Annotated in this window: 40 protein-coding genes and 1 pseudogene (1 of these 41 running past the window's edge); 22 read left to right on the forward strand and 19 right to left on the reverse strand. The window is 65.5% G+C overall.

Annotated elements, in window-relative coordinates:
- The first annotated feature begins 393 nt into the window (after positions 1–393).
- Both ACODRZ_RS20520 and ACODRZ_RS20525 read left to right on the forward strand, forming a co-directional pair.
- Positions 394–3,099 (forward strand): TonB-dependent receptor, encoded by a 2,706-nt coding sequence (locus tag ACODRZ_RS20520; RefSeq protein WP_488970183.1) that lies wholly within the window; start codon positions 394–396, stop codon positions 3,097–3,099.
- Entirely contained in the window at positions 3,099–4,055 is a 957-nt protein-coding gene (locus ACODRZ_RS20525; RefSeq protein ID WP_488970182.1) for a family 43 glycosylhydrolase, read from the forward strand. Before ACODRZ_RS20520 ends, ACODRZ_RS20525 begins: the two co-directional genes overlap by 1 nt.
- A gap of 57 nt (positions 4,056–4,112) precedes the next feature.
- Here the strand turns inward: ACODRZ_RS20525 and ACODRZ_RS20530 are convergent, their stop codons facing one another.
- From ACODRZ_RS20530 to ACODRZ_RS20545, 4 genes are all read right to left on the reverse strand, one after another.
- Positions 4,113–5,321 (reverse strand): NAD(P)/FAD-dependent oxidoreductase, encoded by a 1,209-nt coding sequence (locus tag ACODRZ_RS20530; protein ID WP_488970181.1) that lies wholly within the window; start codon positions 5,319–5,321, stop codon positions 4,113–4,115.
- A 147-nt stretch (positions 5,322–5,468) separates the two neighbouring features.
- A complete protein-coding gene (locus tag ACODRZ_RS20535; RefSeq protein WP_488970180.1) occupies positions 5,469–6,008 on the reverse strand; it encodes an RrF2 family transcriptional regulator in 540 nt (179 codons plus the stop codon).
- A gap of 141 nt (positions 6,009–6,149) precedes the next feature.
- Positions 6,150–6,566, reverse strand: coding sequence for a DoxX family protein (locus tag ACODRZ_RS20540; RefSeq protein WP_488970179.1), 417 nt, complete (start codon positions 6,564–6,566; stop codon positions 6,150–6,152).
- Between the two features lie 219 nt (positions 6,567–6,785).
- A complete protein-coding gene (locus ACODRZ_RS20545) occupies positions 6,786–9,059 on the reverse strand; it encodes a glycoside hydrolase family 3 N-terminal domain-containing protein (RefSeq protein WP_488970178.1) in 2,274 nt (757 codons plus the stop codon).
- A 211-nt stretch (positions 9,060–9,270) separates the two neighbouring features.
- Here ACODRZ_RS20545 and ACODRZ_RS20550 point away from each other — a divergent pair, with 211 nt between their 5' ends.
- From ACODRZ_RS20550 to ACODRZ_RS20590, 9 genes are all read left to right on the forward strand, one after another.
- Positions 9,271–9,705 carry a hypothetical protein gene (locus ACODRZ_RS20550; protein WP_036527129.1) on the forward strand — a complete coding sequence of 145 codons (435 nt, stop codon included), beginning with the start codon at positions 9,271–9,273 and terminating at the stop codon, positions 9,703–9,705.
- Between the two features lie 29 nt (positions 9,706–9,734).
- Complete coding sequence (locus ACODRZ_RS20555; protein ID WP_008829865.1) at positions 9,735–10,580, forward strand: ferredoxin--NADP reductase; 846 nt, start codon at positions 9,735–9,737, stop codon at positions 10,578–10,580.
- A 323-nt stretch (positions 10,581–10,903) separates the two neighbouring features.
- Positions 10,904–12,112 carry a chromate efflux transporter gene (chrA, locus tag ACODRZ_RS20560; RefSeq protein WP_488970177.1) on the forward strand — a complete coding sequence of 403 codons (1,209 nt, stop codon included), beginning with the start codon at positions 10,904–10,906 and terminating at the stop codon, positions 12,110–12,112.
- Positions 12,113–12,461: 349 nt separating this feature from the next.
- Complete coding sequence (gene glgX / locus ACODRZ_RS20565; RefSeq protein ID WP_488970176.1) at positions 12,462–14,570, forward strand: glycogen debranching protein GlgX; 2,109 nt, start codon at positions 12,462–12,464, stop codon at positions 14,568–14,570.
- Positions 14,570–16,291, forward strand: a complete 1,722-nt coding sequence (treZ, locus tag ACODRZ_RS20570; protein WP_488970175.1) for a malto-oligosyltrehalose trehalohydrolase — start codon at positions 14,570–14,572, stop codon at positions 16,289–16,291. The genes glgX and treZ overlap by 1 nt, the downstream gene beginning before the upstream one ends.
- Before the next feature lie 5 nt (positions 16,292–16,296).
- Positions 16,297–18,528 (forward strand): malto-oligosyltrehalose synthase, encoded by a 2,232-nt coding sequence (treY, locus tag ACODRZ_RS20575; RefSeq protein WP_488970174.1) that lies wholly within the window; start codon positions 16,297–16,299, stop codon positions 18,526–18,528.
- A gap of 123 nt (positions 18,529–18,651) precedes the next feature.
- Entirely contained in the window at positions 18,652–18,963 is a 312-nt protein-coding gene (locus ACODRZ_RS20580; protein WP_488970173.1) for a hypothetical protein, read from the forward strand.
- Positions 18,960–20,525, forward strand: a complete 1,566-nt coding sequence (locus ACODRZ_RS20585; protein WP_488970172.1) for a PepSY-associated TM helix domain-containing protein — start codon at positions 18,960–18,962, stop codon at positions 20,523–20,525. The genes ACODRZ_RS20580 and ACODRZ_RS20585 overlap by 4 nt, the downstream gene beginning before the upstream one ends.
- Positions 20,522–20,803: a DUF3325 domain-containing protein gene (locus ACODRZ_RS20590; RefSeq protein WP_488970171.1), complete on the forward strand. Its 282-nt coding sequence runs from the start codon at positions 20,522–20,524 to the stop codon at positions 20,801–20,803. Before ACODRZ_RS20585 ends, ACODRZ_RS20590 begins: the two co-directional genes overlap by 4 nt.
- On the opposite strand, the gene ACODRZ_RS20595 is transcribed toward ACODRZ_RS20590, so the two are convergent.
- Positions 20,800–21,702 carry a LysR family transcriptional regulator gene (locus tag ACODRZ_RS20595; RefSeq protein ID WP_488970170.1) on the reverse strand — a complete coding sequence of 301 codons (903 nt, stop codon included), beginning with the start codon at positions 21,700–21,702 and terminating at the stop codon, positions 20,800–20,802. The two genes, ACODRZ_RS20590 and ACODRZ_RS20595, sit on opposite strands and share 4 nt — an antisense overlap.
- A gap of 107 nt (positions 21,703–21,809) precedes the next feature.
- On the opposite strand from ACODRZ_RS20595, the gene ACODRZ_RS20600 reads away from it, so the two are divergent.
- Positions 21,810–22,607: an SDR family NAD(P)-dependent oxidoreductase gene (locus ACODRZ_RS20600; protein ID WP_488970169.1), complete on the forward strand. Its 798-nt coding sequence runs from the start codon at positions 21,810–21,812 to the stop codon at positions 22,605–22,607.
- 115 nt (positions 22,608–22,722) lie between these two features.
- The gene (locus ACODRZ_RS20605; RefSeq protein WP_488970168.1) at positions 22,723–24,561 is read left to right on the forward strand and encodes a diguanylate cyclase; all 1,839 of its coding nucleotides are present in this window, start codon (positions 22,723–22,725) and stop codon (positions 24,559–24,561) included.
- Between the two features lie 4 nt (positions 24,562–24,565).
- On the opposite strand, the gene ACODRZ_RS20610 is transcribed toward ACODRZ_RS20605, so the two are convergent.
- From ACODRZ_RS20610 to ACODRZ_RS20625, 4 genes are all read right to left on the reverse strand, one after another.
- A complete protein-coding gene (locus tag ACODRZ_RS20610) occupies positions 24,566–25,864 on the reverse strand; it encodes a D-amino acid dehydrogenase (protein ID WP_488970167.1) in 1,299 nt (432 codons plus the stop codon).
- Between the two features lie 108 nt (positions 25,865–25,972).
- A complete protein-coding gene (locus ACODRZ_RS20615) occupies positions 25,973–27,571 on the reverse strand; it encodes a peptidase dimerization domain-containing protein (RefSeq protein WP_488970166.1) in 1,599 nt (532 codons plus the stop codon).
- Positions 27,572–27,576: 5 nt separating this feature from the next.
- Positions 27,577–29,169, reverse strand: a complete 1,593-nt coding sequence (locus tag ACODRZ_RS20620; RefSeq protein WP_488970165.1) for an amidohydrolase — start codon at positions 29,167–29,169, stop codon at positions 27,577–27,579.
- A 181-nt stretch (positions 29,170–29,350) separates the two neighbouring features.
- Entirely contained in the window at positions 29,351–32,194 is a 2,844-nt protein-coding gene (locus ACODRZ_RS20625; RefSeq protein ID WP_488970190.1) for a TonB-dependent receptor plug domain-containing protein, read from the reverse strand.
- Positions 32,195–32,874: 680 nt separating this feature from the next.
- Here ACODRZ_RS20625 and ACODRZ_RS20630 point away from each other — a divergent pair.
- From ACODRZ_RS20630 to ACODRZ_RS20645, 4 genes are all read left to right on the forward strand, one after another.
- Complete coding sequence (locus ACODRZ_RS20630) at positions 32,875–35,343, forward strand: zinc-dependent metalloprotease (RefSeq protein WP_488970164.1); 2,469 nt, start codon at positions 32,875–32,877, stop codon at positions 35,341–35,343.
- A gap of 49 nt (positions 35,344–35,392) precedes the next feature.
- Complete coding sequence (locus ACODRZ_RS20635; RefSeq protein ID WP_488970163.1) at positions 35,393–35,962, forward strand: Lrp/AsnC family transcriptional regulator; 570 nt, start codon at positions 35,393–35,395, stop codon at positions 35,960–35,962.
- Between the two features lie 100 nt (positions 35,963–36,062).
- Positions 36,063–36,449 (forward strand): MbcA/ParS/Xre antitoxin family protein, encoded by a 387-nt coding sequence (locus tag ACODRZ_RS20640; protein WP_488970162.1) that lies wholly within the window; start codon positions 36,063–36,065, stop codon positions 36,447–36,449.
- Between the two features lie 17 nt (positions 36,450–36,466).
- On the forward strand, positions 36,467–37,147 hold the full coding sequence (locus tag ACODRZ_RS20645) for an RES family NAD+ phosphorylase (RefSeq protein WP_488970161.1): 681 nt from the start codon (positions 36,467–36,469) through the stop codon (positions 37,145–37,147).
- 4 nt (positions 37,148–37,151) lie between these two features.
- On the opposite strand, the gene fghA is transcribed toward ACODRZ_RS20645, so the two are convergent.
- From fghA to ACODRZ_RS20660, 3 genes are read right to left on the reverse strand one after another with little or no spacing between them, the layout of a single operon-like run.
- Positions 37,152–37,991, reverse strand: a complete 840-nt coding sequence (gene fghA, locus ACODRZ_RS20650) for an S-formylglutathione hydrolase (RefSeq protein WP_488970160.1) — start codon at positions 37,989–37,991, stop codon at positions 37,152–37,154.
- Positions 37,992–37,995: 4 nt separating this feature from the next.
- The gene (locus tag ACODRZ_RS20655; protein WP_488970159.1) at positions 37,996–38,376 is read right to left on the reverse strand and encodes a VOC family protein; all 381 of its coding nucleotides are present in this window, start codon (positions 38,374–38,376) and stop codon (positions 37,996–37,998) included.
- Positions 38,377–38,390: 14 nt separating this feature from the next.
- Complete coding sequence (locus tag ACODRZ_RS20660; RefSeq protein ID WP_488970158.1) at positions 38,391–39,503, reverse strand: S-(hydroxymethyl)glutathione dehydrogenase/class III alcohol dehydrogenase; 1,113 nt, start codon at positions 39,501–39,503, stop codon at positions 38,391–38,393.
- Positions 39,504–39,599: 96 nt separating this feature from the next.
- Here ACODRZ_RS20660 and ACODRZ_RS20665 point away from each other — a divergent pair, with 96 nt between their 5' ends.
- A complete protein-coding gene (locus ACODRZ_RS20665) occupies positions 39,600–40,487 on the forward strand; it encodes a LysR family transcriptional regulator (RefSeq protein ID WP_488970157.1) in 888 nt (295 codons plus the stop codon).
- A 104-nt stretch (positions 40,488–40,591) separates the two neighbouring features.
- Here the strand turns inward: ACODRZ_RS20665 and ACODRZ_RS20670 are convergent, their stop codons facing one another.
- On the reverse strand, positions 40,592–42,961 hold the full coding sequence (locus ACODRZ_RS20670; RefSeq protein WP_488970156.1) for a TonB-dependent receptor: 2,370 nt from the start codon (positions 42,959–42,961) through the stop codon (positions 40,592–40,594).
- 654 nt (positions 42,962–43,615) lie between these two features.
- Here ACODRZ_RS20670 and ACODRZ_RS20675 point away from each other — a divergent pair.
- Positions 43,616–44,149 (forward strand): hypothetical protein, encoded by a 534-nt coding sequence (locus tag ACODRZ_RS20675; protein ID WP_488970155.1) that lies wholly within the window; start codon positions 43,616–43,618, stop codon positions 44,147–44,149.
- A gap of 6 nt (positions 44,150–44,155) precedes the next feature.
- Here ACODRZ_RS20675 and ACODRZ_RS20680 read toward each other — a convergent pair whose 3' ends face one another.
- The 3 genes and pseudogenes from ACODRZ_RS20680 to ACODRZ_RS20690 all read right to left on the reverse strand — a co-directional run bounded on the left by ACODRZ_RS20680 (position 44,156) and on the right by ACODRZ_RS20690 (position 50,011).
- Entirely contained in the window at positions 44,156–45,607 is a 1,452-nt protein-coding gene (locus ACODRZ_RS20680) for an efflux transporter outer membrane subunit (protein WP_488970154.1), read from the reverse strand.
- Positions 45,600–46,817, reverse strand: a complete 1,218-nt coding sequence (locus ACODRZ_RS20685) for an efflux RND transporter periplasmic adaptor subunit (RefSeq protein ID WP_488970153.1) — start codon at positions 46,815–46,817, stop codon at positions 45,600–45,602. The genes ACODRZ_RS20680 and ACODRZ_RS20685 overlap by 8 nt, the downstream gene beginning before the upstream one ends.
- Positions 46,810–50,011: pseudogene (locus ACODRZ_RS20690) on the reverse strand (efflux RND transporter permease subunit). The gene ACODRZ_RS20685 and the pseudogene ACODRZ_RS20690 overlap by 8 nt, the downstream one beginning before the upstream one ends.
- A 322-nt stretch (positions 50,012–50,333) precedes the next feature.
- Here ACODRZ_RS20690 and ACODRZ_RS20695 point away from each other — a divergent pair.
- Positions 50,334–51,239 (forward strand): LysR family transcriptional regulator, encoded by a 906-nt coding sequence (locus tag ACODRZ_RS20695; RefSeq protein ID WP_488970152.1) that lies wholly within the window; start codon positions 50,334–50,336, stop codon positions 51,237–51,239.
- Positions 51,240–51,265: 26 nt separating this feature from the next.
- Here the strand turns inward: ACODRZ_RS20695 and ACODRZ_RS20700 are convergent, their stop codons facing one another.
- On the reverse strand, positions 51,266–52,570 hold the full coding sequence (locus ACODRZ_RS20700) for a replication protein RepA (protein WP_488970151.1): 1,305 nt from the start codon (positions 52,568–52,570) through the stop codon (positions 51,266–51,268).
- 562 nt (positions 52,571–53,132) lie between these two features.
- On the opposite strand from ACODRZ_RS20700, the gene ACODRZ_RS20705 reads away from it, so the two are divergent.
- Together ACODRZ_RS20705 and ACODRZ_RS20710 are read left to right on the forward strand one after the other, a co-directional pair.
- Entirely contained in the window at positions 53,133–54,341 is a 1,209-nt protein-coding gene (locus ACODRZ_RS20705; protein WP_488970150.1) for an AAA family ATPase, read from the forward strand.
- A gap of 169 nt (positions 54,342–54,510) precedes the next feature.
- The gene (locus ACODRZ_RS20710) at positions 54,511–55,488 is read left to right on the forward strand and encodes a ParB/RepB/Spo0J family partition protein (protein ID WP_488970149.1); all 978 of its coding nucleotides are present in this window, start codon (positions 54,511–54,513) and stop codon (positions 55,486–55,488) included.
- Positions 55,489–55,707: 219 nt separating this feature from the next.
- Here the strand turns inward: ACODRZ_RS20710 and ACODRZ_RS20715 are convergent, their stop codons facing one another.
- Positions 55,708–56,799, reverse strand: coding sequence for a hypothetical protein (locus ACODRZ_RS20715; protein WP_488970148.1), 1,092 nt, complete (start codon positions 56,797–56,799; stop codon positions 55,708–55,710).
- A gap of 153 nt (positions 56,800–56,952) precedes the next feature.
- Positions 56,953–57,671, reverse strand: partial view of a nitrilase-related carbon-nitrogen hydrolase gene (locus ACODRZ_RS20720; RefSeq protein ID WP_488970147.1) — the 3' portion only. It continues 283 nt past the right edge of the window; only the last 719 of its 1,002 coding nucleotides appear in the window; its start codon lies off the right edge, out of view; it ends in the stop codon at positions 56,953–56,955.

Below are 57,671 nucleotides of genomic sequence, written 5' to 3' on the forward strand. Positions count from 1 at the left end.
CCCCAAAAACCCCAGTTTTCCGCGATTTTGCAATCACATAACCACCCTTAACGCCGATCAGGCGGGCGTTGAACAGCTCGAGACGATGAATCTCTCGCGCCCATTCCTACCAGCCAGGCATTCCCGCGCTTGCCGACAACGCCCCCGGGCTTGCGTACATGTCCATAGACGCCCCCTGCCCGGATCGAACGAACGAACGGAGGAGGCGCCTATGCCGAACATGTACCGATCATTTCCATCGCACCTTCAATCACATGGATTGAGCGATAAATCAGATAAATGGAACTTGTAGGAGTTATCAGCTGAGGCTAGACCCGCCTTCACGCGGGGGCGCTACCGGCGGACGGGGCGTCCCCGGATCAAGACGACAACAAACCTTATGGGAGTAGATTTGTGCGACGGCTTTTCACCATCTTCATGGGCTCTGCGTCCGTCATGGCTTTCTCGGCCAATCCCGCAGCGGCGCAGGACGCCGCGCAGCAGGCTCCGGAAACCCGCGAGACACCCGACAACGAGGCAGGCGGCAACGAGATCGTCGTGACCGGCATCCGCGCCAGCCTTTCGCGCGCGGCCGACATCAAGCGCGATGCCGCGCAGGTCGTCGATTCGATCGTGGCGCAGGACATCGGCAAGTTCCCAGACCCTACGACCGCCGCCGCGCTCCAGCGCGTTCCCGGCGTGCAGGTGACCGTCGGTGGCAACAACGAGATCGTCAATCCGCTGATCCGCGGTCTGGGCGACATCCTGACGACGCTCGACGGGCGCGAGATCTTCACCTCCGACAGCCGCGGCTTCGCCTTCCAGGACCTGCCCGCCGAAGCGCTCTCGCGCGTGGACGTGTTCAAGTCCAACACCGCGAACCTCATCGAGGGCGGCGTGGCAGGCACGATCGACCTCAAGCTCAACAAAGCGTTCGACTACAAGGACCCGACGATCGCGATCAGCGGCAAGCTGAACTACGCATCCAACGCCGAGAAGCTGGGGCCGCAGGTCAGCGCGCTGTGGACCGACCGTTGGGACACCGGGATCGGCGAGATCGGCCTGCTGGTGAACGCATCGTGGTACGACATCAAGTTCAACCGTCCGAGCAACTACGTCGCCGAGCGTCGCGCGGGCAACGTGCTGGGCGGTGAAGGCGAAGGCATGGCGGTGCCGATCTCCACCGGCGGCCTCAACGAGTACGGCAGCTATTCGCGCCCGCAGGTCAACGCCTCGCTGCAGTGGCAGGCGGCGCCGAACCTGGAAGTCTACGTCGATGGGCTCTACTCCGCCTATCGCGGCAAGTTCGCGACGGCGTTCTACGAATACCAGCTGTTCAACTCGGACAGCGTCACCGGCGTGACGACCGACGGCAACTGCTTCACCGCCAATCTCGGCGCGGACGGGTTCAACGGCAGCGCATCGCAGCAGGAACTGTGCAACCTGACGGGCGGCACGTTCAACAACGTCAGCGCCTTCACCTCGATGCAGGCGAAGAACCAGAAGACCGACAGCTTCCTCTTCGCGGGCGGCACCAAGTACGATGGCGACCGCCTGAAGCTGAACCTCGACCTCTCGTATCAGAAATCGCTGGTCCGCAACGAGACGTTCATCGTCGATACCGGCAAGAAGGTCGACCAGGTCATCGTCGATTTCGACAACCCGGACAACACCGCCAGCATCGTCTCGCCGGGCAATGCGATGGGCTTTGCCGACGGCTACACTTTCGTGAACGGGCTCTATCAGGAGTACACCCGTTCGAAGGGCGACCTCTTCGCGGTCAAGCTGGACGGATCCTATGAGACCGACACCTTCCTCAAGACCATCGAGTTCGGCGGCCGCTATGCGGATCGCGGCACGCTGTTCCAGCAGGTGCAACTGTCCATTGCGCCTCCGGGCGGTTCGGGCAACACGCCGGTGACGGCGGCGGGCGTGCCGGACGACTTCTTCGTCTGGGCACCGGGGATCCCGCAAATCAACAACGGCGCGCACTTCGCGGTGCCGAACCGCGGCTACCTGCTTTCCGATGAGGGCCAGGAGCGCCTGCGCGCGTTCTTCGGCGCGCCGGATGGCCAGCCGGCGTTCGACCCGACCCGCCGTTTCGAGGCCAACGAGAAGACTTACGCGGCCTATGTCCAGGGCGGTTACGAGATCCCGCTCGGCGCGATGACCCTCGATGGCAAGGTCGGCGTTCGCTATACCCGCACCGATCGCATGATCAGCGGTACCGGCGTGGTCGATGGAACGCCCGTGCTCACAAGGTCCAATACCAGCGACGACGACTGGCTGCCCAACGCCAGCGCCCGCCTGCAGTTCGGCGGTGGCCTGCAGGCCCGCATGACGTATGCCAAGACGATCGCGCGGCCTTCGTTCGGCTCGCTCAACCCGGGGCTGAACTATATCGTCTCGACCAATCCCAACATCCGCAATGGCGGCTCGGGCGGCAACCCCGATCTCAAGCCGCAGATGTCGGACAGCTTCGACGCGACGCTCGAGTACTACTGGAGCTCGGGCTACATCGCGATCGGCGGCTATTACCGCGACATCAAGAACCGCGTGGTCAACGACGTCGCGGCCGAGACCATCGACGGCGTCGTCTACAACATCTCGCGCCCGCGCAACGTCGGGCAGGCGAAGCTCAAGGGCCTGGAAGTCAGTGGCCAGACCTTCTTCGACTTCCTGCCGGGCGATCTTGCGGGCTTCGGCGTGTTCGGCAACTTCACCATCGCCGACAGCGAGATCGGCGGCAACGATCCGCTGGCGGGCTACACCCTGCAGGGCGTGTCGAAGTACAACTTCAACGCCGGGCTCCTCTACGACCGCAACGGCATCTCCGCCCGCGTGGTCTACACCTACCGCTCGAAGTACTTCGACGAGAACCGCACGGGCTCGGGCGACGTGCGGCCGGTGGGCGAGCCGGTCTGGCTGAACTACGTGCGCCCCAACGGCCGCCTCGACTTCAGCCTGGCCTACGACGTGTCGCCCGGCCTTACCTTCACGGTGGACGGGACCAACGTGCTGCGCTCGCGCTATCGCAGCTACATCAACGAGGACTATTTCATCCGCGACACGCGCACGGATGACAGCATCTACTCGGTCGGCTTCAGGGCGCGCTTCTGATGCGGGGCAAGGTGCTTCTCGCGGCGACGGCCGCATTCGGCCTCGGCGCTCCCGTGCTTGCGGACAACCCGCAGTTCGAGGGCGCCGACCCCCATGCCGTGATCATCGGCGACGAGCTATGGGTGTTCCCCACGGGCGGCCCCGGCGGAAGCTGGGCCGCCGACCGCTTCGGCGCGTTCTCGACCACCGACCTCAGGGACTGGAAAAGCCGGGGCACCCTGATCCGGCGCGATGAGATCAGGTGGATCGGCGACGACGGGGCGAAGGAGCATTTCCTGTGGGCGCCCGGCGTCGCGCAGGGCAACGGCAAGTGGTATCTCTACTACTCGGTCGGCCCCCAGAACCCGACGCCCAGCCGCATCGGCGTAGCCGTCGCGAACAAGCCCGAAGGACCATACCGTGACGCGGGCAAGCCGCTGCTGACCGGCGGCAACGGGTTCGAGGCGATCGACCCGATGGTCTTCGTCGATCCGAAATCGAAGAAGCCCTACCTCTATGCCGGTGGCAGTGCGGGCTCGACGCTGCGGGTGTTCGAGCTGAAACGCGACATGACCTCGATCCGCCGCGAGGTGAAGGTGGAGCAGCCGCCCCACTTCACCGAAGGGGCCTTCATGCACGAGCGGGACGGCACTTATTATCTCTCGTACAGCCACGGGAAGTTCAACGGGTCGAGCTATTCGGTGCATTACGCCACCGCGTCCTCGCCGGTGGGGCCGTGGAGCTATCGCGGGACCATCCTGACCAGCGACGCCACGCACCAGGGACCGGGCCACCACAGCTTCGTCCAGCGCAAGGACGGACGGTGGTTCATCGTCTACCACCGCTGGGACCGCTCGGCGGGCGCCGAGCCGTTCCAGGGCGAGCGGGTCGTGGCCCTCGAGGAGATCCACTACAACGCCGACGGCACCATCGCGCCGATCGGCATGACCGATGGGGATGCGACGCCGAAGTGGTGAGCCCTCGGCAATCACACACGACAAAGGCCCGGTCGGAGACGACCGGGCCTTTTCGCGTCAGGGCACGATCACGAAGTCCGGGTTGGAGATCGCGAAGGCCGCCTCCCGATCCGGCGCGGGCGGGTAGATCCACACGCCGTTGATCTCCTGCTTCAGCTGCTTGCCTTCGGCGCGGGTCAGGTGGACCTGCCGGTCCCAGCCTTCCGTATAGAGTGCACCCCATGCGCCGAGATCGAGGCAGGTCACGTACTTGGGCTGGCTGTAGGGGTGAAGGTCCTGCCCCACCAGTTCCGCAGCGGCATTGTGGCCTGCCACCCGGCCGAGGCTGAGTGCGTGCTGGCAGGACATGACCGTGAAGTTGCCGATGTCGTCAGTCGCCGCCTTCACGGTGTCTCCGGTGACGAAGATGCCCTTGGCCTCCGGCGCACGGAGGAAGGCGTCGCCCAGCACCCGGCCGGTGGCGTCCCGCTCTCCTGGCACCTGGTCCGTCAGCGGGTGGGCGCGCATCCCGGCCGACCACACGACGGTCGCCGCATCGATCCGCGATCCATCCGATAGCGTGACGCCGCCTGCGTCCACTGCCGTCACCCGCACGCCGGGGCGCTGCTCGACGCCCAGTTCGTCAAGGGCGCCGCGCACGACCACGGCCGCATCGGCGCCCATCTCGGCGGCGATCTGTTCGGCCGGGTCGACAATGACAACGCGGATCGGCGCATCCTCGCCCAGAATGGTGCGCAGCCGTTCGGGCATCTCCGCCGCACCTTCGAGGCCGGTGAAGCCGCCGCCCACCACGACCGCCGTGCCGCGTGCCTCGTCGGTGCGGGTGGCAAGCTGCCCGAGGTGCGCGTCCAGTCGCTGCGCCGAGTCCAGTTGATCGACATTGAAGGCGTGATCCGCGATGCCCGGGATCGGCGGGGTCGAGAGGCGGCTGCCGGTCGCCAGCACGAAGCGGTCCCAGGGAACTGTCTCTCGCCCGCCGTCGCCGCGCAGGATCGTGGCCTGCTGGGTATCCGCGCCGATCGTCTCGACCAGACCGGCCACGTACCGCGCGCCGACCGCCGCGAGCAGGGCCGAGACGTCGGGGTCCATGTTCTCCAGCACCGCTTCATAAAGGCGCGGACGGATCACCATGGTCGGGCTCGGCGAGACGACGACGACTTCCACGTCCTCCTCCCGCCCTGCAAGCGCAATGGCGCGGGTTGCCGACAGGGCGGCCCAGACTCCGGCGAAACCGGTGCCGGCAATCAGGATGGTCTGCTTGCTCATCGATCTTCTCCTCTTGTGCGCCGGACGCGGTTCATCGTCCCGACAAGCGCGAAATCTGCGAAGGCAGCGCGCAAGTCGGCGCTTTCCCGGTGCGTCCGGCAGGACGCCGAGAAAGGTGTTCAGGAATGCGGGTGAGAAAGGCTCAGGTCATGAAGGACCGTCCCGCCGGGGACGGCCGATGCGCGCGGTGCGGGTGGTCTGACGATCGCCCGCCCAGTCGCGGAAATCGCTGAAGAATGTCTCGGGCGCCTTGCGGCCGAAGCGGCTCGCCACGTCGCCCAGGGTCTGCGCGGCAAGCGCATCGCGCATCGCCTTCTCGGCCTGGAGCATGACGGCGTGGACAGCGCAGGTTCCGGCGGTTGCCCAGCCGGGAGCATTGCCGCCGAACAGGGCGCAGCGGCCGCGCACCTCCTGGCAATCGAACAGCGGCTTGTCGCCTTCGATCGCGTCGATGATCTGGAGGAAGGTGATCTCGCCTGCCGGCCGCGCGAGGCGGTAACCGCCGCGCACGCCTTCGCTGGCAGCGACGATCCCGGCTTTCTCCAGCTTGGGGAAGATCTTCGCGACGAAGCTGGGGGAGATGCCCTGAATCTCGGCGATCTCCCGGCTGCTGAGGGCGCGGCCTTCCTCGACCAGCCAGAGCAGGCCGTGGATTCCATATTCGACGCTGGTGGTGATGTGGGCCATGAACGCGGAGTTACTATGTCTGCGTTAAAGCGTCAAGAATATAACGACGACAGATTTAGTCTGCGTTTATGAGGCGGTCATGCGAAAAGGGGCGAGCCTTTCGGCCCGCCCCTTCCGGTAGCGTAATCAGGGGGTAAGCGTTCAGGCGCGGGCCTTGCCGAAGGCGACGATCTGCAGCAGGCCACCGGCGATCGCGATGTTCTTGAAGAAGTGGATGAACTGGTTCTGGTCGGCCAGGTTGTTGTGGAAGAACACGGCGGTGGCGAGGCTGAACAGCGCGATCACGCTGGCCACGGCACGGACCTTGTAGCCGGAGATCAGCAGCGCGCCGCCGACCAACTCGACGATGATAGCGCCTGCCAATGCCACCGCGGGAAGCGGCAGGCCGACAGAGGCGATGTAGGCCATCGAACCGGCGGGGTCGGCGATCTTGGACAGGCCGCTGAGGATGAAGATCGCGGCGATGAGAACGCGGCCGACGAGCGGCAGCCACGCTTCGAGGGTGTTGGCGCTGGCTGCGGGAGCGGCGGGGGTCGTGTCGATGGTGGTGACGGTCATGGCGGAACTCCTGAGTGATCGGGGGCAATCGGGTGACGACGGGCGTGTCGTCCTGACGCCCTCCAGATGCGCCCGATCAGGGTTCCGAAATAGTGGGATTAAACGCTATGATATGTTCGAATTATGCGAACATCAGCCGGATAAGCTAGCCGCCGAGCGGCAAGGCATCTCCATCAAATCGTCATTGCTCGCAATGACGAATGTACTTTGGGTCGCGGGTCAGGCGCTTGCCGGGGGTGCCGCGTAGAGCGTGATCTGCGTGTGCAGACCGTCCTCGGAGGACTGGCCCACCCAGACGTCGAACGCGCCCGGCTCCGCCAGCCGCCGGTTGCCCGCGCCGACGAATTCGAGGTCGGTGCGCGACAGGGTGAAGCGCACGGTGCGGCTTTCGCCCGGCTCCAGCGTCACGCGCTCCATCTTCTTGAACTCGCGGATCGGGCGGGTGCGGGAGGCCACGCGGTCGCGGGTGTAGAGCTGCACGATCTCGCTGCCGCGCCGCTTGCCGCTGTTGGTCAGGCGCGCGGTGATCGTAACGCTGCTGTCCCAGCGCAGAGCCGGGTCGGACACCTGCAGCTTGTCCAGCGTGAAGCGGGTGTAGCTCAGGCCATGGCCGAAGGGGTAGCGGGCGCTGTTGTCGGTGGTGGCGTAGCGGGCCTTGTACTCGGTGCTCCCGTTGGGGACGGTCGGGCGGCCGGTGGACTTGCGATCGTAGAAGAACGGCTCCTGCCCCGACTCCCAGGGGAAGCTGACCGGCAGCTTGCCCGAGGGATCGACCTTGCCGAACACCACGTCGGCGATCGCATTGCCCGCCTCGGAGCCGAGGAACCACGTCGCCAGCACGGCATTGGCGTTCGCCACCCCGTCATGGATCGCCAGCGCACGGCCGTGACGAAGCAGCACGACGGTCGGCTTCTTCACCGCCGCCACCGCATCGGCGAGCGCCTGCTGGGCGGGCGGGATCTCGATCACGGTGCGCGACTGCGCCTCGCCCGACATGTCCTGCGATTCCCCGAGCGCGAGGATCACCACGTCGGCCGCCTTCGCCGCCTTGACCGCCGCCTCGATCCCGCCGTCGGTGGGGCCGTGAATCGCGCAGCCGGGCACGACGGTCAGCTGGTCCGGATCGTCCATCGCCGCGCGCAGCCCGCTGGCCACGTCCACGCCCTTGTCGGGATCGCCGTAGAAAGCCCAGGGGCCGTAGAGGTTCGCCTTGTCATCGCCGAACGGACCAATCAGCGCGATCTTCTGCTTCCTGCCCTTGTCGAGCGGCAGCACCCCGTCGTTCTGCAGCAGTACGATGGAGCGCGCGCCCGCCTCACGCGCGAGTTCGCGGTGAACGGGCGCGCCGATGCGTGATTTCTCCGCCGCCTCGTCGAGCGAGCGCCAGGGGTTGTCGAACAGGCCCATCGCCATCTTGACGTAGAGGATGCGCCGCACCGCCACGTCCACAGTACCCATAGGCACCGCGCCGCTCTTCACGAGGTCAGCAAGGTAGCGGATGTAGAGGCCGCTCTGCATCGACATGTCGACACCCGCCAGCACTGCCAGCCGCGCGGCGTCGCGGTCGTCCTCGGCGTAACCGTGGGCGACCAGTTCCTCATCGGCGGTGTAGTCCGAGAAGACGAAGCCGGTGAAGCCCATCTCGCCGCGCAGGATATCGGTGAGCAGGGTGCGGTCGGCGGTCGCGGGCACGCCGTTGATCTCGCTGAAGGCCGCCATCGTCGTCAGCGCGCCCGCCGCGAAGGCGGAGCCGAAAGGTGGCAGGTGCGTCTCGCGCAGCGTCTCGTCGCTGATATCGACGCTGCCGTACTCCAGTCCGCCCGCCACTGCGCCGTAGGCGGCGAAGTGCTTGGGGCAGGCGAGCAACGAGTCGTCGCGCCGCAAGTCGCGCCCCTGGAATCCGCGCACCCGCGCGGCGGAGAGCAGCGCGGTCAGCGTCACGTCTTCTCCGGAGCCCTCGACCACGCGGCCCCAGCGCTGGTCACGCGCGACATCGGCCATCGGCGCGAAAGTCAGGTGCAGGCCCGCCGCCGTCGCCTCCAGCGCCATGGCGCGCGCGGTGCGCTGCGCCAGCACCGGATCGAAGCTGGACGCCTCTGCCAGCGGCACCGGGAAGATCGTCTTGAGCCCATGGATCACGTCGCCCGCCAGCAGCAGCGGAATGCCGAGGCGACTGTCGTTGACCGCGATCTCCTGCGCCTTGCGCGCGCCCGCCACGCCGATACCGTTGAACAGGCAGCCGACGCGGCCCTTGCGGATTTCGTCCGAGAGCTTCTTCACGTCCTGGATACCCGCCGCCGGATTGGGCGGGTTGAAGGGACGGAAGGCGTCGGCAAGGCAGGTCATCTGCCCGGCCTTCTCCTCGATCGTCATCTTCTTGATGAGATCGTCCACCCGCGTCACCTCTTCGGCGGCGAGAGCCCTGAACGAGAAGCCCGATGCGATGGCGCTGGCGATGATACCGGAAAGAACGGTGCGGCGGTCTGGGTTCATGAACTCTTGGCTGTTGGTGCGTCGACTTGCCCCCGTCAAACCGCGGTAGGGCATTTTGTTGCATTGCGGCAAGAGGCGCCACTCACCCCTCGCTTCGGGTCACCCTGCCCCCGCGCCACCTCGTCGTACGGCGACACCGGGTTGACGCATCGCGCCGCGCGATGCACAAGATATGCGAATAATTCGCAATAGCATATTTTGAGGCACGCGCATGTACGACTTCCTAGACCGGCCGGTCACCGAACTCGACAACGACGGTCGGTTCCTGCTCTGGGCCATGCGCGGATGGGCGCATTCGGCATCCAAGGGCAATTGCCCGGCGCAGTCGCTGGCGCGCGCCTTTGCCGGATACAACGCCGCAGCCGTCCTGCCGGACTTCCACATGGCGATGGCGCTCGTCAGCCGCCGGGCATCCGAAAGGATCATGGTCGCGCCGATGGGCTGCCACCGCATCTGCGAACATGAGGCGTTGCTCCTTGCACTTTGGCGCGATGTCGGTATAGGCCGCCGCGAAAACGTGCGCGCGACTCTCGCGCATGTCGTGCCATGCGACACGGTCGCCGCGGTCGCCCAGGCCATGAGCCGCGCAAGCGCCGCGATGACCATCGCCGGCTTCGGCATTGCACTGATAAACCCGCCCGCGTGACCCATTCGATGAACCAAGGACTGACGTTGATGAACGATAGCAAGGCAGAAGCCGCCACCCTGGACAATTCGGCGGCTCCTGCGACCGTTCTGGAACCCACTGGTGCGCTGACCGTGGAAACGGTGCTTTCGGTCCATCACTGGAACGAGCACCTCTTCAGCTTCAAGATCACGCGCCCGGCCTCGTTCCGCTTCCGCTCGGGCGAATTCATCATGATCGGCCTGCAGGGCGACAACGGAAAGCCGCTGCTGCGCGCCTATTCGATCGCCAGCCCCTCGTGGGCCGAGGAGATCGAGTTCCTCTCGATCAAGGTCGAGGACGGCCCGCTGACCTCCAAGCTGCAGCTGATCCAGCCGGGCGACCAGATCTACCTCGGCCGCAAGCCGGTGGGCACGCTCGTCACCGACGCGCTGACGCCGGGCAAGCGCCTGTTCCTGTTCGGCTCGGGCACCGGCCTCGCGCCGTTCCTCTCGCTGATCCGCGATCCGGACGTCTACGAGATGTTCGAGCAGGTCGTGATCGTCCACTCGGTCCGCCGCGTCGCCGACCTCGCCTTCCGCCAGGAGCTGGAGAGCCAGCTGGCCGGCGACCCGCTGGTCGAGGACCAGGCGCTGGTGCAGCTGACCTACGTGCCGACCGTCACGCGGGAAGAATTCCACACCACCGGCCGCATCAACGTGCTGATCGAGAACGGCCGCCTGTTCGAGGGTCTGAAGGGCGAGGCCCGCATGGACCCGGCGACCGACCGCGTGATGCTGTGCGGCTCGATGGCGATGAACAAGGACATCGCCGCGATGCTCGAAGGTCTGGGCTTCGTCGAAGGATCGAACAACAAGCCCGCCGACTTCGTGATCGAGCGCGCGTTCGTCGGCTGATCGGCGGCTACCGTGATGCGAGAGCGGCCTGCCCGAAAGGGCGGGCCGTTTTCGTTTCGAACATCCTCCCTGTTGCGAAGCAATGGGGCGGGGGACCGCCGCCGCAGGCGGTGGTGGAGGGGAGAAGGTCCCCTCCGTCAGTCGCTGCGCGACTGCCACCTCCCCATCGCTGCGCGACAGGGAGGATGCGTCTTCATCGTTCGCCTTGACTTCCCCCCACCATTGCGCTGAAATCCCACCAACGGGCACGCGCGGACGCCCGTTCAGACGGCAACGTCCAAGTCCGCTCCATCAGCCGTACCTGCGGCCTGCGGAGCACTTGCATGACGACCGAAACCGCCTCCATCACCATCGCACCGCCCACCCTCTCGCTGACCGCGCTGTTCCTCAAGTTCCTGCGGTTCGGCGCGCTCGCCTTCGGCGGCCCGGTCGCGCAGATCGCCATGTTGCGTCAGGCGCTGGTCGAGGAAGAGCGCTGGATCGACAAGGGCCGCTTCAATCGCCTTCTCGCGGTGCTGCAGGTGCTGCCGGGACCGGAAGCGCATGAGCTGTGCGTCCACCTCGGCATGATCGCACGCGGACGGATAGGCGGGTTCCTGGCCGGGCTCGGCTTCATGCTGCCGGGGCTGGTGCTGATGCTCGCCGCAGGCTGGGCCTATGTCACGTGGGTGGCCGGCGACCTGACGCTGGCAGGTGCCCTGCTGGGCGTGCAGATCGCCGTGCTGGCCATCATCCTGCGCGCCGTGGTGCGGATCGGGCAGCACATCGTCGAAGATGCGCTCCTCGCCGTGATCGCGGCCGCAAGCCTTGTCCTGACGCTGGTGGGGGTGCCGTTCTGGATCCTGCTTGCGGCGGGCGGGTTCGCCTACGCCCTGTCGCATCGCCCGCTGGTCGCCGCCGTAATCCTTGCGGCGGTGCTGGGAGTGGCGACGGCGATCCAGCTGCTCGCCGCGCCCGGCGGCAGCCTGCAGGCCCTGCCGGGTAGTCCGGGCGCCCAGATCTCGACATTCGCGCTGTTCGTGGCGGGGCTCAAGGGCGGGCTGCTGACCTTCGGCGGGGCCTATACCGCCATTCCCTATGTCCGCTCGGATACGGTGGGGCGCGGCTGGATCGGGGACGGCGCGTTCCTCGACGGTATCGCGCTTGCAGGCGTCCTGCCCGCCCCGCTGGTGATCTTCGTGACGTTCGTGGGCTACGTGACCGGCGGCCTGAGCGGAGCGCTCGCCATCACCGCCGGCATGTTCCTGCCTGCCTTCGCCTTCTCGCTGGTGCTGTTCGAGCGGCTGGAGGCGATCGTCGAGAACCCCGCGCTGCACCGCGTGCTGGAAGGCGTTGCCGCCGCCGTCGTGGGCATCATCGCCGCGACCTTCCTGCACCTCGCTTATGCGACCGGGCTCAGGGTATCGGTTCCGGCGGGGGGTATCGCGATTTTCGCCGTCGCGCTGGCAGTAGCGTGGAGGATCAGGGGCGCCTGGGTGACGCCCGCGCTGGTCGCAAGCGGGGCCGCCGCGGGCTGGATGGTCTTCGCGTAGCAGGGAGCGCGCTTTCCTACAGGGATGCCGCCGCGATACCCTGCGGGCATGGCCGGACCATTTCCTGACCCACCGCTCAAGGCATCCCGACGACGGGACAAGGTGACACGTTCACATCGCAAGGTGACACCGGCACGCTGCAAGGTGACACTTTTCGCGGGTAAGGTGACACTCTCCATTGGTAAGGTGACACCTTTTCCTCCTGGACCGTGTAAACCGTGTAAACCTGGTGTCACCTTATCGCTGGCCGACGCCCTGCGACCCTCCGTGAAACGGCTCCGAAATCGCCCCCGGAACCGCTCAGGCCTCCCGCGTGTTAGCGGATGCAGCATCTTTCAGGAGGCATCACGTGTCACAGGGGCCAGCAGCCGAAGATTTCTCCTTCTCCCGACCCGAACGGATGATCCACGAACTCGGCGCCGAGTTCACCGGCGAGGGCACGCATTTCGGCGTCTTCTCCGAGAATGCAGAAGCCATCGAGCTATGCCTTTTCTCCGAGGACGGCGCGGAGGAAACCGCCCGCCTCGAACTGCCGTCGCGGGAGGGTTCGGTGTTCTCGGGCTACCTGCCAGGCGTCAGGCCCGGCCAGCTCTACGGCCTGCGCGCGCATGGCCCCTACGATCCCGCCAACGGCCACCGCTTCAACCCCAACAAGCTGCTGCTCGACCCCTACGCCCGCGAGGTTTCCGGCGCGGTGATGTGGGACGACGCCTTGTGGGGCTACGATCTGGCGAGCGGCGACGACACCACTTTCGACGCCCGCGATTCCGCGCCCTTCATGGTGAAAAGCGTGGTGCAGGACCCGGATTTCGACTGGGAAGGCGACAAGGCGCTCTCCCGCCCCTGGACCGAGACGGTGATCTACGAGGCCCATGTGCGGGGCCTGACGATGACTCACCCCGAAGTGCCCGAGGCGCTTCGCGGCACGTATGAAGGCATGGCCAGCGAGCCGGTCATCGAACACCTGCAGAAGCTGGGCGTCAGCGCCATCGAACTGTTGCCCAGCCAGTTCTTCCTCGACGACCGGATGCTGCTGGACAAGGGCCTGTCGAACTACTGGGGCTACCAGACCCTCGGTTTCTTCGCGCCGGAACCGCGCTTTTTACGCAATGGCGACCTTGCCCCGCGCGCCATCCGCCAGTTCAAGGACATGGTGAAGCGGTTCCACAAGGCGGGGATCGAGGTCATCATGGACGTGGTCTACAACCACACCGCCGAGGGTTCCGAACGCGGGCCGACGATGTGCTTCCGCGGTCTCGACAACGCCGCCTACTACATGCTGAGCCCGGAAAACCCGCGCTTCAGCTTCGACAACACCGGCACCGGCAACACGCTGGCGGTGGCGCATCCGATGGTCATGCGCATGGTGCTCGATTCGCTGCGCTACTGGGTGCAGGTGATGCACGTCGACGGCTTCCGCTTCGACCTCGCCTCGACGCTGGGCCGCGAGGAAACCGGCTTCGACCGCGAGGGCGGCTTCTTCGACGCGATCAGGCAGGACCCGATCCTGGCCGGCGTCAAGCTGATCGCCGAGCCGTGGGACATCGGCATGGGCGGCTACCAGGTCGGCGGCTTCCCCCATCCGTTCCGCGAATGGAACGACAAGTTCCGCGACGACGTGCGCGCCTTCTGGCGCGGCGACGAGGGGCTGGTGGGCGACATCGCGCAGCGCCTGATCGGCTCGCCGGTCCAGTTCAACCACTCCGATCGCGGCGCGACGAGTTCGATCAACTTCCTCGCCGCGCATGACGGCTTCACGCTGAGGGACACCGTCTCGTTCAACGATCGCCACAACGAGGCCAACGGCGAAGGCGGCGCCGACGGCCACGACAACAACCTGTCCGACAACATGGGCGCCGAAGGGTCCACCGACGACGAAGGCATCAACGCCGCCCGCGCTCGCCGCCGACGCGCCATGGTGGCGACGCTGATGGTCAGCCAGGGCGTGCCGATGCTGCTTTCGGGCGACGAGATCGGCAACAGCCAGCAGGGCAACAACAACGTCTACTGCCAGGACAACGCCCTCGCCTGGCTGGACTGGGAGGCGAAGGACGACGCCTTCCTCGACTTCTGCTCGCGGATGATCGCCCTTCGCCGCCAGTACCCGGTGCTGTGCCAGGAGAATTTCCTGCTCGGCGAAACCGGCGACAACGAGCGCGTCGAGATCGCGTGGTTCCAGCCGGACGGCCGCGCGATGGACGAGGAACTTTGGAACCAGCCGGGCCTGCGCGTACTGGGAATGCTGCTCGACTATTCCACGCGCGAGGTTTTCCTCGACGGCGGGCGACCGCTGTTCACGGTGGTCAACGCAGGGGACGGCCTCGAATTCACGCTACCCGACGGAGACTGGGTGCGCGTGCTGGACACCGCGCGCGACGATCCGTTCGCCGAGGAAGCGGTGGACAGCCAGGGCGCGGCGATCTCGCCTGCCAGCCTCTGCCTGTTCCGCCCCGCCTGATGGCCGCTCAATGGGGTGCGCGGCCACTCGGAAACGGCCTCTGGCGCTTCGGCCTATGGGCGCCCGACGTGAGGGAGGCGCGGGTCGAGATCGGCGGGATAGCCATGCCCGCCAAAGCCGCCGGACATGGCTGGTGGCTGTTCGAGACCGAAGCCTCGGCAGGCGATCCCTATCGCTGGGTTCTCGAGGGCACGCCCTACCCCGACCCGGCGGCACACGCGCAGGTCGCCGACGTGCATGGCCCCTCGAAACTGGTCGATCCGGCCGCTTACGAATGGCGCCATGAGTGGCAGGGGCGCCCGTGGCACGAAGCGGTGCTCTACGAACTGCATATCGGCACGTTCACCGAGGAAGGCACCTTTGCCGCCACCATCGCCGAACTGCCACGCCTGGCCGAACTGGGCGTGACGATGATCGAGCTGATGCCGGTCGCGCAGTTCGAGGGCGCACGCGGATGGGGCTACGACGGCGTCCTGCCGTTCGCCCCGCACCCGGCCTACGGTACGCCCGACGAGATGCGCGCACTCGTCGATGCGGCCCACGGCCTCGGCATCGCGGTGCTGCTGGATGTGGTCTACAACCACTTTGGGCCTTCGGGGAACTACCTCGGCGCGTGGTGCCCTTCGTTCTTCCATCCCGAGCGCGCCTCGCCATGGGGCGCCGGGATCGCCTTCGAGACCCCGGCAGTACGCGAATTCTTCATCGCCAATGCGCTGCACTGGCTGGACGCATACCACCTCGACGGCCTGCGCCTCGATGCCGTCCACGCCATAGAGGATCATTCACCCCTCCATTTCCTCGACGAACTGGGACAGCGCATCCGCGCTACCGAAAGGGACCGGCCGATCCACCTCGTTACCGAGGACGAGCGCAACCTGGCCCGCTACTTCGCCGTCGATGCACCCTACGACGGCAGCTGGAACGACGACTGGCACCACGCGCTTCACTGTCTGCTGACCGGGGAGGATGAAAGCTATTACGCGCCCTTTGCCGTCGATCCGCTGCAGGACATCGCCATCGCCCTTGCGGACGGCTACGTCGAGCAGGGCCAGCCGCGCGAGAACGGCGACGACGAGCCGCGCGGCGAACCCTCCGGCGATTTGCCCCGCACCGCATTCGTCAACTTCCTGGGCAACCACGACCAGGTCGGCAACCGCGCCCGCGGCGAGCGCCTCCATCAACTCGTGGCCAACCCGCACGCCTACCGCATCGCCACCGCTCTCACCTTCCTCGTTCCCTTCACGCCGATGCTGTTCATGGGCGACGAGTTCCTCACCGATGCACCATTCCAGTTCTTCGTCGACTTCGAAGGCGACCTTGCCGAAGCTGTCCGCAAAGGCCGCGCCCAGGAATTCGCCCGCTTCAGCAGCTTCGGTGGCGAAGTACCCGACCCGGTTGCGGCGCGCACTTTCATGACCTCCAGGATCGGCCGCCCTGTCCGGCAGGAACAGCATGACCACGAAGACTTCGTGCGAGAACTGCTCGGCCTGCGCCGGGCTCATGTGACGCCGCTGATCGCCCGGAACGGGCAGCCAACTGCCACCGTCCGACGGGATGGGCCACTTGTCGACGCGCAATGGTCCTTCACCCCCGGTGCGCTGCACATCCGTGCCGCCCTGGGCACGGACCGCACGTCCTTCCTCCCCCATCGCAGCCCGATCCTGTTGCTTGACGATGCGTCGAGCCCTTTCGCGCTGTCGGCGGCAGTCTCACCGGAGTGATACCGATGTCCCAGGCCATTCCCCTCGTCGCCACCTATCGCCTCCAGCTTCGGGACGGCGTAGACCTCGACAAGGCGCGCGAACTGCTGCCGTGGGTCGCCACGCTGGGCATCGGCCACCTCTATCTTTCCCCACCCTTTCAGGCCGCCTCTGGATCGACCCACGGCTACGACGTGATCGATCCCACGCGGATCGATCCGGTGCTGGGCGGGGAGGCGGCATTCCTGCGCCTGAGCGAAGCGGCACAACGGGCCGGGATCGGCATCGTCGTCGATATCGTGCCGAACCATATGGCGTTCACGCCCGAGAACCCGTGGCTGGCCGACGTGCTGCGCCATGGCCGCGATAGTGCCCATGCCGCCATCTTCGACATCGACTGGGACGCCGGACCGCTGCACTTCCCGGTGCTCGACGGCACCCTCGAAGATCTGCTCGCGCAAGGCCATCTCGCCCCGGCGGGGGACAGCGCCGATCCACGCCTGCGGGTCTACGATCGCGAATATCCGCTGCGTCCGACAGACCTCTCCCGCTATTCGTGCGGGGTGACGCGCACGCTCGACGCGCCGACGCTGGCCACTCTCCTCGCCGAGCAGCACTGGTCGCTCGGCGACTGGAGGGCGAGCGCGGACCGCATCACCCATCGCCGCTTCTTCAACATCACCGACCTTATCGGCGTGCTACAGGAGGACCCCAAGGTTTTCGCGCTGACACACCGCTGGATCATCGAGCAGGTCGAAGCGGGACGCATCCAGGGGTTGCGTGTCGATCACGTGGACGGGCTGGCCCGGCCCGGCGCCTATCTCCAGCGATTGCGCGATGCCGTCGGCGACACGCCGATCTGGGTCGAGAAGATCGTCAAGGCCGGGGAGGACCTGCCTCCGGCGTGGCCGGTGGAAGGCATGAGCGGCTATGAATTCATGGCCCCGCTTACCCGCCTGCTGACCTGCTGCGAAGGCCTCGCAGCGATACGTGAAGCGTCGATCGATGCCATTCCGCCGGACTATGGGCGAGAGGTCCGCAAGGTCCGTCAAGAACTGCTCGAACAGGTTTTCACGCCGGAACTGCGCCGTGTGACCGGAGCCGCGCTGACCGCGCTTGCGCTTGACGAGGCGGCGCGCTCACAGGTGTCCGAAGCGGTCGGCCGACTGGCGACGGTGTGGCCAGTCTATCGCTCTTACGCGGCCGATCTGGCCCCGCTCTCTCCCGCGATCACGCAGGCCATCGACGGGTTGACCGAAAACACGACGGTCGCAAGCCTGATCGGCCTGCTGCGTGCGCCCGACGATCCGCACGCACGCGCCTTTGCCGTTCGGTTCGAACAGCTGACCGGGGCGCTGACGGCGAAGTCCGAGGAAGACACGGTATTCTTCCGCAGCGTCGCCTTCCTGCCGCTGTGCGAAGTGGGCGCCGAACCGGATCTCGGTGTCATCGACGATGCCGAGTTTGCCACCGTCATGGCGATGCGGGCGGATCGGACGCCGCTCGCGCTGGATGCCTTGTCCACGCACGACACCAAGCGCTCTGCGGATGCGCGTGCCGTTCTCATCGCGCTGAGCTATTTCCCCGATCTTGCCCGAGAACTCTACGCCGATGCACGGCAGCGCGCGAAGAAAGCGGCACTATCGGAGCAATGGGCGCTCTATGCGCTCCAGACCGCCCTGATGCTGCGCGCCGAGCCGGATGCGCCGGAGCGCATCGATGCCCACGTCGCGAAGGCCATGCGCGAAAGCAAGGACCTGTCGCGGCATGAAGCACCCGATACGGCTGCCGAGACCGCAGTCGCACAGCTATGCCGCGCCCTCCATCGCGGACTGGCGACCAGCGACTTGCTTCCCGACCGTTTGCGCGGCGAGTTCGAAGCCGCGATCGAGACTATCGTACTCGCGCAAACCGCCCTTCAGCTGACTGCGCCAGGCATTCCTGACATCTACCAGGGCAGCGAGGGGGCGACATCCGCACTGACCGATCCCGACAATCGCCGCCCGGTAGACTGGCACGCGATCGCATCAGGCCAGGTTTCTCCGCTCACTGCACGAAAGCTGGAACTTACCCGCATCCTCCTTACCCAGCGGCGGGAGCGGCCGGAACTGTTTACCTGCGGAACTTATGCGCTGCAGGCAGACGACGACAGCTGGATCGTCAAACGCACGTGGCAAGGCGAAGCCTTTTCGCTGCGCATCCCCGTGCCCCGGCACCGCTCTGCGGATTGCTCGATAGAGGTGCGAGCCATCGATTAGGCATGCGCCGATGCGTTGACAATCCCCTGCCCAATGCCTAGCGACAATTGCGAGTGCGTCGCAATAACATCGTTGCGTTTCGATAGGGGGTTTCGTGAAAGTTCGCATCGCTGGTAGTTCCCGATGACCGCACGCAATGGCATCATCGGTCGCGGTCAAGTCTCGGCGCGGCTGATTGCAGCGATTCCCGCGAATTATCTCCTGACGTCGACGGCGACGGCCTGCATCGCACGCCTGCTGTGGCGCGGCTTGGGCGTTGATCCTGCAAACGCCAGTGTCGCGGCGACGCTGATCTCGTTCGCCCTGTTCGCGGTGCTGGCGCTCGTCGCCTTCGGCGCGCGTTCGGTGGTGAGGCTCTGGCTATGGCTTGCGGGCTCGGGACTGGTGCTCGGCGTCGCCCTGTGGTTCTCCCTCTCGGCGGGAGCGCGGATATGAAGGACAGCCTCCGTCAGTCGATGGCATTGTTCCACACCTGGAGCGGGCTCCTCCTTGGATGGCTGCTCTTCGCGATGTTCGCCACCGGGACCGCAGCCTATTTCCAGGACGAGATCACGCGCTGGATGCAGCCCGAGGTAACCGGCGACGCAGACCCTGCAACCGCCGCACAAGGGGCGATGCGTTACCTGAATGCTGTCGCTCCCGACGCGAAGAGCTGGTACATCTCGCTGCCCAACAGCCGTAGCGCTACCGCACAGGTATATTGGCAACCCTCCGGAGCACGCCCGGCGAAGCGCAGCGAGACCAGCGCGCTGCTCGATGCTGACGGTCACGCCATCACCTCGCGCGAGACACGCGGTGGCTTCTTCCTCTACCGCTTCCACTTCGACCTGCATTACATGCCGGTGCTATGGGCACGCTATCTCGTCGGCGTCGCGGCGATGTTCATGCTGGTGGCCATCCTCTCGGGCGTGATCACGCACAAGAAAATCTTCGCCGATTTCTTCATGCTGCGCTTCGGCAAAGGGCAGAGGAGCTGGCTGGACGCACACAACGTCACCGCCGTACTGGCCCTGCCCTTTCACCTCATGATCACTTTCACCGGGCTGGTGACGCTGGCGTCCATGTACATGCCTTGGGGCATCGCCGCCAATTATGCCGACCGGGCCGCATTCTCAGAGGCGCTGTTCGGCCGTACCACCGAAGCTGTGGCCAGCGGGAGGCACGCACCATTGGCCGATCTTGCACCGCTCGTGCACAGTGCTTCCGCCCGGTGGCACGGCGAGCGGGTCGGCTACATCAGCATCGCAAACCCCAACGACGCGGCCGCCCGGATCGAGATAAGCCGCGCGCCCGAAGCCGCCTTCGGCGCACGCGGCCAGACCGCCGCATTCGAAGGCGCTACCGGCCACCCCCTCGACATGCACCGCGCCTCCGGCGCCGCCCTCGCAACGGAGAGCGTGATGATCGGCCTGCACACCGGCCGTTTCGCCGAATGGGGCCTGCGCTGGCTCTACTTCCTGAGCGGGCTCGGCGGCACGGTGATGGTAGGCAGCGGCCTCGTGTTGTGGACAGTCAAGCGGCGCGCCCGCCTCCCCGATCCCTTGCGACCGCACCTCGGCTTCCGCATCGTAGAGCGCCTGAACATCGCCGCCATTGCCGGGCTGGCGACCGGCATCGCGGTCTATTTCCTTGCCAATCGCCTGCTCCCGCTGGAAATGGCCGACCGCGCCGAGCGCGAGATCGACAGCCTTTTCCTCGCCTGGCTCGGAATCGGGTTATGGGGCATCCTGCGTCCCGCCCGACGCGCATGGACGGAGGCCATGGCTATTGCCGGTGCCTGCTTCGCCGCCGTCCCGCTGGTCAATGCCCTGACGACGTCGCGCGGGCTGCTTCCGAGCATGCTGGCGGCGGATTGGACTTTCGTGGCCTTCGACCTGGTGATGCTCGCCCTCGCAGCCGGGTTCTTCATTGCCGCGGTAAGAAGCGCTCAACTCCGGGCAAAGGCAAAGGCCGGTGCCAAACCACGCGGTGCGGCCCGGCGGGCGACGAGCGCATGATGCATATTCTTCCCGCCACCGTGATCGTCGTCGGCTTCCTCGCGCTCGCCGCCAGCATGAAGCGGCACCAGCGCGACCTCCTCGGTCGGACGCTCACTCATGTACGGACGCGCTCTACCCGTATGGCAGGGTGGGTTCTGCTCGGCATCGGCTGGGCCATCGACGCCGCGCTGCTCGGTCCGGCCATGGGCACGATCGTCTGGTGCGGCGAACTGAGCCTGGGCGCCGCGCTGACCGTCGCCACGCTCAACTGGCGTACCCGGCGTCCCTCTCGTTAGCCGCCTCCGGGCAGCACCAGTCGTGCGTCGAGGAAATCGAGGAAAGCGCGGATGCGGGATGCCAGTCGCCGATGGCCGACGTAGAGGGCATGAATGTCCTCATGGTCGCCCGGATTGAAGGGGCCGAGTATCTCGACCAGCCTCCCCGCCGCAAGATCGGCGGCCACATGAAACCGTCCCAGCCGTGCGATGCCGCCGCCGGCGACCGCCATCAGGCGCACCACTTCCCCCGAGTTGCCGAGGAACGCCGCCTCGATCGGTCGTTGTACGATCGCTCCATCGACCTGGAACGGCCAGGTGTCGATGGAACGTCGGAAACTGAATTGCAGGCAGGCATGTCCGGCCAGTTCGCGCGGGTGTGCCGGTTCGCCGTGCCTGCGCAAATAGTCCGGGCTGGCAACCAGCGCCATCGTGCTGCGCCCCAGTTTCTTCGCCTTGAGCCCGGTGTCACGCAAGGGGCCGATGCGAATGGCGAGGTCAGCCCTGTCCTCGACAAGATCGACCAGCGTATCTGACAGCGCCAGGTTGACCGTCACCCCAGGATAAGCCCGCTGGAAACAGGGAAGGATCGACAGCAGGCACTGCGTCCCGAACGGCACCGAGGCATTGATGCGCAGCGGCCCGCGCGGGGCCTCTTCCGCCGAGCCGAAGCCCCGCTCGACCTCGTCGATTTCCGCCACGAGCCCTGCCACCCGGGCGCGATAGACTTCACCCTCCGCCGTCAGCGCCAGGGCGCGCGTAGTGCGTGAGACCAGTTGCACGCCCAACCGTCCCTCGAGCCGCGCCATGGCGCGGCTGACCGCCGAGGGCGTCAGGCGCAGCGCCTTGGCCGCGCTGGCGAAACTGCCACCCTGCGCGACCGCAAGGAATATCTGCATTTCACCGAAGCGGTTGTCCATGGCATGATCCGTGATTTTGATTCACTTCTGATATGCCGGATGCCTCACTATGCATCAATGATGCGACCACCTAGATTTCCGGGCACATCAGCAAGGAACATCCCGTCATGGATCTCAAACTCATCGGCAAGTCCGCCCTCGTCACCGGCTCGACCGCCGGAATAGGTCTCGCCATTGCCGAGCGTCTCGCCGCCGAGGGCGTGGACGTCGTCATCTCCGGCCGCAATCAGGCAAAGCTCGACGAAGCCGCCGCCAAGGTTGGCGCGGCGGCGGCAAACGGCGGCAAAGTTCGCGCCGTGCTGGCCGACCCCGCGACCGCCGCAGGCGCCGAAACCCTGATCGCTGCAGTCCCGCAGGTCGATATCCTCGTCAACAACCTCGGCATCTACGAAGCCAAGCCCTTCACTAAAATCACTGACGCGGACTGGCACCACTTCTTCGAGGTCAACGTCGTCAGCGGCGCGCGACTTGCCCGCCATTACTTCCCGAAGATGCTGGAGCAAGACTGGGGCCGGGTGATCTTCATCGCCAGCGAGAGCGCGCTCGTGATCCCCGGCGAGATGATCCACTACGGCATGACCAAGACCGCACAATTGGCGATCGCACGCGGCCTTGCCGAACAGACGCGCGGCACCGGCGTGACGGTGAACTCGGTCATGCCCGGACCCACGCGATCGGAAGGCATCGTCGAATTCATCCGCTCGGTCGTCGACAACAAGGACGCACCGGAAGCCGAGCGCGAGGCCGAATTCTTCGCCAAGATGCGCCCCTTGTCGCTCATCCGCCGCCTGATCGAAGCCGACGAGATCGCCGCGCAAGTCGCACTGCTCGCCAGCCCGCTTGGCGCCATCACCAACGGCGCGGCAATCCGCGTCGAAGGCGGAATCGTGCCGACCATCGCCTGACGTATCGAAGGACAGCGTACCGTCGCCTTCAAGGCACGTTTCAGTTTTGTAATTTCGATTGCAACGCGGCGACAGATGACCGAGGGCTCTATCTCCCGCTTATACGGAGATTCCCTTGGTCGGGTCGTTGTCGCGTCGCATCGTCATCCTGTGCAGCGTGCTGTGCCTGTTGCTGGCGCTGCTCGCAGGGTTGCTGCTCGAAGGGTCTGCCCAGACCCGCGCGAGCCTCGCGTGGGTTACGCATTCTGCGCAGGTTCTCAAGACTGCGAACCGGGCGATGGGGCATCTGCAGCAGGCCGAATCCGGTGAGCGTGGCTTCGCTCTGACCCACAACCCGGAATTCGGCGAAACCGTTGAAGCGGAAGTCGGCGCCGCGCGGGCGGCAGCGGGCGAGCTTGTCGTACTTACGCAGGACAATCCCGCCCAGAACGACCGCGCCGTTCAGATCCGTGCCCTTATCGGCCAGCGCGCGGATTTGCTTGAACAGATCGCCAAGCAGACTCGCGCGGGCGATTTCAGCGGTGCACAGGCTGCAGTAGCATCGGGACGCGGACGCTACATAATGCAACTTGTCGATGCCCGCGTGAGCGACCTGCTCAACGAGGAACGCGCCTTGTCGACGACGCGAACCGACGCGGTAGACAAGCGCCTGAGCTACATCACCTGGCTGGTGTTGGGCGGCGTGCCGCTGACGATGGTGTTCGTAGCCTACACCGCTGCAACGCTGATCCGGCGCATCCGCCGCCCGGTCGACGCGATGATGACGGTGATGGGCCAGCTTGGTTCCGGCGATCGCAGCGCACGCATCGATGTGCACATGGAATCGAGCGAATTCGAGCGGCTCGCGAACGGCTACAATGCCATGGCCGAGGAACTGGAAGAGGCCGTCGCCGACCAGCACGAGAGCCAGGATCGGCTCCACATCGCCAATGCCGAACTCAGCCGCAACACCGAAGTCCTGCGCGAACGCGGCGAGGTGATCGAATTGCTGGGAGGGATGGCCCATCGCATGCAGGCGGCACGCACGGACGACGAACTGGCATCGATCATCCGCGTCTTCGTGCCGCGCGTGCTTCCCGAGATCCCCGGCGCACTCTATGCCCACAACAATTCGCGCAACCTGCTGGTGCCGATCGCCGCGTGGGGCGGCTTGGACGTGGCCTCCTCGGGCTTCGCGCCCGATCAGTGCTGGGCGCTGCGCCGGGGCCAGAGCCACTTCGTCGTCGAACCCGATTCCGACATCGTCTGCGCCCACGTCGGCACCCAGACCGACCATTACCACTGCGAACCGCTGCTGGCAGGCGGCGAGGTCATCGGCGTGCTCTACCTCAAGGGCGTGGTCGGGACCGAGAACCGCTTCCGCCTGACGGTGCTGACCGAAAACATCGCCTCCGCCCTCGTCAACCATCGCCTCCAGCGGGGCCTGCGCGAGCAGACCATCCGCGATCCGCTCACAAGCCTGTTCAACCGGCGCTACATGGAAGAAACGCTGGCGCTGGAAATCGCCCGTGCCTCGCGCTCGGGCAGCCCGCTCAGCCTCGTCATGTGCGACGTCGACCACTTCAAGCGCTTCAATGACGAGTTCGGCCACGATGCCGGCGACGCCGTACTGCAGGCAGTGGCGACCGAGATGCGCAGTCGCTTCCGCGACGGCGACGTGGTCTGCCGCTTTGGCGGCGAGGAATTCACGATCATCGCGCCGGGCACCTCGGCGGTCACGCTCGCCGCGCGGGTGGATGCCGTCCGCCAGTCGATCAGCGAACTGATCGTCCATCAGGGCGGCCGCGCGCTGGGATCGCTGACGATGTCCTTCGGCATCGCATCGTGGGAGGACAGCATGGAGCGCGACGGCTCGACCCTGATCAAGGCCGCCGACGCCTCGCTCTACCGTGCCAAGCGCGAAGGTCGCAATCGCGTGATCGTGGACGCGCGCTCGGAATCGCTCGCCGCCTGACGCCTCAGGCGCTGCGGCGCTGTTCGGCCCCGTCCATCGGGATCATCTGCGCGACGAGTTCGGCGGTGATCGCCGCCAGCGTCCAGCCGAGGTGGCCGTGGCCGGTGTTGTAGAACACGCGCGGATGCTTACCGCGACCGACGAAGGGCATCATCGTCGGCGTCATCGGCCTCAGCCCTGCCCACGGCACCACCTGGCGGGTGCACATGCCGGGAAAGTGCCGCTCGCTCCAATCGACCAGCGGGCGGATGCGATCGGCGCGGATGTCGCGGTTGAAGCCGTTGAACTCCGCCGTGCCCGCCACCCGGAAGCGATCGGCGCCGAGGCGGCTGGTGACGATCTTGGCGTCCTCGTCCAGCAGGCTGACTTCGGGCGCTGCGGCGCGGCTCTCGTCATCGTTCAGCATGACGGTGATCGAGTAGCCCTTGACCGGGTAGATGTTGACCCGGTCCCCCAGCTTCGCCGCCAGCGCGCGGCTGGCGACCCCGGCGCAGACCATCACCATGTCGCCCTCCACCACCAGTTCCGCACCGAGATCATCGGTCGAAAAGTCCTGCAGGCGGCCGGTATCGGATCCTTCCCCAAGGCCGCCCGCCGCCTGCAGCCGGACCGACACACCGTCGGGCCGAAGCGCTATGTCGTCCACCTCGCCGCCCAGCACGAACCGCGCGCCGAGGCGGGCGCAGGCGCGGGCGAGACCGGTGGTGAACTTGTGAATGTCCCCCGTGGAATCGGATGGGGTGAAGAAGCCGCCGCAGAAATCGCCCCTGAGCGTCGGTTCGATGCGGGCGATGTCGGCGGGCGAGACTTCCTCGCGCTCCAGCCCGCCTTCGCGCAGCAGCACGTTGCCGCGCCGGGCCGCCTCGAACGTCTCGGCGTTGCGATAGAAATGGAGGATGCCGCAGCGCGAGAGGTCGAAATCTATGCCCTCGCGCTCCGCAATATCGAACAGGTGGCGGCGCGCGGCGATGGCGAGGCGGGTAGTCTCCACCGTGTTGGCATGATGCCTGCCGATCGCGCCGACGAACTGCGCCATCCACGAATACTTGTGCAGCGAAGGACGCGGGTTGAACAGCAGCGGCGCGTCGGGGCGCAGCAGCCAGCGCAGGCCCTTGGCGATTGTCGCCATCGAATTCCACACTTCGGCATTGCTGGCCGAAAGCTGCCCGCCATTGGCGAAGGATGTCTCCATGGCCGGGTAGCGGTGCCGCTCGACCAAGGTGACCTCATGCCCGCGCGAAAGCAGGGCGTAGGCGGCCGTGACGCCGGTGATGCCGGCGCCGATGACGATGATGCGTGCCATCTGCAGTTCCCTTCGTGGGAGGGAGGGTGTCGGAAAGAAAAGAACCGGCCGGGGCAGTTTGCTCTTGTCAGGGTGTTCATGACCCCGGCCGGTTGGCGCGCTGGGGGGCTAGCTGCCCGCGCCGGAGGTTTCGCGACCCGAAGCCTCGTAATCGATGCCCAGTTGCTGGAGGTAGGAATCGTACTTCTTCGGATCGTAATACTGGCCCTGCATCGCTGGGCGGATCTGCGCCATGGTGCGGGCATTGCGGTCGATCGCGGGCATGTCGGTGGCGGCAATCAGGGGATCGTACTTCTGATCCTTGAGCTGGACGTCCTTCATCCAGGTCTTGGCCTCGGCGATGATCTGCGGCGTGGTGACGAGATCGAGGATCGTCATCGCCACCGCCTTGGCGCCGACGACGGTGCCCTTGTGCGCGATCGGCGTCGCCATCGCCATCGCGGCGGTGGCGTGGTGGAAGATCACGTTCGGGATGTTCGCCGGATAGCCGATGGTGACCGTCGGCACTGTCCACATCACGTCGCCGATGTCGTCCGAGCCGCCGAAGCTGGCATCGCCGCGCAAGTCCGGGGTAGAAAGCGGCGCCACCTTGTCGGGCAGCGGCGCGACCTTGAGGTGGTTCTTCACCTGCACCGCCTTTGCGAAGGCCTGATCGGCGGCGGACCACTGCGGCACGCCCACCGTCTCGATATTGGCGTAGAGCGCCTTGGCCAGCGGCTTGTTGCCGTAGTTCGGCGCGGCGAAGCCCAGCACCTTGCGGCTGACCGTGGTGCCCGTCGCCAGCGCCGAGGCCTCGGAGATCTGGTTGCCCACTTCGTAGAGATTGCGCAGAGAGGCGAAGTCCTTGTCGCGGAAGTAGTACCAGCTGCTCGCCTTGTCGGGCACCACGTTGGGCTGGCCGCCGCCATTGGTGATGACGTCGTGCGAACGCTGCGTCAGCGGCAGGTGCTCGCGCCGGAAGTTCCACATGATGTCCATCAGTTCCACGCCGTCGAGCGCGCTGCGGCCCTCCCACGGCATACCCGCCGAGTGGGCGGTCTTGCCCTTCCACTCGTACTCGACGGAGATCATGCCGGTGAGGCCAAGATCACCCCAGCCGGTGCCGAAGCCGGTGTTGACGTGCGCGAAGATCGAGGCGTCGACGTCCTTGAACATTCCCGCACGCACATAATACGCCTTGGTCGCCAGCAGTTCCTCGGCGACGCCGGGCCACAGCATCAGGCGGCCCTGCAACCCGTGCTTCGTCATCACCTGCTTGGCGGCAAGTGCGGCGGCGACCATCAGCGGCATGCCCGAGTTATGGCCCTCGCCATGCCCCGGCGCGCCTTCGGTGAGCGGCTTGACCTCCGCCACGCCCGGCACCTGCGAGACGCCGAGCAGCCCGTCGATGTCGCTGCCCAGCGCGATCTTCGGCCCGCCGGTGCCCCATGTCGCGGTGAACGCGGTGGGCACGCCCGCCACGCCGCGTACCACGGTGAAGCCGTTCTTCTCCAGAATACCCGCAAGGTATTCGCTGGTCTTCACTTCCTGAAAGCCGGGTTCGGCGAACGAATAGATCTCATCCACCATGACCTGGATCTGCTTGCGCTGCACCTCGACGGCGGCGGCGACCTCCTGCTTGAGCGCGGGGTCCGCGGCCGCCTGTGCGGCTCCGGGAATGAGCGAGGCCGCAGCAAGCGCGGCGGCGAGCAATGCCTTTTTCCGCATCCCGCTTACTCCGCCGGCTTCGTCAGGGTGGGGTACTTGATCCCCAGCTGGTCGAGGTAAGTCGGGTACTTCGCCGGGTTGTAGTAGTACTTCTCCATCATCGGGCGATAGAGCTGCATGTTGCGCTCGTTGAGCCAGATCGCGGGCACGTCCTTGTCGGTCAGCACCGGCGCATAGGTATCGGTCTTCAGCTGCACGTCGGTGAAGTAGGTCTTGGCGTCGGTGACCAGCTGCGGTGTCGTGAGGATATCCAGCACGGTCATCGCCACGGCCTTGGCACCGGCCTCGACGCCCTTGTGCGCGATCGGGGTCGCCATCGCGAAGGCCGAGGTGGAATTGTGGCCGATCATGTTGGGAATGTTCGACGGGAAGCGGATGGTGATCGTCGGCACCGCCCACATGATGTCGCCGATGTCGTCCGAACCGCCGCCGGTGGAGGGCTTGCGGTTCTCGGGCGTCGAGAGTTCGGCGACTTCCGACTTCAGCGGCTCGATCTTGCGGTCGTTGAAGGTCTGCGCGGCCTTGGCGAAGGCCTGGTCGTCGGCGCTCCACTGCGGCATGCCGACCGCCTTGATGTTGGCATAGGCGGCTTCGGCCAGCGGCTTGTTGCCGAAGTTGGGCGCGGCGTAGCCCAGCGTCTGCTGGCTCACCGTGGTGCCGGTGGCGAGCGCGGCGGCCTTGGCGATGTCGTTGCCGGTCTCATAGAGTTTGCGGATGTCGGCGAAAGTCCGCTCGCGGAAGAAGTACCAGATGCTGGCCTTGTCCGGCACCACGTTGGGCTGGCCGCCGCCGTTGGTGATGATCATGTGCGAGCGCTGCGTCAGCGGCAGGTGCTCACGCCGGAAGTTCCACGCGACGTCCATGATCTCCACCGCGTCGAGCGCGCTGCGCCCCTCCCACGGCATGCCCGCCGAGTGCGCGGTCTTGCCCTTGAAGCTGTATTCGACCGAGACCATGCCGTTGCCGCCCATCTCGCCGTAGCCGGTCGAGAAGTCGGAGCTGACGTGGGTGAAGATCGAGGCGTCGACGTCCTTGAACAGCCCGGCGCGCACGAAATAGGCCTTGGTCGCCAGCAGTTCCTCGGCGACGCCCGGCCACAGCATCAGGCGCCCTTCGAGGCCGTGCTTGGTCATCACCTTCTTCACCGCGATGGCTGCGGCGACCATCAACGGCATGCCCGAGTTATGCCCCTCGCCATGCCCCGGCGCGCCTTCGACGATGGGCTTGAGGTACGGCAGGCCGGGGGTCTGCGAGACGCCGAGCACGTCGTCGATGTCGCTGCCCAGCGCGATCTTCGGGCCGCCCTTGCCCCAGGTGGCGGTGAAGGCGGTGGGGATGCCCGCCACCCCGCGCGTCACCGTGAAGCCGTTCTTTTCAAGGATGCCGGTCAAGTACGCGCTGGTCCTGACTTCCTGGAAGCCCGGCTCGGCATAGCTGAAGATCTGGTCGACCATGACCTGAATCTGCTTGCGCTGCGCCTCGACCTCTTTGGCGACCTCGTCCTTGAGCGCCTGCGGCGCGGCGGCATGAGCAGGGGCGGTCATCATCACGGTGGTGGCGAGAGCAGCGGCGAGCGCAGCGCGTTTGAACGTGTTCATGATACAATGATCCTCTCTGAAAGGGGGCTCACAATCAGCTTGAAGTGTTTCCCGTCGCCCCTGCGCAGGCAGGGGCCCATCAGGTCCATCGCCACGACACCTTGCTTCCCGCGAGGCGGCCAGGTCGGGATGGGTCCCTGCCTGCGCAGGGACGACGGGGAGTGGTAAGGCTGCATCGCGATCAGAACTCGACCTTCGCCGAGACGCGGAAGGTGCGGCCGATCACGTCGTAGCGGCTGCGGTTGGTCTGGGCGTAGGCGGGGACGTTGTTGCCGTCCGGACCATTGCCGACGAGCACCGGGTCCTTGTTCAGCAGGTTGTTCACGATGAAGGTCAGGTGGCCCATGCCCCCGCCCATCGCCGGGAACTTGAAGTCGACCGAGGCGTCGAAATAGACCGCGCCCTTGATCGAGTTGTCGTTGATCGTGCGGTATTGTGCAGTGCTGGTCGGGCAGTCGCCGTCGCATTCGATCCAGTCGTTGCCGTAGACGCCGTCCGTGAAGCCACGCGCCACCAGGTTCAGGCTGACCGGATCGATGTCGTAGAACGCGCTGACGCGGTAGACCCAGTCGGGCGAAGCATATGTGCCGCCAGCCAGAACGCCCGCATAGTCGATCGGGAAGCTGATGCCGTCGTCGACCACGTTCTCGATATAGTGCGTGGCCTGTCCGTGCAGCCGCAGGGTGCCGGGGCCGACTTGCGCGGTGTAGCTCGCCTCGATGTCGAAGCCCTTGGTCTGCTGGCGGGCGAAATTGATCGGGGTGAGGTCGATCGTGCTCAGCTGCCCGTTCACGAAGTTGATGTTGGGGCAGTACGAGGAGATGCCCTGCTCATAGCACAGGTCCACGGTCTGCTGCGCTGTGATCGAGCCGATCGCGTCCTTGATCTTGATCTGGTAGTAATCGAACGAGAGCGAGACACCCGGCAGGAAGCTGGGTTCGAAAACGGCGCCCAGCGTCCAGCTGTCAGCCACTTCGGGCTTCAGCGCACGGTTGCCGAAGGCGTTCTGCACGAACTGCAGCGAGCCGGTCTGCGGAGCGTTGGCGCCGTCGGGGATGATCACCGAGTTGGTGCGCGCGGTGCCCGCCGCGAACAGTTCGTCAAGATTGGGCGCGCGAATGTCATGGCTCAGCGTACCCCGGAAACGCAGGGAGTCGATCGCCTGCCAGTTGGCACCCACCTTCCAGGTGCCGACCCAGCCCGAGGTCGAATAATGCGTCCCGCGCGCGGCGGCGTTGATGTTCATCCCGTCAAAGACCGGCACGTCGACTTCGAGGAAACCTTCGGCAACGTGGTACTTGCCCTGGTTGACCCGGAAGTTGCCGTAGAGCCAGCCCGAGTTGAACACCGGATCGACCGAACCGTTGATCTGCTCGCGCCGCCATTCGACGCCGGTGGCGAAGGCGATGTCGCCGGCGGGCAGCGCGAAAGCCTTGCCCGAAATCGTCGCGGCGGCGACGTCCTGCTTGATGGTCTGGCGACGAAGCGGCTGGTAGCCGTCGTTATAGATGTAATCGAGAGCCTCCTGCGACGGCCCGTTGGTGCCGAGCCGGTCGATGGGAACGCAACCGTTGGTCGGATCGGTCAGGGTGGAGCGGCACACGATGTTGCCCGAGGCGTCGAACACCGCATCCTGCGCCAGCGCCATGCGCGCATTCATCCAGGTGTTGGTCAGTTCCTCACGCGCCTTGGTGACGCCCTTCTGATAGTACACGTCCCAGCTGAAAGGCTTGCCGAACATCTCGACGGTCCCCTTGGCGCCGACGACGCCGCGATAGACCTGCCGCTTGATATTGCTTCCCGGGATCGGGAAACCGGCGTTGGAGGTGCCGACCGTGATCGAGGACAGCCCCTGCGCCGCCATCTGCGCGGCGACCGTCGGGTACTGGCTGAGCAGGTAAGCGTTATCTGCCGCGATGCTCACGCCGGTGCTGGGCGTCTGCTGGTACGAGGATGCGCTGACCGAGCGGTTGTAGGAGAACTGGCCAAAAATCTCGATTTCGGGCGTGATCTCGAAACCGATGCGCTGGAAGGCGCTAAGCCGCTCGTCCAGCGGGACCAGCGTATTGGTGCCGACATGGCCGGCGAGAGTGGTCTGCCAGTCGCCGCCGATCATCCATGGGCTGGAGACGGTGCCGTAATTGAGCTGCCCGGTCTGCCCTTCGCCAAGGAAGTAGGTGCCGCGCAGCGGGCCGCTGGTGATGAGGCCGCCCTCCGTGTACCCCGCCGGGCCGATTCCGCTGCCGACCAGCCGCTGCGGCTCGCCGTTGGTGGCGGTGTAGGCCGGGTTGTTGATCTGGAAGTAGCCGCTGTCGTTCCAGTCACGGCGGATGCCTTCCTCGCGGTCCTGCTTGAAGTACGAGACGTTGGTGAGCAGGTGCAGCCGGTCGTCCAGCAGCGAGAAGCCTGCGGTGCCGGTGAAGCGGTAGTTGAAGGCGTCGCCATAGGTCGAGATGCCGGTGTCGGCGCCGATCTTGAAGCCCTTGTACCCGGTGTCGAGGATGAAGTTGACGACGCCGCCCACCGCATCCGACCCGTAAGCGGCCGAGGCGCCGCCGGTGATGACTTCCACACGCTTCACCAGATCCTGCGGGATGGTGTTGATGTCCACGGTGCCGCCCACGGTCGAGGCGACCGAGCGCTGCCCGTCCACCAGCACCAGCGTACGGCCGACGCCCAGCCCGCGCAGGCCGATCGAGTTGATGCCCGCACCCGCGTTCGAAAGCCCGCCTGATGCCGTGCCCGAAGTGCCCGAACCGGCGATGGCAGGCATCTGGTTCACGAAGTCGGAGATGTTCGCGGGCGCCTGCGCGGCGATGTCCGCTTCGCCCAGCACCGCGACGGGAGTGGGCGCGCTGTAGCCGTCGCCGACGATGCGCGAACCCGTGACGACGATGTCGTTGACCGGCTCCTCGTCCGCAGGCGTCGGCGCGCCTTGCGCCATGGCCGGGGCGGCCAGGAACAGCGGCACTGCCGCGCCTGCCAGAAGCAGGGCACGGACCGAACGCGCTGAAAAGCTTTCCATCATGCCCCGACTTTGCGAGGTCTGGCCCAAGGCCGTGTTTGCATTGCGCATCGCGAAAAACTCCCTGTGACCGAATCTCTCGCCACAGGCGCCCTCATCCCGATGGACGGGGAATGGACGCGGTTCCTCCAGGCACACGGATGTGCTCACCGCCCTCGCGGTGCCGCCGGCAAAGCGCTTGATGAAAAACCCGTATTCCCCGTTCCCGCCTACCCTTGCGGGAACCCCATCATCCGGCAGCGTCCGTCTTGGATTTCGGTTTGCCCCCGATCCGGATCGCTGCCTGATGCCGTCGATACTATCCGGAAGGGGGCGAATGATCCCAATAAAGTTGCGGCTATTTTGCCGATCGCTTGATGGATTTCAGCGTTAATATCGCGATCCGCGCAAGATTGGTGCGGATGCTCCGGAACCCGCGCATTTTCCCTAACCCGATCGCGCCGTGATTCGCGAAATGCAGCGCAGCATCGCGGATGCGGTAGGCGACTTGTGCAAGTGGACGAGCGCTTGCGCATGATTTTCGCGGCTTTTTGATCCTCAACGCAGGATTCCATCAACGACGCGCCATTCCGCCCCGATAAGTTCGGGGAAGCTGCGCGAGGTTTGCGCTAGGCTTTGCTGCAACGGCGAGATGAGGGGTTCACGCTCTCGCCACCAGCTCCACAGGGGGAATACTCACGATGTCTTTCGTCGCCCGCATGAAGCCTTTCCTCGTCGCCGGTTGCGCTGTCGTAGCCTGTGCAGGCGCCTCGTCCGCGTGGGCCACACCGGTTGCGATCGCTTCCACCGCTGACGGTTCCCTGCTGCCGGTGCAGGTCGATGCCGCCAAGGGCAAAGTGCTGTTCACCCTGCCCGCCCCCGCCGCCGACGGCACTTCGGGCCGCTACCTGTTCACGCAGGCGATCAAGACCGGCCTCGGCTCCGCCGCGATCCGCATCGACCGGGGCATGCAGGGCGATACCAAGGTGCTCGCTTTCCATCGCATGGGCGGCAAGGTGGCCGTGGTGTTCGAGAACCCGCGCTTCCGCGCCAGCGGCGATGCGGGCGTGCAGATGGGCGCGAAGGCCAGCTTCCCGTTCAGCACCGTTGCCATGCTCGACGTGGTGAGCGAGGCTGCCAACATGAACGGGGGCGGCGTCACGGTGGACCTCACGCCGCTGCTGATGACCGACGCGATGGACCTGGCCGGCGCGATCAGCGAAAGCGCCAAGGGCTACAAGCTGTCGGAAAAGCTCAGCGCGCTCGATCCCGCCTCGGTGAAGGTGTTCCCGAAGAACGTCGAACTCGAAACGGTCCAGACCTTCACCGCCGACAGTGCGGGCCGCGAACTCGATACGCTGGCTCCCGATGGCCGCGCGGTCAGCGTCACCGTCCATTCCTCGCTGATCGCGCTGCCCGAGCCCGGCTTCGTGCCGCGCAAGTTCGACATCCGGTCGGGCAGCCACGCCACGCAGGCCTATGACTTCGGCACGCCGCTAGGCACGCCGATGCTGGTCGAATATTCCAACCGCTTCCGGCTGGAGAAGACCGATCCGTCCGCAGCGCGCTCGCCGGTCAAGAAGCCGATCATCTTCTACATCGACAGCGCCGCGCCCGATCCGATCCGCACCGCGCTGGCCGACGGCGTGCGATGGTGGGCCGACGCCTTCGACGCGGCGGGCTTCGTCGATGCCTTCAAGGTCGAGATCCTGCCCCCCGGCGTTGATCCGCAGGACGTGCGCTACAACGTGGTCAACTGGACCGACCGCCAGAACCGCAGCTGGTCCTACGGCGGCGGCGTGATCGACCCGCGCACCGGAGAGATCGTCAAGGGCGTGGTCGTGCTGGGCGCGCTGCGCGTCCGGCAGGACATCACGATCTTCGAGGGCCTCGTCGGCACCACACAGAATAACACCGGCGGCCCGAACGACCCGGTCCGCGCCGCGCTCGCCCGCATCAGCCAGCTCGGCGCGCACGAGGTCGGCCACGCGATCGGCTTCGTCCACAACTTCAAGGCCAGCCTGCAGGACCGCGCCTCGGTGATGGACTACCCGGCACCCAAAGTGACCATAAGCGGGGGCAAGCTGGACCTTGGCGACGCCTACGCCACCGGCATCGGCAAGTGGGACAAGTTCACCGTCGACTGGCTCTACGGCCAGCCCGCCCCCGGCGTGGACGGCGATGCGGAAGCCGCCGCCAAGGCCGATGCGATCCACAAGGCAGGGCTGATCTTCGGCACCGACGTCGACGGCCGCGCGCCCGACCTCGCGGTGCCCGGCGTCAACATGTGGACCGAGGGCGACGATACCCCCGCCGACCTTGCTCACACGATGGAGGTGCGCCGCATCGCGCTGGCGAACTTCGGCCCCGGCGTGCTTCTTTCGGGCGAGCCGCTGTCCAACCTGCGCCGCAAGTTCGTGCCGATCTGGCTGTTCCACCGCTATTCGATCGATGCGACCGGCAAGCTGGTGGGCGGCGTGAACTACGAATACGCCGTCGTCGGCGACGGGCGCGGCGCACCCTCTCCGGTCCCCGCCGCGCAGCAGCTGGAAGCGATCGACGCGCTTGTCGGCACGCTTTCGCCCAGCGTCCTGACGGTGCCCGCATCGCTGGCGATGATGCTGTCGAGCGGCAGCAGCGCCCGCCCCGACGCCGAGGCCGTGCCCGAAGTGATGCGCGGCGCGGGGGCGGCGGTGTTCGACCCGCTCGTCGCCGCGCAGGTCGCCGCGCAAGTCACGCTCGACAGCCTGCTTGCGCCCGCGCGCCTGACCCGCCTGCACATCCAGCACGGCTACGACGCGGGCCAGCCCGGCGTCGGCATTCTTCTGGACAAGCTGTCGCCGGTAGTAGCCGCACATGGCGATGCGGTAACCCGCCGGATTTCGCAGGCGACGCTGCTGGCCATCGCCGCCGCGCGGCAGGATGCCGACACACCAGCCGACGTCGCGGCCCTGCTCGACGGCTATCTCAAGGAGACGGCCGCCACGTTCGGCAAGGCAAAAGGCGGCACCGAAGACGCGCTGTGGCAGGTCTCGATGGCCGCGCTGCTGCGCGATCCCACGCGCCTCGCCGCCGAGATCGGCAAGACCAGCCGCCCGCGTCCGCCGATCCCCGCCGGAATGCCCATCGGCGGCGACACCGGCTGGTTCGACAACATTCTGTCGGAATAACGCCCCCACCCACGCCCTTTTGTTTGAAATCCAAAGGACAATCGGCACTATGGTTTCGAAATTGAGAAAAGGGGCGCTCAACAAGATGGATATGCAGTCCGGGAAACTGCACTGGCTGGATGCTGCGCGCGGCAAGCCTGCGCAGCACGAACTCGACGACACCGACCTCCGCCTGATGCGCGCCCTTGTCTCCGATGGGCGCGCATCGGATGTGTGGCTGGGCGAGAAAGTCCATCTGTCGAGCACCGCGGTCGCCCGCCGCCGCAAGATCCTCGAGGAAGCGGGCTATATCACGCACTACTCCGCCAACCTCAACGTCCGTTCGCTGGGCTACGGTACGCTGGTGATGGTTTCGATCGAGCTGGTTTCGCAGGCGGAATCCGTGCTGCAGGACTTCGAAAACGCGGTTCTGGAAAGTCCGTCGATGCAGTTCTGCGCCTTCGTGACCGGCGACACCGATTTCCTGATGATCCTCAACGTGCAGTCACTGGAAGACTACGACATGATCTACCGCAAGGAGCTTTCAGTGCTGCCCCACGTCAGACGAATTCGCAGCAGCTTCGTCCTGCGCGAAGTGGCCAGCCGCCAGATCGCGCCGGTCATCCTTACGGGACGCTGAGCCGTTCGGCGACGACGGCGGCGTAAATCGCGGTCGCCGCGCACATGACGAATTATGATCATCCATTGAAATTTGATCAGATTTCGCACATATCATGCGCATGGCTACTGCTGTTCAATCCCGCGAACCGAACCGGAAGGATCTGACCGGTCCGGCCCTGCGCACGTTCTTTCGCATCTCCGATGCCTGGGGCCTCAAGGAGAACGAACAGATGCGCCTGCTTGGGCTGGATAGCCGATCGACGTTCCAGTCGTGGAAACGCGGTGCCGTTGCTGCCATCCCCAAGGATGCCCTGGAGCGGATTTCCTATGTCCTGGGTATCTACAAGGGCCTGCAGATCCTGCTGCCGCGCACAGCCGACGACTGGGTCCGCAAACCCAATGCCGCGCCGGTATTCAATGGCCGGTCCGCGCTCGACAGGATGACTTCGGGCAACGTCGCGGACCTTTACGTGGTGCGGCAATACGTCGATGCCCAGCGCGGCTGACGGGGCCGCGAACAGCCATGGACGTTGCGGTCACCGCGCTGCGCTGGACACCGTGCTATCGCATCGTGCCGAGCCGGTTCCCGCCGGTTTCGGTATTCGACAAGGTCGCCGATCCGGCGGATCTCGAAGCGGTCTTCGCGCTCGAAGCGATGACGAACGACCGCTTGCGCGAGGAAACCGGCCAACTGGCGCTGGTCTCCCCTGAAGATCGTGTTTCCGGGCCAGGCACGACACCGATCATGGCGGCCTTCACGCATCTCAGTCCGAAAGGCGACCGGTTCACCGACGGCTCCTTCGGCGTTTTCTACGCCGCGCGCTCGATCGATACCGCCGTCGCGGAGACCTGTTATCACCGCGCCCGCTTCATGACCTTTACCGCCGAGGCTCCGCAGGAACTCGACATGCGCGTCTATGCCGTAGATCTGGACGCACGCATGCACGACATACGCGAACACCGGATGGACCTCGCGGCAGTCTACCATCCCGACCACTACGGTGCATCGCAAGCCTTCGCGGTAGCCCTGCGCGAAGGCGGATCCGACGGCATCGTCTATGCCAGTGTCCGCCACGCGGGCGGCGAATGCGCGGCGGTGTTCCGGCCGCGGCTGCTCTCCAACTGCCGGCAGGAACGCCACTTGTGCTACGTCTGGGACGGCAGCACGATCGCCACCGTCTACGAAAAGCGCGCGTTCGGCTGAGCGGTCAGCCGCGAAGACGCTCCGCATGCCACGCGACGTGCTCAGGCATGAACGTGGAGATGAAGTAGTACGAGTGGTCGTACCCCTCCTGCATGCGGATCGTCGCGGGCTGACCTGCCTTCTCGCATGCTGCGGCAAGCAGCGGCGTGCGCAACTGCTCTTCGAGGAAGCCGTCCGCCGTTCCCTGATCGACCAGCAGCGCCGGAACGCGCGCGCCGTCCTCGATCAAGGCGCAGGCATCATACGCGCGCCAGTCGGCCCGGTTTTCGCCGAGGTAGCCTGTCAGCGCCTTTTCACCCCAAGCACAGTTCAGCGGCGAGACGATCGGCGAGAAGGCGCTGACCGAGCGGAAGCGATCGGGATTGCGCAGCGCGACCGTCAGCGCACCATGACCACCCATCGAGTGCCCGGTGATACCCTGACGCGCCATGTCGGCCGGGAAATGCTGCGCAACAAGCGCGGGCAATTCAGCCTCGATATAGGAGCGCATGCGGAAATGCTGCGCCCAGGGATCGCGGGTCGCATCGACGTAGAAGCCCGCGCCCTTGCCGAAGTCGTAGCCTTCGTCGTCAGGCACATCGTCGCCGCGCGGGCTCGTGTCCGGCGCGACGAAGATCACGCCATGCTGCGCGCATGCTGCACGAAACTCACCTTTTTCGGTGACGTTCGCGTGCGTGCAGGTGAGCCCGGAGAGATACCATAACACCGGCAGTTTCGCGCCCGGCCCATGGTCGGGCACGAAGACGGAGAACGTCATCGGCGTTCCCGTCTCGGCGCTGTCATGGCGATAGACGCCTTGCGTGCCGCCGTGGCTGCGGTTGGTGGAAATCGTCTCCAGGCTCATCGCGTCAGGCCTTCGGTGCCTGCCAGAGGCAGAGCTTGTTGCCGGTCGGATCGCGCAGGTATGCGCCGTAGGCGCCGGGGAACATTTCGCGCGGGCCAGGTGTGCCCTCACAGGTTCCGCCTGCAGCAAGACCTGCAGCATGAGCGGCGTCGACCGCCTCGGGGCCGGGTGCGGCAAAGCCTATCGTGCCGCCGTTGGCGAACGTCGGGGCATTGCCGTCACGCGGGGTCACCGCCGCAAAGAAGCCGCCGGGCGTGGCGTATCCGACGCCATGCCCTTCGCCGATCAGATTGCCCTCGCCATGGCCGAGCGCGCCGAGAACGGCATCGTAGAAGGTCTTGGCGGCCGGGACGTCATTGGCGCCGACCATGATATGCGTGAACATCGAAATTTCCCTCTTCAGAAGACCACGACCGAGCGAATGGATTCGCCCGCGTGCATCAGATCAAAGGCGGTGTTGATTTCTTCAAGGCCCATGACGTGAGTTATCATCGGATCGATCTCGATCTTGCCGGCCATGTACATGTCGACGATCTTGGGCACGTCAGTACGGCCCTTGGCGCCGCCGAACGCAGTGCCGCGCCAGTTTCGGCCGGTGACCAGCTGGAACGGGCGCGTCGCGATTTCCTTGCCCGCTTCCGCCACGCCGATGATAATCGAGGTGCCCCAGCCGCGATGGCAGGCTTCCAGAGCGGTGCGCATCACTTCGGTATTGCCGGTGGCATCGAAGGTGTAGTCGGCGCCGCCATCGGTCATCAGCACGATCCTGGCGACGATGTCCTCGCGGCTCATGCCCTTCGTATTGAGGAAGTCGGTCATGCCGAAGCGGCGGCCCCACTCTTCGCGATCGGGGTTGATGTCGACGCCGATGATCCTGTTGGCGCCCGCGAGACGCGCGCCCTGGATCACGTTGAGGCCGATGCCGCCAAGGCCGAAGATGACGACGTTGTCGCCCACCTGCACCTTGGCGGTATTGATCACGGCACCGACGCCCGTAGTGACGCCGCAGCCGATGTAGCATGAGGACTGGAACGGCGCGTCCTCGCGGATCTTCGCCACGGCGATTTCGGGCAGGACGGTGAAGTTCGAGAAGGTCGAGCAGCCCATGTAGTGAGAGATCTGCTGGCCCTTGTAGCTGAACCGGCTGGTGCCGTCGGGCATAAGGCCCTTCCCCTGCGTGGCGCGGATCGCGGTGCACAGGTTGGTCTTGCCCGAGAGGCACGACTTACACTGGCGGCATTCCGGCGTGTAGAGCGGGATCACATGGTCGTCCTGCTTCACGCTGGTGACGCCCGGCCCCACCGCGCGCACGATCCCGGCGCCTTCATGGCCGAGGATCGAGGGGAAGATGCCCTCGCTGTCGAAGCCGTCGAGCGTATAGGCGTCGGTGTGGCAGATGCCGGTCGCCATGATCTCGACCAGGACTTCGCCTTCCTTCGGCCCTTCCAGGTCCACTTCGACGATTTCGAGCGGCTTCTTCGCCTCGAAGGCAACGGCGGCGCGGGTCTTCATGCGGGGTGTCTCCTTTTCGCCGGGGGTTCTAGCGCCTTGCCGGATTGTCGTTAATGGGGTTCTTGGGAAAAGCATTATAACCGAGTGGGAAAAATCGTGATTGGAGCATGGGACGGCATCGAGGAATTCGTGACGGTGGCGCGGACCGGCAGTTTCACCGCCGCCGCACGCAGCTTCGGCGCTTCGGTCACGCACATGAGCCGCGCCGTTTCCCGGCTGGAGGCGAAGCTGGGCAGCCAGTTGTTCCATCGCACTACCCGATCGCTGGGACTGACCGAAGCGGGCCGCATCTTCTACGAGACCGGCAGCCGCCTGATCTCCGAGCGCGAGGACGCGATCGCCGCCGTTGCCGCGCAGGGCAGTCCGCGCGGCAACCTGCGGATCACCTGCTCGTACACATTGGGGGAGCGGTTCATCGGCCCGGTCCTGCGCGAATATGCGCGCGAGCATCCCGAACTCGCGATCGCCTGCGACCTCGACAACGACGTCGTCGATCTGATCCGCGACGGCTACGACATCGCTATCCGCACCGGGCATCTGGAGGACTCGCGACTTGTCGCGACGCGGGTGGCATCACGCGCGATGGTCACCGTCGCCGCGCCCGCCTATCTTGCTGCGCGCGGGAGACCGCAACGCATCGCCGAGTTGAAGGAGCACGACTGCCTCGTCGGCTCGGCGGCGTTCTGGCACTTCCAGCGTGGCGAGACCTTCCGCCCGGAAGGCCGCTGGCGCTGCAACAACGGAACGATGGTGCTGGAAGCGGCGCTGGAGGGCATGGGCGTGTGCCAGTTGCCTGCATTCTACACGGCCTCGGCGATCGCCGATGGCCGGCTGGAGGAAGTGCTCGCCGGAGAATGTCCGGACGACGAGCCGATCTGGGCCGTCTATCCGCGCCTCAAGCACCTCTCCCCCAAGGTCAGCCTGTTCGTGGCGCTGCTGCGCCGCCGATTGCCCGCTCTATTGGCGGGGGAAACGGCGAATTAGCGAAAGTCCGCCCCACCTCGTCATTGCGGCAACCCAGAGCAACGTAAAGCTGCCTTGGGTTGCTTCTCCGCTTCGCGGCTCGCAATGACGAAGTCCTTGGCGTCTCAGCGGCTACCGAAGGCGTAGCGGACGTTGATACCGAACTCACGCGGCGCGGTAGTTGTCACGCCGTTGTAAGTGCTGGTGAAGGTGGTCGCCGCGCCGCCCGCAAGAATGTTGCGGTAGGACGTGAACAGCGGGTCGGTCCGGGTCAGCGTCTTGGTGGTGTCGAACAGGTTCTTGGCGAAGAGCGATACTTCCCAAGCTCCCTTTGCATCGCGGATGCCGGTGAAGACATTGACCAGACCGTAGGAGCCCAGATTGTCGTAGATGTTCACCGGATCGACACGCGAATTGCCGAAGAAGTTGAACAGGCCGCGCACGTAGGCATCAACGTGGTCGCTCACCGCGAAGCTGTATTCGCTGGTCAGCGTTGCGCTGAACGGCGCCTGGAAGCCGGAACGCTGGTTGACCTGGCAAGCCGAGATGTTGTCACTGCCGACAGCGGCCTGCAGAACCGGCAGCGAAGGAGCGGACGTGATGACATCCGGCACGCCGTCGCCGTTGAGGTCGTTGCACGGAACCGTGCCGCTCTTGATCTTGCCGATCGAGTAGCTGGCGACGAGACCGAGGTTCCAGCCGTCCATCACGTCGATCGAGACGTCGCCCTCGATGCCGTTGACCTCGACCGGGACGGCGCCGACGAAGTTGAACTGGGTCACCACCGGGTTGGCCGGATTGGTGTAGTCCACGAAGTAGACCCCCCGCCCGCCGGTGCGGTACGGATAGTTCTTGAACTTCTGGTGATAGGCCGTCGCGTTCAGGCGCATGCGGCCACCCAGCAGCGTGCTCTTGAAGCCCAGTTCATAGGATTTGGAGCTTTCCGGCGGCAGGTTGACGAAGCTCTCCTCCAGTTCCGACATGCGCTGGCTGAAATCGCCGACCACATTGATGCCGGGACGCCAGGAACTGCCGGTGCTCGCATAGACCATGAAGTCCGGCGAGAAGTTGTGCTTCACCGAAGCGGAGTAGATCCACTTCTTCGCATCCTGCCCGGTCGTGGCGGTCGAGGCGCCGTTGATGAACAGGCCGTTCTGCGAGGTGTAGGAGATGTGGCGCACGCCGCCGGAAACTTCGGTGCCCTCGCCCAGATGCGCGGTCAGGTTGCCGAAGAACGACTGCTCGTGGCTGGTGTTGGTGCGCTGGATCGCGGTGTTGACGATGCCGAAGATGGCACCGGTCGTAGCGCTTGTCGGGTAGCCCAGGATGGTCGGACGGTTGAGGGTCGTCGGGTTGTCGTTCTTGTAGTCGAAGAAGCCGACGACATAGTCGAAGATGTCGGCAATGCGCGCATCGTTCTGCAGGCGAATTTCATGCGAGGTCGCCTTGGGCGACGAATAGGTGTCCTGTTCGACCGAGCCGGGGAAGAAGTTGGCCTCGTCCATCACCTCGATGCCGGTGATCTTCTGGGTATAGTGCTGGCCCTGATAGATCAGCACCTGTCCAAAGCCGGAGGCCTCGGCGCGCCAGTTGTAGATGTCGTAGATCTGATGGATCGGGCGCGCGGATTCCATGATCGAGCGGCGGTCCGAACTGTCGATGTAGACCGGGCTAGCGGCGGCATCGGGGTTCACCTCGCTGAAGGACGCGACCTGATCGTAGAGACGGGCCTTGCGGTCCATCTTCTGATACATGCCCTCGAACTTGAGCCAGTCGGTCGGCTGCACGATGGCGGAGATGCGGCCGCTCTTGGTGCGCTGGAACGGATCGCGCGCCGAAGTGATCGGGCGGACGCGGTCGGCCTCGTTCTCGTCCCAGACACCGGCGACGCGGATGGCGGCGATGCCCTCGATGATCGGCAGGTTGAAGCCGCCCTTGAAGTTGATCGTGCCGATGTCATTGGCGGTCATGTCGGTGAAGCCGCCCACCGAGTAGAGGTCGGGCTTCTTGGCGCCGATGGTGATCGAGCCCGAAGGTGCGGCACGTCCGCGCAGCGTACCCTGCGGCCCGCGCTGCACTTCGATCTGGCCGATGTCGTACATCTGCTGCAGGATCACGCCTGCGGTGATCGGCGCGTCGTTGAAGTAGAATTCCACCGTGGGATTGGTGCCGCTGGCCGAGACGTCGAAGTTGACGCCGCGCAGACGACCGCCGCCGCCGACGCCGTTGGCCTCGGTCGTCAGCTGGAGCCCGGGGACGAGGGTGGAGACTTCCTTGAAGTCACGGATGTTGAGCTTGGCCACGTCGTCCGCCGTCACCGTGTCGATGACTGCCGGAACATCCTGCACCGCCTCATCACGGCGGCGGGCCTGGACGATGATGACATTGCCCGCGACTGCTTCCTCGGCGGACGTGTCCGCATCCTGCGCAAGGGCGGGGGTCGAAAGACCTGCCAGGCTGGCGGAACACAGAAGTACAGACGAAAACAGCCTCATCACATCATCCCCATCATTGGTCTTACCGTTCGACCGCCCCCTGCTGCGACCCGGAGACCGCGTGATGCTGGAAACGTCCGTCGATCGCCCCGTCCTGCTGGCGGAGCCTTCTTCGGCGGCCCCCGTCGACGCGGGAACCTGTCCGTCCAATTGCGAGGCCCAAAGCTTCGTAATCAGCCGCCGGACCATACGAGCGGGTGGCGCGGTAATGAAGCAGCGACGGCCAACATCTTCCCGGCGATGATGCTCACGCGCGCATTCGCTGTGGCGATTTGTCGGGGCAAGTCCTCCTGAAGGCAGGATAAGTGCCGCAAATGACACTTTTCCGAAGTATTCCGCCGCAATTCGCGATGCTCCTACTTCATTCCGGCAATGCTTTCTCCAACCGGCGCGCAAGTCGGTCTTACCAATTCAAGGCTATGCTTCATTGCGCGTGCATCGGGGCAACTGGCGTGAAAGGTTCGCCGATCGTAGCGAATCGCGGAGAGGACAAGAATCTCGCCTGTGACACTTTGCCCCCGGTAAAGTGTCATTGCTGACAAAGCGAAAGGTAGCCCGGAAAGGGGATTCTCTCGATTCCGTTTATGTGCTCTATTTTGCCTCGCTATGTTCCATCACAAGCCTCTATCCCCGCATCGCGGGCGGGCCAGCGACATGGCGGATCTCCTCGACCGCGTGGCACAGGCCAGTTCGCGCCCCCGCTACGCTTTCATGGTCCTCAGCCTCATCGCCGAAATCGCGCGGCCGGACGGCAGTGCCGGGCCTTTCATTCTGCGCGAAGGTCGCACGACCCTGCTCCGGGACTGGCTGTGCGATGCACTCGCGCCCATGGGCGCGCGTGATCCCAGGCGTCTGATGCTGGCGGAGAAAGTGCGCGTCGAACTGCTCGCCTCCGGCAATGCCCCGGCGGAACCGCAAGCGGCCGAGGCGGTGATCGCCGCCGAAGTGCATGAGCGTATCCGCAAGTCCGGCAAGACCAACCTGAGCCGCGCCGTATCGGAACTGGTCCACGCCGGACTGATCCGGCGCCACTACCAGGGTTTTCGCGTCGATCACCAGAACCGGGGCGCCGGACGCCATGCCGTCTATACGCTGGTTGGTGGCGCGCGGTGCCTGATGGGGCGATCGGGTCCAACGGCGCAGCCTCCCCGGAGTGAAGCACTCCAGGGCGAGCTCAGGCTCAACTGAACGGGCTCAATCGCCCGCCGAAGCGCCGTCAGAAACCGACAGACCTCCGCCAAGAGCCTTCACGAACGCCACACTGGCCTGCATCCTCTGGGTCTGCACGGAGATGTACGCACGCTGGGCATCGAGCGCATCGGTCTGCGCCGTCACGACATCGAGATAGCCCGCCGCCCCGTCGCGATAGCGCGACATCGCAATGTCGCGCGTCCGCTGCGCTGCGTCGGCCGCTTCCTTCTGCGCGACGGCCGCCGAGGAGAGATGGTGCATCGCTGCGATGGCATCCTCGACCTGGCGGAAGGCGGTCAGCACCGTCTCGCGGTAATCCGCCGCCGCTTCCTCATAGTCCGCACGGGAAATCTTCACCTGCGCCGCGCGGCGCCCGCCGTCGAAGATCGTCAGCAGGCTGGTCAGCGGGCCGAGCGACCAGAACGTGTTCGGCGTCGTCAGCAACTGACCGTTGGTGGTCTCCCACCCGCCAGCCGCGCCGAGCGTCAGCGACGGGAAGAACGCCGCCCTGGCTACGCCGATGCGGGCATTGGCCGCGAAGACCCGGCGCTCGGCAGCGGCGATGTCGGGGCGGCGCTGCAGCAGATCGGACGGTGTCGCCGCCGGAGGCGCAGGCGGAGCCAGATCGGCCGCCGCCATCGGCAGGCTGAAACCGGACGCGACTTCGCCGACGAGCGCTGCGATCTCATGCTCGGTCGCGGCGCGCTGGTTGGCGATCGTCGCCACTTGCGCACGCGCGTTGCCAAGGACCGTGCGCGCCCGATTGACGTCGATCCCGGAGGCCACGCCGCCCGAGTGCCGCTTGTCCGTCAGGTCATAGGCGCGGGCGAAAGCCTCGACCGACTGGTCCAGCACTTGCGCCTGGGCATCGAGGCCGCGCAGCCGGAAATAGGCGTCGGCCACCGCCGCCTGCAGGCTGAGCTGCGCGGAAGCGAGATCGGCGCGGCTCGCATCCGATTCCGCCGTCGCCGCCTTCACCTGGTTGCGGATGCGCCCCCAGAGGTCCAGCTCGTAATCGATCGAGCCGCCCACGGTATAGTCGTTGTACTTGCGCGCCGTGCCGGTGCTGAGCGGCCGGTTCTCCGACAGACGCTCCCGCGAGGCCTGACCGCTCACGCCCGCTTGCGGCAACAGGTCCGACTGCTCGACCCGCGCCGCCGCACGTGCGGCGTCATAGCGCGCGAGTGCTGCGGCAAGCGTCGGGCTGGCCTTCGCCGCGCGCGCTTCGAGATCTGCCAGCGTGGGATCGGCATAAGCATCCCACCACGGCCCCCTGCTCTCACCGTCACGCGGAGTCGCGGCGGTCCAGCCGGCGACTTCCTTGAACTGCGCGGGAGCGGCGGTCTGCGGCGGCTGATAATCGGGAGCCATCGAGCAGGCGCCCAATGCGAGAGCGACCGGCAGGGCCAGCAGCTTCGCGGTCGATATGCCCCTGTCAACCATGGCGTCAGCCATTGCCGCCGGCCCCCTTCGCGCCCTTCCCGTCCGGCGCGGCGATCCGCACGCGGTCGCCGGTGCGGATCGAATCCGGCGGCGAATCGATGACCTTGTCGCCACGCTTCAGGCCGACCGAGACCAGCACCGTCTTGCCCTCGTCACGCGCGATGGTGACCCGGCGCAGCGTGACCTTGCCGTCATTGCCGACGATCGCGACGCTTGGGCCGTCCTCTGCGGCAAGGATCGTGCTGCCGGGCAGGCGAAGGCCCCCGCCGACCCCGTCGATGGCAAAGCGCACATGGGCGAAGGCGCCGGGCTTGAGCGCGCCGTCGGAATTGTCCGCCTGCAATTCGACCAGCATCGCGCCCGACTGGGCATCGACCGAGTTGGCGCTGCGCGTCAGCGACGCCTCGAAGTCCCGGCCAGCGAACTCAGGAAGGGTAAGGCTGGCCTTCATGCCCGCATGGATCTGCGAGGAATAGACCTGCGGGACGCGCACGTAGATGCGCATGCGATGCACGTCGGAAACGGTGAAGAGCGGCTGCGATGCCGCGTTGCCCGCCACCACCAGCGCGCCGACTTGCGCCGAGCGGCTGGTCACGACGCCGCTGAACGGCGCCGACAACTGGGTGAAGCCGTGCTTCGCGTTCAGTTCGCGCACGCTGGCGAGCGCCGCGTTGGCCAGCGCGGTCTTGGCGGCGAGATCCCCCGCCTTCTCGTCCGCTTCCTGCTGCGAGACGGCGTCCTGCGCCAGCATCGACTGCCAGCGCTTAGAGGTCGTCGCGGCGAGGCGCTGGTTGGCCAGCGCGGTCTGGTAATCGGCCCTGGCCTGCGCGAGCTGCTGGTCGATCTCGGGCGCGTCGAGGATCGCGAGCGTCTGCCCTGCCCTCACATGATCGCCGATGTCGGCCAGCCAGCGACGGACATAGCCGTTGGTGCGCGCGTTGATCGCCGCGCTGTTGTAGGCCTGGATCGTGCCCGGCAGGACGAGCCCGTCGCCTCCCTCTGCGGTAGCGGGAGAGACGACGCTGACGGTGGGGACCGCCGCATCGGCAGCCACCGCCTCGAGGTCGTTGGTGGCGCTGATCCGGCTCGCGACGCCGAAGGCAACGACGGCGAGCGCAACGACGGCGGCACCGATGCCGACCTTCTTGAGCGTGCCGCTGGACGGGCCGGATTCAGGGCCGGATTCAGGGGCGGTGGTTTCAGTGGTTGCGGGTTCAAGCATGGCTGGGCTGCATTTCCATCGAAGGGGTCTGCTCGTCGCCATGGCTGCGGCGGCGGTGGACGAAGCTGAACACGGTTGGGACGAAGAAGAGAGTGGCGATCGTAGCGCAGATCAGGCCGCCGATCACGGCGCGGCCGAGCGGCGCGTTCTGCTCGCCGCCCTCGCCCAGGCCGAGCGCCATCGGCGCCATGCCGATGATCATCGCGAGCGCGGTCATCAGCACCGGGCGGAAGCGCACGAGCCCCGCCTCGACCGCCGCCTTGGTGGCGTCGCCCAGTTCGGCAAGCTTTTCCCGCGCGAAGCTGACGACGAGGATCGAGTTCGCCGTCGCCACGCCCATGCACATGATCGCGCCGGTTAGGGCTGGCACCGAAAGCGTGGTCCCCGTCGCGAAGAGCATCCACACGATACCGGCGAGAGCGGCCGGAAGCGCGGTGATGATCACGAAGGGATCGACCCAGCTCTGGAAGTTAACGACGATCAGCAGGTAGATCAGGAAGATCGCCCCCAGCAGGCCGAAGCCGAGGCCGGAGAACGCGGTGTTCATGGTCTGGTACTGCCCGCGAATGGTGACGCTGGCGCCCTTGGGTAGTTCCTTGGCCAGCGAATCGATCGCCGACTGCACGGCCCCCGCAACGCTGCCGAGGTCACGCCCTTGCGTGGTCGCGTAGATGTCGATCACCGGCTGGATGTTGTAGTGCGAGACCACCGGCGTCGTGCTCGACCGCGTGAGCGAGGCGAGCGCGCCGAGCGGCTGCGTCGGAATGCCCGCCGCGCCCGAGATCGGAATGTCCGACAGCGCGTTCATCGAGCCGACCTGGTACTCCGGCGCCTGCGCCACGACCGGATAGGACACGCCGTTCTCCGGGTTCACGAAGAAGACCGGAGCGGTCTGCGCCGTGCCCGCCAGCGAGTTGGCAAGGCTGGTCGTCACGTCGCGCTCGCTGAGGCCGTACTGGCCGATGCGCGAACGATCGACCTCCACGTCGAGCTGCGGCGAGCGTGCGGGCTGCTGCAGGCGCATGTCGGCGATACCGGGAATGCGCGCCAGCTTGGCCATCAGCTTGTGCGCGTAGACACGCGCCGCGTCCTGGTCCTTGCCCGAAACCTGGATGTCGATCGGAGAAGGCGAGCCGAAGTTCAGGATCTGGCTGGTGATGTCGGCGGGCAGGAACGCGAAAGTCGCGCCGGGGAACCGGCGGGGCAGTTCGACGCGCAACCGGTCGACGAACTGCTCGGTCGGCTCGTGGCCTTCCTTCAGCGTGACCAGCACGTCGCCGTCCTGCGGACCGATCGTGCCGCTGTTCGAATAGATGGTGTTGAGCGCGCTGACCGGCAGGCCGATGTTGTCGGTGACGGTGCTCAGTTCCTCAGCCGGAATGATCCGGCGGATTTCACTCGTGATCTCCTCGAACCGCGAGGCCGAGGTCTCGATGCGGGTGCCTGCGGGAAGCCGCACGTGCATGGCGATCTGGCCCGAGTCCACGGCCGGGAAGAAGTTGCTGCCCAGGAACGGCATCAGGCCGAACGAGACGACGACGATAGCCAGGAACCCGATCATGAACGGCTTGCTGGAGCCCAGCGCCCGGCGCAGCAGGCCGATGTAGACCGCCCTCACCTTCTCGAAGCGCGCCTCGAACCCGCGCTGGAAGCGGACGAACACGTTTCGCGAACCGGGCTCGCCGGCGTTGTGGTGGTTCTCGCCGTGGGGCGCGTGCGGCTTCAGAAGGTACATCGCCATGGTCGGCACCAGGGTGCGCGACAGGATGAACGAGGCGATCATCGCGAAGACCACCGACAGCGCCATCGGCACGAAGAGGTAGCCCGCGACGCCCGGCAGGAAGAACATCGGCACGAAGACGATGCAGATGCACAGCAGCGAGACGAACGCCGGCGTCACGATCTGCGCTGCGCCGTCGAGAATGGATTCGACGACGCCCTTGCCCTGCTCGAGGTGCCAGTTGATGTTCTCGATCGTCACCGTCGCATCGTCGACGAGGATGCCGACCGCGAGCGCGAGACCGCCCAGCGTCATGACGTTGAGGGTCTGCCCGAACATCGCCAGCGCCATGATCGCCGCCAGCACCGCCAGCGGGATCGATAGCGCGATGATCACCGTCGAGCGCCAGGAGCCGAGGAACAGCAGGATCATCAGCGAGGTCAGCGCGGCTGCGATCGCGCCTTCGTGAATGACGCCGCTCACCGCCGCCTTCACGAACAGCGACTGGTCGCCTACGATCAGGACCTTGAGCGTCTCTGGCAGCGTCTGCTGGATCGAAGGCATGGTCTCCTTCACCCCGTTGACGATGGCCAGGGTCGAGGCCGCGCCGTTCTTGAGCACGGTCAGCAGCGCCGAACGGCTGCCGTCGACATGCACGATGTTCTGCTGCTGGGCGCTGCCGTCGCGCACGTAGGCGACGTCGCGCATATATATGGTGGCGCCGTTGACGACCTTCACCGGAATGTCGTTGAGCGCGTCGATCGTGCTGGGCGAGTTGTTGAGGCGCACGCTGTACTGCGTCGCGCCGATCTTGACAAAGCCAGCCGGGTTGATCTGGTTCTGCGCGGCGATGGCATTGCCGACGTCCTGCGCCGAAAGGCCCCTCGCCTGCAGCGCCTGCGGATCGAGGTCGATCTGTACCTGGCGCTGCTTGCCGCCCGAGGGAAACGGCATGGCAAGGCCCGGCACGGTGACGAGGCGCGGACGGATCTGGTTCTGGCCAAGGTCGAAGAGCTGCTGCTCCGACAGGCCCTTGCCCGACAGCGCAAGCTGCAGGATCGGCACGGTGGAAGCGGAATAGTTGACGATCAGCGGCGGCGTCGCGCCGGGGGGGAGCTGCTTGAGGATCGTCTGGGAAACCGAGGTTACCTGCCGTCGCGGTGCGGATGTCGACGCCCGGCTGGAAGTAGATCTTGACGATGCCGATGCCCTGGTAGGACTGGCTCTCGACATGCTCGATGTCGTTGACGGTGGTCGTCAGCACGCGCTCGTAAGGCGTGATCATGCGGTCGCCCACGTCCTGCGGCGGCAGACCGGCATACTGCCAGGCGACGGCGATCACCGGCACCTTGATTTCCGGAAAGATGTCGACCGGCGTCCTGAGCGCGGCGAGGATCCCGCCGACGGCAATCAGGATGGCCATGACGATGAACGTCAGCGGGCGGTTCAGGGCGACTTTGACGATACCGATCATCGACTTCTCCATGCGCCGCGCGGACACGGTCGATCCGCGCCTCGCGGCCCCTTCAATGCCATCCTCGTCGCAAGCCGGGTGCGCCGTCCTGCCCTGCCGCGGCTGAAGCGCATGACAAGGGCCAGGCCGGCAACTCCGGCGTCAGGAAACGGATCGGTCACCCGCCTTGTTGTTCGGGAGCGGTGTTGGCCGGCCGCATCGTGAGAGGAACCCCTCACGAAACCGCCGATGCGCGCTTGGATCTTTTCTGTCCAATATATATGGAGGCACGATCAATATCGAAAACCTCTCAATCGGAGCGTGACCTTTGGAGCTTAGGCACTTGCGCTACTTCGTCTGCGTGGCCGAAGAACTCCACTTCGGGGCAGCCGCGCAGCGTCTGGGCATATCCCAGCCTCCTCTCAGCCAGCAGATCCGCGCGCTGGAGGACGAACTCGACGTGCGCCTGTTCGACCGCACCAGCAGAAGCGTCAAGCTGACGCGCGCCGGGCTGCAGTTCCTGCCCCAGGCGCGCGAGACGCTGGCACAGGCGGACCGGGCGGCACGCATCGCCAAGCTGGCGGATTCGGGTGAAGTCGGCCGCCTCAGTCTGGGCTTTTCGCCTTCGGTGCCGTTCACGTCCTATGTCGTCGACGCGCTCGCGCGGTTTCGGGCGAAGTTCCCGGAAGTGCATGTCGAACTGAGCGAGCTCCCGCGGGAGGAACAGATCAGCGGCGTCGAGCGCGGCACCCTCGACATCGGTATCCTGCGTGCCTTTTCACCGCTGACGCTGCTGCCGCAGATGCAGGTGCTCCCACTCCAGTGCGAAGGCATGATGGTGGCGATGCGGCGCGATCATCCCCTTGCCGGGCACGATCGCCCCCTGTCGCTTGCCGATATCAAAGGCGAGCAGCTGATCCTCTTCGGCTCGATGAACGGCGCGGGCTTCAACGAGATGCTGAGCACCCATTGCGAGGAACTCGGCTTCCGTCCGACGGTGGCGCTGGAAGCTGACAGTTTCGGAACGCTCGTCGGGCTGACCGCGGCGGGCCTCGGCATAACGATCCTGTCCCGGTCGCTGGCCCGCCTAAATGTCGATACGCTGACGTTCCGGCCCATCGACATGCCGTTTTCCAGCCAGCTGGTGCTGTTCCATCTGCGCGATGCCTCGCCAACGACGCGCAACTTCCGCAGCCTCATAGAACCGGTCGGCGACCGCTCCCAGGGATTGACCATAGCGCCGCCCTGACCGTCAAACGGCTCGGACATCATCGGTCACTCGCCTTCGGCCGCTCCCCTGCGCTTGGCATAGCTGACGACGAAGGCATCCCATACGCGCAGCCACTCGGTTTCGCTGCGCTTGCGCGAAATTCCGGGGAAGCCGGCACGGAAGGCATCGGCCATCTGGTCCACCGACCAGGGGTGCCCCTTGTCGAGGCCGATCTTGCGGTATGCCGCCTCTCGCGTGCCGAAGCTCATGCTGCCGTTCGGAAATTCGAGCAGGGCTTCCTCCTCGGCGGCCTCATCCTTGCGGAATTTGCCCTTTGACGCGACCGATGATCTCGGTGCCTCTTTCGCCGCCGGCGCCCCCAGCAGCCGCAGATGCGGCCCGACCAGCTTGCGTTCCAGCGGCGCCGGAGAGGGATAGAGCACGACCTTGCGGCCGGACATGTCGATGTTGGCGTTGGGATAGACGGCCGAGACCAGCTGCATCGTTTCGCGCACGGTCTGGCGGAAACGCTTGCTGTCCGCATCGTTGCCAAGATGGCGCGCCAGCTGGTCCCAGGAAATCGTCTGCCCCTTGTCGGCGGCGATGCGCGGCAGACGATAGGCCAGATAGGTATAGAGGTCGAGGGCGGTAGGCGTGCCCTTCAACTCGCGGATCGCCACTTCGTTGAGCGGCACCGCATGGTCGATGAGATGCGCGTAGAAGCCTTCGGACATCCGGATCTCGCGGGCGAAGGCGCCATTCTTTTCCAGCGATCCCGCATACTCGTTGGAAATCTTGACGTCGCGCACCGCAAAGGCATTGTCGCCGGCCTCAGTCCCGTCCCAGCGAATCTGCCATTCGCAGGCCAGCAACCTGTCGACCTGCTCGCGCATGCGGTTGGCCGTACCGCGCGGTCCGTAAGACACGGTCTGATACCCGAGGCGGCGCATCCACTCTGTAAAGTTGCGCCCCAGGTAAACATCGCGCGACCGCTTCGAGACCGCCTGCGACAGAAGGTAGATGAGCGCGACACGTGGGTAGGCGCCGTAAGGCACGCCAAGACTGCGCAGGACCGGTTTGCCGTCCACCGTCTGCAGGACCGGCCGCGGGTTGATGGCCAGCGCATATTTGCCGTCTTCGCGCAGGATCGGCTGCGTCTCGTCCTTGGGCCGCTTCGTGGGCAGCGACATCGCACAGAGCGCCGAGTGGAGGAACGCGGGCACCGGTTCCTCGTCGTGGACGCGCAGAAACGCATCCAGCGTCAGCTGCGAACCGGCGGCTCGGGCAAGCGAGCGCACCTGCTCCTCGCCGCCATCGAGCATGGCGAGGGCATACTGGTGTCCAATCGGCTTGCTGCTATCCGAGTTCATATCGCCCTGCTTTGCCCGACTCATCGGGTTGTCATCTGCCGCTTAGACAACAGGTTTCGCCCGGATTGGCAAGGAGCTTGGCAGTTTCGGCAGGAATTAGCGGTTCAAACCTACAACCTTACCGATGATCTCGGTGCGTTCTTGGAGCTGAACCCAAATATCCCTGCTTTTCAAATCGAACCGATTCGCGAATCGGATTTTGATTAGGGATTCTTGTATAGGTTTGCGCTCCGAGATCATCGGTCCAAACGGCTCCGAGATCATCGCCCTGACGCACCGTCATCATCGCTGTGCACCGAGATCATCGGTGGCGGGGGAAAACGGCGATTTCGGAACGGTCGAAACGCGAATCACTCGGCGGGGCAGGGGCATTTTGCAGCAGCGGATTCGCCAACGGCACCGAGATCATCGGTCATTCGAGTCGCGCATTCGCTTTGTGCGACTCGGAAAGGGACAAAAAGCACGGAGATCATCGGTGGTTTTGTAACACTGATGGACGGGTCGTTGCTCGAAACTTCCAACGCGGGTAGGGTCGGGCCTCAAACTCACAAGACGGGTATCTATGGCGACGACCCCTGCTCCTTCTGAAATCAGCGGCGACGAACTGCTGGAAGATAGCCTTGGCCTGCTTCATCGCAAGGCTCTCACCATTCTCAAGCGTATCCGCGACGGCGCGCTCGATCCGGAGACGGGCCATAAGGTCGGCCCTTCCTTCCCGATCTCCAAGGCAGCCTCGCTGGTCGGCCGCACTGCGTCCGCCATTCGTGAGGCCGAGCGCGATGGACGCCTGCCCGAGCGAGATCGCACGGCGTCGGGTCACCGCGTGCAATATACGCTGGAGGAACTCGATCACATGCGCGCCGTCTTCGGCACGCGGCCCTGGCGTGCGCCGGGCGATACCCCGGCGATCCTCTCGGTATCGAACTTCAAGGGCGGCGTCGGCAAGTCCACCCTCGCCCTGCACATGGCGCAGCACTTCGCGATCCGCGGCTACCGCGTGCTGTTCATCGACTGCGATAGCCAGGCCAGTTCGACCATGATGTTCGGCTATCGTCCCGACGTGGACCTGGGAGAGGACGACACTCTCTATGGGCACTTCCATAATCCGGAACTGCTTGGCGTCCGCTCGATCATCCGCAAGACGCACTTCTTCGGACTCGACCTGATCCCGGCCAATCTGAAGCTCTATAATCTGGAGTACGAGATCGCCGGCTACCTGGCCCAGAACCAGAGCTTCGACGTCATCGACATCATTGCCCAGGCCATCGACGAAGTCGTCGACGATTACGACATCGTCGTGATGGACCCGCCGCCGGCGCTCGGCATGGTATCGATGGCGGTGCTCCAGGCCGCCAATGCGATGGTCATTCCGGCGCCGCCGAGCGTCATCGATTTCGCTTCGACCGTCTCGTTCATCGACATGGCCCGGACCACCATGAAGCAGCTGGAGCAACTGGGCGGGCGAGTGCGCCCTGCTTACAATTTCATCCGCCTTGTCGCGAGCCGCGTGGATGACAGCAAGTCCATGCACCGCGAGATCCTGAGTATGATGCGACAGGTATTCGGCGGTTCGATGATCAACTCCGTGCTCAAGGTCAGCGCGGAAATCGACAACGCCAGCTCGCGCATGAAGACGGTCTTCGAACTCGATCGCCCGGTCACCTCGCACGAGGTGCACAACCGCTGCGTTCGCTTCCTCAACGATGTCTGCCACGACATCGAACAGGACGTCCTGCGCACCTGGGCAAGCCGGGCGGGCCGGGTGGATTGAGCAGTTGCCACGTGGCAACGAATAGGAAAATCGCCTTAATTCAAGGCGGTGTGAGTTTCGGTCCGGCTGTTGTCTGCATCCGGTTCGAGAGTAAAAACGGGAATGTGTGTCGGTGTTGCCACGTGGCAACCGACACTGGAACAGGCGCTGCGGCGGACGGGAAGTGACTATGGCAAAGGGCAATCGCGGATTTGGGAGCAGCCTCACCGATGGGCTGGATGACGCGGATCTGGATAACTCGGCGCCCTCGGAAAGCATCATGGCCAGCCGGAGCCAGACCCTCGCACGGCTGGCTTCGGGCAAGGTCGTCACTGACCGGACCGAGTGGGTGGACCCGGCACGGTGCCGTCCCTGGCGGCTCCACAACCGCGACCTCGACCACCTCGACGAGGAGAGCTGCCGCGACCTGATCGATGCGTTCCTCTCGGCGAAGAAGCAGCGCATCCCGGCGATCGTCCGCAGGCTGACGAACGACCCTGACTACGACTACGAGATCATCGCCGGCGTGCGTCGCTGGTGGACGGTCCAGTGGCTGCGGGCGCACCACCATCCCGAGTACGAATACCTCGTCACCATCCAGCATGTATCGGACGAAGAGGCGTTCCGCGTCTCCGACATCGAGAACCGGTCGCGCAAGGACATCTCCGACTGGGAGCGCGCCAACGAATATCTTCGCGCGCTCGATGAGTTCTATGACGGCTCGCAGAGCGAGATGGCCGAGCATCTCAAGATCTCGCGCTCGTGGCTCAGCCGCCTGCTCGACGTGGCGCGGCTGCCTGCGGAGATCGTCGAGATCTTCGCCGATACCCATGACCTCACCGTGCGCGTGGCGCGCGACGTCAAGCCGCTGACCGGTGACCCGCGCGCGCTGGCGTTGATGATAGAGGAGGGCAAGGTCGTGCGTGAGGAGCGCGCGGACCTCGGCGTGAAACTGTCGGGTCCGGAAGTCGCCAAGCGGCTTATCGCGGCGACCGTAGCCAAGACAAAGGCCGGTGGTGGTGAACTGGTGGTCAAGGCCGCGAACGGCAAGCCGATGCTCCGCTACGCCCGGTCGACACGCAGTGGACTGACCCTGAAGATCGTTCCGCGCTCAGGCGCATCTACCGACGAACTGATGACCGCCATTCGCGACCTCATCGAAGGTTGACGTATATTCGGGGCTGATGCGGATAGTGTTGGCCTCGAAATTTCGATTTTTGCCCTCAGGGGCTCGTAGAGCGCCGTTGCGGGATTTATGACCTGCGGGCTGTCTTGCGATCGTTATGGCGCTGAAAGGCCCGTTTGCGAGGAGGTCAAAAACGGGGCAATCCGGTTAAATTGACGCCATCTTGCATTGGGAAGGTCTGCGGGCGCCGGTCGGTCAGGTCTAGCCATCGCCGTGTCGCTCGTCATCGTGACGTGCCAGAAGGCGGTCGATAGCCTCCATCGATGCCTCGTAGTCGGCCAGGGCCGACGTCGAGAATACGCGCGCCTCTGGTTTCGGGGATTGTTCCGAGGCTCTTCGCGTGTTTCGCATTTCCAGCAGGTGCGAACCCGAGATCGTCGTTCGGCTGATGGCGCCCATGGCTTCCCAACTTTCGATCATTCCCGCGACGCCGAGGCGCGAGGCGCCGAGTATCGTCTCGATCTGCCGTGAGCGCAGCGGTCCGAAGCCGGCCAGCAATTCCATCAGCAAGGGTGCTCTCGAATTGCCGCGACGGCCCGGTGCCGGAGTATGGGCGAAGCGGGCGAGAGCATCGGCGTTGCGCATCATAGTCAGCATTGGACCGACTGCGTTCTGCATGGATTCGGCGAAGATGAGCCGGCGCTGCAGGACGTCCGCTTCACTTATGGCGTTGGCTCGGGTGAGGCCGGGAAGGGGGAGGGCGGCACGCAGGTTCCGCTGGTCGAACAGGCGCCGCGAAAAGATCAGGTCGATCGCCCAGAGGGGGGCCTTGAGGGAGGGGACCTCGATCTTGAATTGCCGCAGCGGCGTGGCGAGCCGTGCGGTCGTCCGTTCCGGCGGGGCAAAGTCGATGCTGCCGGCGATCGCGTCGTGGAGCGCTGCCAGGTCGGCAAGGGGGGAGGTCTGCGGGGGCGGCAGGGTGCCGATCAGCAGGCGTGCGGCTTCGAAAATGCGATTGGCCTCGGCGTTCGCGTTCTCGTCGTGGCCCTCCAGTGGGGCGAGCAGGGCGGCCTGCAGCTGGCCCGCGGCGGCGGCGAGCGCCGTATCGCCCCAGTTGGCAAGCTCGGTCAGGATCGCATTGCACAAGGCGCGGGCCGGGCGGGCGCTTCTCGGGCTGTCTTCGGAGAGCGTGGTCAGCCCCGCGAACCAGGCATGGAAGCGCATTTCCGTAAAGCCATGCCCCTCCTGCCGAAGCGCTGCAATCAGGGTGTGGCGCAAGGCCTGCCCGGCAAAGATGCGCAGAGTTGCTTCTGGACAGTACGACAAGGCGCCGCACATGTTGCCGAACGCCATGAGAGCGTCGGCTTCGATGGGGGCTGCCTGGTCATCTTCGAGAGCGGAATTCATGCTTGAGCTACTCGATAAGATCGCGATCTAGCGCAAATTTCCGAGTATATAGATACCTATTTGTATTTAACTATGCAATCACTTGGATGGGCAATCCACTCAGGCCCAGTGCGCATTCAACTTGCGCCATGTATCGGCCTCCATGGCCGCGAGATCGTCGAACGTCGATGGTGCCTGCGCCGGCCATGCGTTGCTGGGCCAATGGAGGTGCGGATCGGGGTGGACCGTCGTGGCTGGCTGGATCTGGGCGAGGAAATTGGCGGACGGCTGGCCGCGCCAGTCCTCCAGCGCGGCGATGTCGATCGTGGCGAGGGTGATTCCGGGCGCACCGTCGGCAGGCTGTGCGATGGATGCACCCTTGTAATCGAAGATGGTCGAAGGGGGTGTGTCGGATGGTCCGGCGATGTTCGCGGTGGCGAGATAGACCATGTTCTCGAAAGCGCGCGCCGGCCTGACGTGGAGCGCGCCTGGTCGCTGCAGATAGTCGAGGTGTGGCGCCGCTGCTATGGGGTTAAGGACCACCTGGGTGCCGTTGAGTGCCAGTGAGCGGCACACTTCGGGCCAGTGCAGTTCCGCCCCGATCGTGCCGCCGAGACGGCCGAGCGGCGTGTCGATCACGGGGTGGAAAGCGCGCTCTCCGAAGACCTCGACGAAGCGGTCATGCACGTCGATCGGGCTGGTCCGCAGGGAGAGGGAATAGCCCTTGCGGTGGACGAGGGCGATCCCGTCGTCAGGGCCGACGATGACACAGGAGAGGAAGTGGCGGCCGGGAAAGGCTTCATGGCGCTCGGGCACTTGCACCGCGATCCATGCGCCGG

This window comes from Novosphingobium sp. FG90 (genome assembly GCF_057808725.1).

Coding starts and splice junctions, on each gene's coding strand:
- ACODRZ_RS20530 (WP_488970181.1), bottom strand. CDS start 5,321: ATGAGCAAGCAGACCATCCTGATTGCCGGCACCGGTTTCGCCGGAGTC.
- ACODRZ_RS20660 (WP_488970158.1), bottom strand. CDS start 39,503: ATGAAGACCCGCGCCGCCGTTGCCTTCGAGGCGAAGAAGCCGCTCGAA.
- ACODRZ_RS20680 (WP_488970154.1), bottom strand. CDS start 45,607: ATGGCTGACGCCATGGTTGACAGGGGCATATCGACCGCGAAGCTGCTG.
- ACODRZ_RS20705 (WP_488970150.1), top strand. CDS start 53,133: ATGGCGACGACCCCTGCTCCTTCTGAAATCAGCGGCGACGAACTGCTG.
- ACODRZ_RS20675 (WP_488970155.1), top strand. CDS start 43,616: ATGGCGGATCTCCTCGACCGCGTGGCACAGGCCAGTTCGCGCCCCCGC.
- ACODRZ_RS20715 (WP_488970148.1), bottom strand. CDS start 56,799: ATGGCGTTCGGCAACATGTGCGGCGCCTTGTCGTACTGTCCAGAAGCA.
- ACODRZ_RS20645 (WP_488970161.1), top strand. CDS start 36,467: ATGGACGTTGCGGTCACCGCGCTGCGCTGGACACCGTGCTATCGCATC.
- ACODRZ_RS20535 (WP_488970180.1), bottom strand. CDS start 6,008: ATGGCCCACATCACCACCAGCGTCGAATATGGAATCCACGGCCTGCTC.
- ACODRZ_RS20580 (WP_488970173.1), top strand. CDS start 18,652: ATGACCGCACGCAATGGCATCATCGGTCGCGGTCAAGTCTCGGCGCGG.
- ACODRZ_RS20600 (WP_488970169.1), top strand. CDS start 21,810: ATGGATCTCAAACTCATCGGCAAGTCCGCCCTCGTCACCGGCTCGACC.
- ACODRZ_RS20585 (WP_488970172.1), top strand. CDS start 18,960: ATGAAGGACAGCCTCCGTCAGTCGATGGCATTGTTCCACACCTGGAGC.
- ACODRZ_RS20545 (WP_488970178.1), bottom strand. CDS start 9,059: ATGAACCCAGACCGCCGCACCGTTCTTTCCGGTATCATCGCCAGCGCC.
- ACODRZ_RS20630 (WP_488970164.1), top strand. CDS start 32,875: ATGTCTTTCGTCGCCCGCATGAAGCCTTTCCTCGTCGCCGGTTGCGCT.
- ACODRZ_RS20685 (WP_488970153.1), bottom strand. CDS start 46,817: ATGCTTGAACCCGCAACCACTGAAACCACCGCCCCTGAATCCGGCCCT.
- ACODRZ_RS20555 (WP_008829865.1), top strand. CDS start 9,735: ATGAACGATAGCAAGGCAGAAGCCGCCACCCTGGACAATTCGGCGGCT.
- ACODRZ_RS20615 (WP_488970166.1), bottom strand. CDS start 27,571: ATGCGGAAAAAGGCATTGCTCGCCGCCGCGCTTGCTGCGGCCTCGCTC.
- ACODRZ_RS20640 (WP_488970162.1), top strand. CDS start 36,063: ATGGCTACTGCTGTTCAATCCCGCGAACCGAACCGGAAGGATCTGACC.
- ACODRZ_RS20595 (WP_488970170.1), bottom strand. CDS start 21,702: ATGGACAACCGCTTCGGTGAAATGCAGATATTCCTTGCGGTCGCGCAG.
- ACODRZ_RS20625 (WP_488970190.1), bottom strand. CDS start 32,194: ATGGAAAGCTTTTCAGCGCGTTCGGTCCGTGCCCTGCTTCTGGCAGGC.
- ACODRZ_RS20610 (WP_488970167.1), bottom strand. CDS start 25,864: ATGGCACGCATCATCGTCATCGGCGCCGGCATCACCGGCGTCACGGCC.
- ACODRZ_RS20655 (WP_488970159.1), bottom strand. CDS start 38,376: ATGTTCACGCATATCATGGTCGGCGCCAATGACGTCCCGGCCGCCAAG.
- ACODRZ_RS20670 (WP_488970156.1), bottom strand. CDS start 42,961: ATGAGGCTGTTTTCGTCTGTACTTCTGTGTTCCGCCAGCCTGGCAGGT.
- ACODRZ_RS20525 (WP_488970182.1), top strand. CDS start 3,099: ATGCGGGGCAAGGTGCTTCTCGCGGCGACGGCCGCATTCGGCCTCGGC.
- ACODRZ_RS20590 (WP_488970171.1), top strand. CDS start 20,522: ATGATGCATATTCTTCCCGCCACCGTGATCGTCGTCGGCTTCCTCGCG.
- ACODRZ_RS20620 (WP_488970165.1), bottom strand. CDS start 29,169: ATGAACACGTTCAAACGCGCTGCGCTCGCCGCTGCTCTCGCCACCACC.
- fghA (WP_488970160.1), bottom strand. CDS start 37,991: ATGAGCCTGGAGACGATTTCCACCAACCGCAGCCACGGCGGCACGCAA.
- ACODRZ_RS20540 (WP_488970179.1), bottom strand. CDS start 6,566: ATGACCGTCACCACCATCGACACGACCCCCGCCGCTCCCGCAGCCAGC.
- ACODRZ_RS20635 (WP_488970163.1), top strand. CDS start 35,393: ATGGTTTCGAAATTGAGAAAAGGGGCGCTCAACAAGATGGATATGCAG.
- chrA (WP_488970177.1), top strand. CDS start 10,904: ATGACGACCGAAACCGCCTCCATCACCATCGCACCGCCCACCCTCTCG.
- ACODRZ_RS20550 (WP_036527129.1), top strand. CDS start 9,271: ATGTACGACTTCCTAGACCGGCCGGTCACCGAACTCGACAACGACGGT.
- treZ (WP_488970175.1), top strand. CDS start 14,570: ATGGCCGCTCAATGGGGTGCGCGGCCACTCGGAAACGGCCTCTGGCGC.
- ACODRZ_RS20710 (WP_488970149.1), top strand. CDS start 54,511: ATGGCAAAGGGCAATCGCGGATTTGGGAGCAGCCTCACCGATGGGCTG.
- treY (WP_488970174.1), top strand. CDS start 16,297: ATGTCCCAGGCCATTCCCCTCGTCGCCACCTATCGCCTCCAGCTTCGG.
- ACODRZ_RS20700 (WP_488970151.1), bottom strand. CDS start 52,570: ATGAACTCGGATAGCAGCAAGCCGATTGGACACCAGTATGCCCTCGCC.